The organism is Mesorhizobium sp. M0618 (genome assembly GCF_040320765.1).
GTDB lineage: Bacteria > Pseudomonadota > Alphaproteobacteria > Rhizobiales > Rhizobiaceae > Mesorhizobium.
This window is the reverse complement of record NZ_JAMYQH010000026.1, coordinates 55339-98740: the sequence shown is the minus strand read 5'-3', so window position 1 is coordinate 98740 and position 43402 is coordinate 55339. Positions and strand designations below refer to the sequence as shown.

The following is a 43402-nucleotide window of genomic DNA, read 5'->3' as shown; positions in this document are numbered from 1 at the left end:
AATTTATTAAATATTTTCCTGTTGTTGCTTAATTTTACGGGATAACGTTAATAACGATTTTTCGTTGGGGGAAAGAGGGTGGTTTTTTGTTCTTTTTGTGGAGTGGTGGCGGGCGGTAGATCCTCCGGCCACAATTCGTTCCTGCAGAACCAGGCTACACCTTGAGTCCCCAAGAGCTTTTGCTAGTCTGCCGACCGCGCCGGCCTTCAACAACGACCCGCGAGGAAATGTGGCACAGGACAGCCAAACGCTTCATGGCGACGGCATCTCGGCGACCATCGTCGCGCAGGGTGCCGAACTGATTTCGCTGCAAGACGCGCACGGATTTGAATTCCTGTGGCAGGCGGGGCCAGAATGGCGGCGGCACTCGCCGGTGCTGTTCCCGATCGTGGGGCGGCTGGCGGGCGATCATCTGCGCCATCGCGGCCGGACCTATCCAATGACGCAGCACGGGTTTGGGCGCGACAAGCCGTTTGCCTGGACGCAGAAGGGGGCGAGATCCTGCACGCTGGTGCTCACTGACGACGCCGACACCTGGGCGCGCTATCCGTTCGCCTTTCGGCTTGAAGTGACCTATACGCTGGTCCGCCAGCAGCTTGATGTGACTTTCGACATCACCAACACCGGTGATGAGCTCCTGCCGGCATCGATCGGGGCGCACCCGGCATTCAATTGGCCCTTGCAGCCGGATTTGGCCAAGGCGGATTACCGGCTGATCTTTGCCGATGATGAGCCGGCGCCGATCCGCCGTCTTAAGGACGGACTGCTGCTGAAAACGCCACAGCCGACGCCTGTCGAAGGCAACATACTCCCGCTCTCTGAGCGGTTGTTCGACGAGGACGCGGTGATCATGGACCAGATCGCCAGCTCCAGCGTGCGTTATGCCGCTGAGCGTGGCCCGGCTCTGGAGATGTCCTGGCAAGGGGTTCGGGAGTTGGGCGTCTGGTCAAAGCCGGGCGGCGCGCCATTCCTTTGCATCGAACCTTGGCACGGCCTTGCAAGCCCGGTGGATTTCGATGGTGATTTTGTCGACAAACCAGGCCTGATGCTGGTCGCGCCGGGGGCAAAGCGCGTGATGAGCTATCAGACACGGCTGCTATGACGTTCCTGATCGGCAGATCCAGTCACGCCGGGAGTGCCCTATGAAGCTGTATTTCAGCCGCAATCCCAACCCTCGATTGGCGGTCGCGGCGGCACTCCATCTCGACGCGAAAGTCGAATTTGAATTCGCCTCGCCCTTCGCTCCGGGGCAGGCGGAGAAATATCGGCCGTTAAATCCCAATCTCTCACTGCCCATCCTTGTGGATGATGAGGGAAAGAGCCTCTGGGAGGCAGACGCCATAGCCTGCAGGCTCTCGCGCGACGCGCATTCGGATTTCTGGCGCACCGGCGATGACGAACCCGAGATGATCCGTTGGCTCAGCTGGGGCAAGGAGCACTTCGCACTCGCTTGCGACACGGTGCATTTCGAACGTGGGACCAAACAGCGGTACGGCATCGGCCCGATCGATCAGAAGCGGGTGGAGGAGGGCCTAAACCAATTCCATACGGCCGCGGCAATACTCGACGCCGTGCTTGCCGAGCGGCAGTGGCTGGTCGGGAATTCGGTTTCCTATGCCGATTTTCGAATGGCGACCTTTCTGCCGTTCAACGATGCCGCCAGATTGCCGCTCGACGATTATTCCTCTGTCAGCCGCTGGTACCGTCGGCTTGAAGACATCGACGCCTGGCGTGACCCTTTCAAGGGGATGGATGCACCCGAATTGCTGCCGGTGCCGCAAACGGCTGTCGCGGACCAGCGGTGAGAACGCGCGCGAAGAGCCGCGCAGCAGGCCGAGTCTACCAAGGCAATGATGTGCGGGGGATCGGATGAATATCTATGTCCTGAGTGTGGTCGAAGGACAGGAATGGGTCCTTCCTCGACAGGCGGACGACTACCAGCTGTTTTCGACGCTCTGCGGCCGGAAGCAGACACAATGGCATCCGCCCGGGATGGAGATCCTGTGCGAACACGACGACGGTACGCTCCGGCAATATTCAGATTTTCCATGGCTTGGCGAGCATGCGCTCATCCTGCGGGCGAGGGCGTTGAAGTTGCTTCGGCCAACCCTCGAACCGTACGGTGAATTCCTGCCGCTTCGTGCTGACGAGCCAATATCGCTCTTCAATGTCACCACCGTGATCGATGCGCTGGACGAGGAACGTTCAAAGATGGTTCGCTTTGACGATGGCGGCATAATGGTGATCGAAAGCCTCGTCCTTCGAGCGGACGCAATCGGCGGTGCCGAGATATTCAAGCTGCCCGAGCGTGCCGATGGGGTGCGAATATCCGATATCTATCTGCAGGAGACGATCGTACGCCGGATCGGGGAGCTTGGGCTCAAGGGCATTGCTTTCAACTTGGTCTGGAGCGACGAGCCGGTCGGACAAGGCAGGATCGAATACCCAGGTGTGGAAAAGGGCATTTCAACCGCAAGCTCGCTCACGCGCTTTTGGGCAGGTCTGCGGCGGAGAGCAGGATTTTGACGTCAAACCTGCCGGACGACGGTGCCGACCACATTGACGAGAAGGCGCGCGGCGGTCAGCGCTGACAGGTCGTCAATGTCAGCCGGAGGATAGAACTCGACAAGGTCGAACCCTGCGATCCGGGCCCGTCTGCCGAGGCCGGCGATCAGGTCGATCACCTCCATGTAGGTGAGGCCGCCGGGTGTACGCGCCGCCACGCCCGGCATGATGCTTGGATCAAGGCTGTCGCAGTCGAGGGTGACGACAACCCGCGCGCCTTCCGGAATATGCCGGAGCGCGGCTTCGACGCCCTGAGCGTGAACCTCGCGGGCGGTCACGAAGCGGCTGCCATAGCGCCGTGCCGCTTCGATCTCGGTGATGCGTGCGCTGCCGACGCTGCGCAGGCCGACTTGCACCATGCCTGCGACATGCGGCATCTCGCTCGCCCTGCGCATCGGGCTCGAATAGCCGTAGCGTTCGCCATGCACCTCGTCGCGCCAGTCGATATGGGCGTCAATCTGCAGGACCCAGACCGGCCCGTGCTCCGCAAAGCCGGAGAGGAAGGGAATGGTCATGGAACAGTCGCCGCCGATCAGGATCGGCACGGCCGGCAATACCAGGATTTCGCGCGTCTTTGCCTCGATCCTGACCCTGTTGCCGGCATTGTCATGCATGGTGGTCAAGATATCGCCGACGTCGATGCAAGAGGCCGGCTTGCCGTCGAACAGCGGGCCACCGAGATCGAAATCCCAGTGCTCGACGAGCGCGGCATCGTCCTGGCTCGCAGTTCGGATGGCATCCGCCGCCAAGGCATGGCCGCGGCTGTCCTTGCCGGGATAAGTGCTGCCGTGACCGGCTCCGAAGATCACTGCGCGGGGCATGTGACCATCTGTCAGGCGATCGGGAAAGCCGAGAAAGGGAGGCGAGGGTGTCATGGCTTGATGGATCCTGATGATGGCTTAGCGCACGCCAATCGGTTGCGTCTAAGTCAAGCGCCTCGGCTTCAGCTTTGTGGGCCGATTGGGTAAGCCCAATAAACTCTAAAACAATCGAGATCGATCACCCACCTGGTGTTTCAAATTTGGGCCAATGGGACATTGGCGGTGGCATGGGCCGATCTCGAGGCGACATTGCGCTGCCGACGAGGACGTTGGCGGTTTGGATCGGCAGGCGCGATCCCGAAATTTCCAGTGCGTGACGAGAATGAACCTTGGCTGGTCGCCTGGTAGCGGAACCAGGCGAGGTTCACGTTGTTACCACAGCGGGCGACTACCGGTTGCCGGATTCGGAGTCATCGTTTCATGACCAATGGTCCATTGCCTGAAAACGTTCTGGTCTCGCTTCCCAAGATCGATGCAAAAGCGGCGCCGACGCTCAAAAATGCCGAGGCGGAGGTATTTTACACGGAAGCAATCCGCGAGCTTACCGCCACCGACATACCCTTTCTGGTCGCCGGGACTTACGCGGTAAGCGCTTATACGGGTGTCACCCGCCAGACCAAGGACCTCGATATTTTCTGCAAGGCAGGCGATTACGCGCGGATCCTCGCCCATTTCAAGCAGCTTGGATATGCCGTCGAAATCGAGGATGACCGGTGGCTCGGCAAGGTGTTCAAGGGCACGCATTTCTTCGACGTCATATTCGGCTCGGCCAACGGCACGGTGCCTGTTGGCGACCTGTGGCTGGAACACGCCCGCCAAACAGAGCTGTTGGGCAGCAGGGTGCGGATCATCGGCCCGACCGAACTCATCTGGTCCAAATGCTTTATCCAGGACAGAGGGCGACACGATGGCGCCGATATCGCTCATACGATTCTCAAGGCGGGCGATCAGATCGATTGGCACCGGCTGCTTTCTTATCTGGAGGTTCATTGGGAGGTTCTGTTGATGCAGCTTATCAATTTCAGATGGATCTATCCGAGCGAGCGCGACCATATCCCGGCGTGGCTGCTCGATGAATTGCTCGACCGCCTCGCCAAGCAACGGCAGTTGCCGTCTCCAAGGATGAAGATCTGCCGTGGGCGGCTGCTTTCGCAAACCGATTACGAAATCGACGTCAAGGAATGGGGCTTCGCCGGCGTCGGTGGTGTGGGAGAATTCCGTGATGGCTGATCCCGTCAAGAGCAGCGGGCCCAAGGACGGCGCACGCGCGCTCAAAGTTGCCGCGGTCGGGGATCTCCATGTGCGGGAAGATGCGCAAACCTCGTATCGAAACCTCTTCGGCGAGATTTCGAGCGAAGCGGACATTCTCGTTCTCACGGGAGATCTGACCAATCTCGGCAAGCCTCGTGAAGCGGAGATGCTGGCCGAGGATCTGCGCAACTGCTCGATCCCGGTCGTGGCGGTGCTCGGCAATCATGACTACGAGTCTGGTGCGGTGGAAGACGTCACGAACATCCTGCGCCAGGCGCATGTTCATCTCCTCGACGGGCAGGCAGTCGAAATCGAAGAGGTGGGTTTTGTCGGCGTGAAGGGATTCATAGGCGGCTTCGGGTCACGCATGCTCGGCTCATTCGGTGAACCGGCCATCAAAACGATGGTCGCCGAAAGCGTGAACGAGGCAATGCGACTTGAAAACGCGATGCGCCAGGTGCGGGCGAAGCGCACGCTGGTGATCCTCCACTATGCGCCGATTGCCGACACAGTCGCGGGAGAACCGCCGGAGATATTTCCATTTTTGGGCTCTTCACGCCTGGCGGAGACGATCGATCGATTCCAGGTTAGTGCTGTCGTGCACGGTCATGCACATCGCGGTTCTTACGAAGGTCAAACGCCTGGCGGAGCCAAGGTCTACAACGTCGCCATGCATGTGACCAAGCCAAGCGGCCGCCCCTACGCCTTGCTCGAAATCTGACGCCAGCGGCATGCGCCGTGGTGCCCATTGGCCTGAACTCAATTGGTGGCGTTGATCGACTTCGCCAACTCTTCCAGCTTCCGGGGATCGTTGCCGTGACGGCGCACCAGTTCGCGAGCCTGCCTGGACGGCAAATCGGTCGTGGCCGCCAGTTGTCGCACCTGCTGATCGTCGATGGCGACCTGCGGCAATGTATGGTCGATATTTCCTTGCTTGTCCTTCATCGCGCTTCTCCTTGATCCCTGTCGATGACAACGGCTCGAAAATCCGACCGGTTCCGAACGATCTGCAAACTTTTGGGCCGGCACCTGGGCGGACCAACATGCGCGTGCCCTGAGGGCGTAACGATCTCGATGGCTGGATTCTGCCAGGAACCATGCCACGGCGCACGAGTTGTTCCGACTGAACGGAGATAGTTAGATGCCACAGCCAAGACAGCCAGACCCAAATCGCGATGTGCCCGTGCCGCCTCCAACATGGAAGCCCCAGCCGATCGAGGAACCCGAACCGGAAAGGCTCCCGGACGAGACCCCGCTGCCCAATCCCGACGAGAATGAAGAGCCTCCCGTCCACGCATAGACGAAGGGGAGCTTCTTTATCGCGGGGCAAGTGCGCAACCTCGAGACAGAAAGCCCATCGCCTGCAGAGCGGCAAAGTTGAATGGTTGCTTCGGCGCCTCAAGTCGTCGTCTGGATGATCAGGGTCAGCGTGCCATCGCCATCTATGTTTGCAGCGACAACCTGCGAGGAATTGAGCCCATTCGCCCTCAAAGCCGATGTCGCCTGAGGCGAAGCATCGACTGAGTTTTGCAGGCGAAGCAAATCTTCGGCGCTGGTTTGATTGATCACGGCATCCGCCTGCGCCTTGATTTCGTCAGGCAAATCCTCGACGGCGATAATGGCAACGCCGGTGAAATTCAAATCAGCAGAGCCTGGATCTGGCAGCGCCAGCTCCGGTTGCACTTCGCCCTGCGGTGGCGTCACCTGGGGAGGCTGCGGTCCAACAGTTTGGGCGTAGACGGGCTGAATGATGACCGCCCCGGAAAGTGCGAGAGCTATCGTCAACATGCGCATGGTCGCTCCTTGCATCCTCGAGGAGATTTTGAAGAAACCCCCATGCTGAGCGATGGTTCCCGCGGGGCTAGTCCCGCCGGGCGATTTCGTCCCAACTCACCCCAGAGAGACGCCGAAAACCTTGGCCAGGGCGTCCGTCACACGGCTGTCTCCCAACCGGTTGGGCGGTTTCGTACGGAATCGTACCATCGATTGATCTGCACCTTGGACAGGATCAAAATCAAGCAGAGGTGACCATGGGAGGGAGCCGCATGAGCATCGCCAGATGGGCAATAAGACCTGTCGGTACCGCCAAGGCGTTTCTGGCAGAGGAGCTTCGAAGTGCGCGATACGGCGACATTGTTTCGGTCAAAGCGGCGATAGAGGCCGCTCGCAGGGACGCGCCTTATTTGCAGGACACAGACGATGAGTTGATGGAGACGATCGTCGAGCTGGCACGGGAACTGGGGCTGGCCGTCCTTTTTGACTCTCGCGATTGACCGATGAGCCATGGCTGGAGGACTCACCGGCGGTTGAAGCGATTTGGTACGAAATCGACAATTGGCTCATGGCCGAAAATGCGCAATCATTGGGAAATGGGACGACGGTTGGACGACAAACTCGATTGCAAGGCTTGTGGGACTATCCAAATGGACATTCCCGACAACGCGGAGGAATCGACGCCAATTCATTGCAGCAATTGCGGCGCCTTTCTCGGCGAGTGGGGCGAATTGCAGGACGATTTCTACCGTCAGGCTCGCGGTACCGAAGCATTCGACTTGCGCAACGGAACCATTATCAAGAAGTAGCGCGCAACAACGCGGCCTCCGAATAACATCGGTAAATCCACAGGGGTTGGCAGATCTAGCCGACGTCGATGACGACCATCAACCCGCCGCCGCCCTTCTCCTCGACATTGTTGTTCGTCGTGTGATGCGGGATGTGGCAGTGAATGAGCCACTTGCCGGGACGCAGCGCCTTCCACACGACGTCATAGCGCTGTCCCGGTCCGACATTGATGGTATCGGCCAGGAAGCGTGCCGAGGGAGAAAGCGTCTCACCGTCACGGGCGACGATCTCGAAGGGTCCGCCATGGATATGCATTGGATGGACGAAGCCGTTGTTGGTGCCGATGAAACGCACCTTCAGCGTCTCGCCCACCTTCATAGGAATGGTGTCGGTTGCGGGATAGGCCTTACCGTTGATGGTGAAGAAGTTCGGCATGCCGCCTTCCATTGGCATTGAGGGGTAGGTCAGCCCATCACGCACCAGCCATTCCTGAAGTTCGATGACATAGTCGTGGTCAGCCGGAACCTCGTCGGCAGGATTGGCGGGATCGATGATCAGCGCCCCATAAAGCCCCAGCGCCTGGGTGCGGTCCGGCTTGGCATGCGGATGATAGAAATAGGTCCCGTGCTGGGTCGCGGTGAATGCATAGGAATAGGATTGTCCAGGTTCGATCGGCGGCTGGGTGATCTCGGCAGGCCCATCCATCTGGTTCGGCAGAATCATGCCGTGCCAATGCACCGTGGTTTCTTCGGGCAGGTCGTTGGTGACGTCGATGCGAACCTTATCGCCCTGGCGAATGTGGATGCGCGGACCGGGAATCTGGCCATTGTAGGCATAGGCGTCGACCGCGACGTTGGGCAGGATCTGCCAGCGGACCACCGATGGTCTGAGCTCGAACACCTTGACGCCGTTCTCCAGGCGGAATGGCAGTTCCTGGTCGCCCTTGGCGGCAAGAGCATAGGACGAGGTAACGCGACGCGGATCGGTTGCAGCCATGTCACGCATGGCCTCCGCCGGCGTGTCGCGACCCATGATCATGCCTTGCGGCATGATCGCGCCGCCGACGTCACGCGCCGAAAGCGTCAGGTTCAGCCAGTTGGCCGGCGCGGCCATGCCGATCGCCAGCGCCAACACCGACACAATACCGAGGGCCGCAATCTGCGGCGTGGTAGCGTCCGTCTCCATCTGGTGGCCGCTGCGTTTGGACTTATGGGAGGTGTTGCGGCTTCGTCGGCCGTCGCCGGCGTTGGGGTGATGCATAGCATGCTGTTGGTGGGCGGTCGGCTCTCCACTGCTCGTTTCGTTCGCCTGCGGGCGCTGCGTCATCAATCCGTGCTTCAGCCCGCGCGCGACCAGCCAGACATTGGCCGGATAGGCGAGCGTGAAGCCAGCGATGACGCCGATCGACATCACGCCCCAGAACAAAAGCTCGTTCGGCTCCATGGCGCGCATGTCGCGCCCCATCATCAGAAAGCTCATGACGGGTGCCATGCCGGCCATCATGAAATTCATCGAGATGAACTCGGGCAGGAAGCTCTTGCGCACGTTCTCCCAGTAGGTGCCGCCCATCATCGATTTCATGAACAGCGATTGGAAGATGAACAGGCCGAAGGCAAAGCCCGCCAGATATTCGACGATGAGGTCGAGCCACATCGGCAAGCCAAGCGTTGCCGTGATGACTGCGGCGAGAATGATGCCGGTCGCATCGCCGGCAACGCAGTGGATGGTCGAACCGACCCCCTGTTTCCACAGCGGCCTGGTAAAGTCTTCATGCTCGCCCGGCCGTGGCTCCTTGTCTGCAAGCACATAAAGCAGCAGCCCCAATGGACCCATATAGAGGGTCACCAGGATGAAACCCCATTTCATCACCACCGGTTCGGGATTGTTGCGGTATTGATCGAAGCCGACATAAAGCGTCGAGGCGGCGGCAAGAGCGAACCAGACGGCAAGGAAATAGTCGATTGGCTGGATGAACATGGATGCATCCCGTCGCGGATCAGTGGCTTGTCACAAGCAGCCCCGTCGATGAACGCAGCCGGCGTGTTTATGATCCCGCCGGCCCAATCCGGTTGTGTCGAATTCTCCAGCCTGGCGCTCTTGTCGAAGCATTAACGCGCGGTAATTCCCTTGAAGGCGTGGGCGCTTCGCTGCCTCAACAGGAGCTGGCCATGAAACATCAAACACTCGACCAACTGCATGCCGTCGCCAAGATTGAATCGTCGGCTGCCTATTCCGCAATGACACGAAATCAGCGCGTAGAGCGCTGGGCTGAACTGCTGGAGCGTAATCCCGAGCGATGCCTTGGGGCCTTTGCAGGCACTGAACATTTGCACCCTGAAGCACGTGCGATGATGCGGGGCGAGGGTACGGCAATTTCGGTTGCCTTCGAAGATCCAGTGCTGCGCGCATCGGGTTTGAAAGACGACACATATGGTGAGGCAAAGCGCTTTTTCGAGTTGAACGACTGGCAGTTGCACGACATCGTCTGCGATTGCCACGTCGGCTCAACCATGAAAGCGCGCTGGGCTGCGACGCGGGTCCGCTCAGCCATCAGCGGCAGGTTCTTTGCGTGGTTGCGGCAAAGGATAATGCGCTGACCGTAGTTGGGGATCGTCGTCGCTTCGGTGCGGCATACGATCCCCTGTCTTGCCGATTGGATGTCTTGCCGATTGGATGTCTTGCCAATCGGAGGTCTCGCCGATGCGGATCAACGCTTGTCCTGGTATAGCCGGTCGGTCGCTCGGTCGCTCTCCCTTCGTTCGGCGGGTCCACGCCGACGGCGTGCGATAACGGCATAGGCCATCAGCACGATCAGCAGCAATGGGCCGCCGGCAACGACGACCAACCACATGATATCTCCAAACATGGCGCCATCTCCTTTCCCAGACAACCGGCGAGGAGGAGAACCGTTCCGCGCAGCAGGCCACCTCGGTCGCCCCTGGTCATTAACTTACGAATTGCGCTCGTAGGTTCCGATGAGTTCAGCCTGCTCAAGCGAATGTTTCTGCGCCTCCCGCCAGATGCGCTCGATGCCCACGCTGGCTGGAATGGCAAGGCTCGGGGTGTCGAGCGCGGCCAGCCGGAAATGGTAATGGTGAACGCCATGTCCGACCGGCGGCTCAGGGCCGTCGTAATAGGCGTTGCCAAAATCGTTCGTTGCTTGCCTGAGGGCGCCCGGACCCGGCTTGCCGCTTTCGGCCTCGGGAAGTTCCCTTGTGTCCGGGGAGATGTTGAACACCGCCCAATGACCAAACGTTCCGCTCGGCGCGTCAGGATCCTGAACGACGAGAACGAGGCTCTTTGCTTCATCTGGCACTCCAGACCATTTCAGCGGCGGCGATACGTTTTTGCCGTCTCGTGTGTATCTTTCGGGAATTTGTCCGCCTTCGGCAAAGGCGGCACTGCTAAGGGCAAGTGGCATGGTTCACTCCTTCCGGCGAAGTTGATCCCAGCGACGCGCAGGGCAGCTATTTGTTGGTCCGCATCTTTTGTCTTGGATCGATCCCGCCAGCGGCGGTCGTGTCGTTTTCGACGTCACCTTCGACCGTGTTCTCGCCTTCAAGCTCGAACTCTTCGCCTTCCTTGATCGTTCCCTTGGAAGTCCCGATACCAGGATTATTCGCCAAGTCGGCATCGCTTGGTTTTTTCCATTTCGGATGTTTGGTTCCGGTCATGAGAAAACTCCTTCGACGGGGATTGCAGTTTTGAAATCGCAGAGCGGATAATTCGTTCCGGTTCCACGCCTCGGCTTCTTCATTGGTTCGCCGCGCGCCGGCTAAAGCCCGAATGGATAGGTGTCGGGAACGCCGGTTCTTGCATGCTCCGGGCCAAGCGGCGTCACTGCCGCGGTTTTGTCGAACCATACGAACGCGTCGAACTGCCGGGGCAGGGAAGCGTCCGCATAGTGGCTGCCCAGCTCGGTTTCCGGCCGGTAGATCACGCCGATAAATCGCTCCAGCCTTCGTTCCAGCAACCGCTCACGCAGCGTTGTGTCGCGCCCGAGGTCGAGCAGGAACCGCGACACAAGGGAATCGTGGCAAAGCCGTTCGTAGCTGTCGGCGTGCGACGCGCGAATTTGCTTCACCTCCATTTTGCCATCCCAGTTGCTGGCGGCCGCTACAGTGCCGGAATGCGTGCCCATACCGATCAGCGCTGCCTCATCCCCGAAACGCTGCCGGCAGAGTTGGCCGATGTTCAGTTCGTCCCTGACGACGCCCATCTCGGTAAAGCGGGCATCGCCGATATGGGAATTGTGCGCCCACACCACGGCCTTGGCGTTGGGGCCGCCGGCATGCAGCAAATGTTCCAACGTTTCGAACATGTGCGTGTCGCGCAGGTTCCAGGACTCCGCACCGCCATAGTACATGATCCGGTAATAGTGTTCGGCGGACGCGATCAGCCGGGCATTCTGACTGGCGTCGAGAAAGTCGGTGCCGTCCCTTTTCGCATATTCGAGCTGTTTGGCGAGCAAGTCCCGGCATTGTTCCAGCACCGCTTTTTCGCATTTTTGATAGCCGGCGGTGAGCACCGCGCGGCCGTAGGTGGACGGTTCGTGTTGCCAGGGCGTCAGACAGCCATAGCGTTCGCGCGCGATCTTGGCTGCCTGGGGATCGACCCGGTCGAGATAGTCGAGGACCGCGCCGATGGAACCGCTCATATTGTAGATGTCGAGGCCGTAGAACCCTGCTTGCTCCGAAGGCTCTAGCTTCTCGTTGTGACGGCGCATCCAGTCGGTGAAGGCCGCGACATCGGTGTTGCGCCACATCCACGTCGGAAATCGCTGGAATGGCGCACCAGTGCCGGTTCGGGGCCGACGATGGCGAACGTAGCGGTCGATCGCCGCCGCGTCGGGCCAGTCCGCCTCGACCGCGACGATGGTGAAGCCGTGGCGTTCGATGAGCCTGCGGGTGATTGCCGCGCGCGCCCTGTAGAATTCGGACGTGCCATGGCTTGCCTCGCCAAGCAGAACAATGCGCCGGTCGGCGAACCGATCGAACAATGCGCCGAAGGCCGGATCGTCGAAATCGGGCAGGGGTTCGGCCGCGGCCGCGATCATATCAGGCAGGCTGATCGGATGGGGATGTCGAAGCGGACGACCGACGTCGGTGACTGTGCCGTTTTCCGACCAACCCTGCTCGCCGATCAGAGGGACGAAGCGCACACCGCCGAAATCCTCCTCGCTATAGGTTGCGGCGCCTGTCCGGGTGACTTTGAGCAGACGTTGCAAATCCGGGTCGTCGCCGACCGGAATGACGAGCCTGCCGCCGACATCGAGTTGTTCCTGAAGGGCGAGCGGTGCGCCGGGACCGCTGGCTGTCACCACGATGGCATCGAACGGCGCCGCCTGCGGCCAGCCCTTGGTGCCATCGCCTGTCCGAACCTCGATGTTTTGGTAGCCGAGTTTTTCAAACCGCCGCTTCGCGGTTTCGGCCAAACCGGGATGACGCTCTATCGTGTAGACCTGTTCGACGATCCGGCTCATCACCGCGGCCGCGTACCCCGAGCCGGTGCCAATTTCGAGCACATGGTCACCCGGTTTGACATCCGCCATCTCGATCATGAACGCGACAATGTAGGGTTGCGATATGGTCTGGCCGTCGGCGATCGGCAGCGGCGTGTCTTCATAAGCAAATTCCTCGAAGCCGGGTTCGACGAAGGCCTCGCGTGGAACTTCGCGCATAGCCTGCAGAATCTCACGGTCATGGATGCCGCGCCGGCCGACATGGATTTTGACCATTCGATCACGGGCACGAGGAAGATCGAGCATCTTTTAGCTCCCCTTTGGTGCAACGCTTCGAGGCGATCCTTCGCGGTACCTGCCTTGAGCCTGCCTTCGCGATTCCAGTTTCTAACCGCCAGAAGACTTCAAGGTTCCCGACTATCTGCGGACAGAGCCGTGTGCCCGCCGGGATAGCGTCCGGTCTCTTGGCTGCGCGGGTCGCGACGCCGCCCCGGACGGCGGCAGTCGGGGGTTGCTCAAGCGCAAAAATGCCCCAGTTATCACCAGCGAACCGAAGCTGGAGATGTCGATGAACGACAAGGCAGCCGCGACGCCGCAGGCTATCGGCCACGAACGGATCGACCTTTTGGACCGTTACTGGCGCGCCGCGAATTATATCTCGGTCGGCCAGATCTACCTGCTCGACAATCCGCTGTTGCGCGAACCGTTGAAGGCCGAACATGTCAAGCCGCGGCTGCTTGGACATTGGGGCACGACGCCGGGGCTGAATTTTCTCTACCTGCATATGAACCGCGTTATCCGCGAAAGCGACCTTGATGTTCTGTTTATCTGCGGCCCGGGCCATGGCGGTCCCGCAATGGTTGCCAACACCTGGCTCGAGGGCACCTATAGCGAGATCTATCCCGATATCGGGCAGGGCGAAGACGGCCTCAGGAAACTGTTCCGGCAGTTTTCCTTCCCCGGCGGCGTGCCAAGCCATGCCGCGCCCGAGACGCCCGGCTCAATCCATGAGGGCGGTGAACTGGGATATGCCTTGGTCCATGCCTTCGGTGCGGCCTTCGACAATCCGGACCTGGTGGTTGCCTGCGTCGTTGGTGACGGCGAAGCCGAGACCGGTCCGCTCGCGGCGGCATGGCATTCCAACAAGTTCCTGAACCCGATGTCGGACGGCGCCGTCCTGCCGATCCTGCATCTCAACGGCTACAAGATCGCCAGCCCAACGATCCTCGGCCGCATGGACGACCAGGAATTGCGAAAGCTTTTCGCCGGCTATGGCTACGAACCGTTCTTCGTCGAAGGCCACGAGCCGCTTTCCATGCACCAGTCGATGGCCGCGACGCTCGACACGGTGCTCGATCGCATCCGGTCCATTCAGGAGCAGGCACGGGCTCCGGGATGGCATGGTCAACGCCCGCAATGGCCGATGATCGTGCTGCGCAGCCCCAAGGGGTGGACAGGTCCCAAGGAGGTCGATGGCGAGAAGGTTGAGGGTTTCTGGCGCTCGCATCAAGTGCCGGTGTCGAACGCACGCGGAAATGAGGACCACCGCGCAATCCTCGAAAACTGGATGCGAAGCTACAAACCGGAAGAGCTGTTCGATGAAAGCGGACACCTGTTGCCAGAGCTAGCGGCACTTGCCCCAACAGGGACAAAGCGCATGGGTGCAAGCCCGTACGCGAATGGCGGACTGCTGAAGCGCGATCTTGTGCTTCCAGACTGGAAAAGCCTGGGGCTGGAAGTGCCGCGTCCAGGTGGCGTCATCGCTGAAGCGACGCGGATTTGCGGAAGCTATCTTCGCGAGGTGTTCCGCCTCAATGCCGAGGCGCGGAATTTTCGCCTGATGGGGCCGGACGAGACGTCATCCAACCGCCTCGATGAGGTGTTCGAAGTTACCGATCGGATCTGGATGCAGCGCATCGAACCCTACGACGTCCATCTTTCCCGTGACGGACGTGTCATGGAAGTGCTCAGTGAGCATCTTTGCCAAGGGTGGCTCGAAGGCTATCTGCTCACCGGCCGGCACGGCCTGTTCTCCTGCTATGAAGCCTTCATCCACATTGTCGATTCGATGGTCAACCAGCATGCCAAATGGCTGAAGACCGCCGGCGAGCTTGCCTGGCGCAAGCCGATCGCCTCGCTCAATTACCTTTTGACCTCCCATGTCTGGCGGCAGGACCACAATGGTTTCAGCCATCAGGATCCGGGCTTTGCCGATCTGGTCGCCAACAAGAAGGCCGATACGGTAAGGCTCTATTTTCCGCCGGATGCCAACACTCTGCTGTGGATCACCGATCATTGCCTGAGAACCTATAATCGCATCAATGTCATTACCGCCGGCAAGCAGCCGGCACCGCAATGGCTGTCCATTGAAGAAGCCGAAGCGCATTGCAAGGCGGGGGCGGGCATCTGGGAATGGGCCGGTACGGTTGCTCAGGGCGAAGAGCCCGACGTGGTCATGGCCTGCGCCGGCGACGTGCCGACCCTGGAAACGTTGGCCGCGACCGACATTCTGCGCTCTGCGATCCCCGACCTGAAAATACGTGTCGTCAATGTTGTCGACCTGATGACGCTGCAGTCGAACACCGAGCACCCGCACGGCCTCGCCGATGGAGACTTCGACGCGTTGTTCACGAAGACACGGCCTGTCATCTTCGCCTATCACGGCTATCCCTATCTCATTCATCGCCTGACCTACCGTCGCGCCAACCATGACAACATGCATGTGCATGGCTTCCGCGAGGAGGGCACCACGACGACGCCGTTCGACATGGTGGTGCTCAATGAACTCGATCGCCACCACCTCGCGCTCGCCGCCATCGAACGCGTGCCGGGACTGGCCGAAAGGGCCGAAGGGCTTGCGGGCGAACTCCACGACCGGCTGGTGAAGCACAGGGCCTATGTCCGCGAGCACGGCGAAGACATGCCCGAAATCCAGGAATGGAGCTGGCCCGGCAAAAGCGCGGCAAAGGCGCGCCGATGATCCGCCGGTCGATCCTGGCGCTGAATGCCGGTTCGTCCAGCATAAAGTTCGCGCTTTACGATGTTGCCTCGTCGCAGGATCTGCAGCTCGTTTCACGCGGCACGTTGGACTTGGGCGACACACCCACACTCCGCGCAAAAGCGGCCGACGGAACGGTGCAGTGCGAGCGGCAGCTCGCCGCCGACAAGCCGCGTGATGCGGCCATAGGCGAGATGCTGAATTGGGTGCAGAGCGAAATTGGCGAAAGAAACCTGCTCTGCGCCGGCCATCGCGTCGTGCATGGCGGAAGCGAATTCATCGAACCTGTCCGTCTGACCCCAGACATCATCGACGCCATCGACAGGTTGGCGCCGCTTGCTCCGCTGCATCAGCCTCGCAGTCTCGCGCCGGTCCGCGCGATAGCTGCCTTGCAACCGGACTTGCCACAGGTTGGCTGTTTCGACACCGCTTTCCACCAGACGATCGATCCGCTCGTGCGGCGCTTCGCCCTTCCGCGCCAGTATGAAGGGCAAGGCTTGCGCCGCTACGGGTTTCACGGTCTCTCCTATGAATACATCGCCGGGCGACTCAGCGGGATATCGCCAACTCTTGCGACGAAACGCACCATCGTCGCCCATCTCGGCAATGGTGCCAGCCTTTGCGCTTTGCAGCAGGGCAAGAGCATCGATACGACGATGGGGTTTTCGGCGCTGGATGGCCTCGTCATGGGCACGCGGTGCGGCGCCATCGATCCCGGCGTGCTGTTGTACTTCCTGCTGGAAAGAGGCATCGCGGCTGAGGAACTGCAGACAATCCTCTACGAGAAGTCGGGACTGCTCGGCGTATCCGGTATTTCGGGCGACATGAGGACGCTGGAAGCGAGCAATGATCCTCGCGCTCATGAGGCGATGGCGCTTTTCGCCTTTCGCGCCGCGAGAGAGGCCGCGGCGCTTGCAAACACGATGGGTGGTCTTGAATGCCTCGTGTTCACCGCCGGCATCGGCGAACGGTCCGCGTCTATCCGCAACGCCATATGCGAAAAATTGACCTGGCTTGGCGTGGTGCTTGAAGAACACGCCAACGACACCCACGCCGAAATCATCAGTCGGTCGGAGAGCAAGGTGGAGGTGCGCGTGATTGCGACCGATGAGGAAAGTGTCGTTGCACGTCACAGCCGCAAGGTGATGCAAGCCTGAAGGCTCGCCATCGGCATCTGAAGTCGGCTGTCGGTTCGGCCCGACGAAAGCGCGGGCAAGGGTATTCCCTGTACGAAAATTACCAAGCGAGCGGTCGGGGGAACCAACTGCCCATGGAAATATTGTGCGAGCAATCCCGGCTAACCCCGAGACCGTCGGCACGATGATCAGGCCGACAGCCTTACTTCAGGCTTTGGCTGAGGAATCCATGTTTACGGACGACGTTGCGGTGAGGCGCCTGAAAATCCTGGTCGAGCAATATGTCGAGACACGCAAGAAGCGCCACGATGTGATCTCTACAGCCAACGCCGGAACCGCAATCCGAGAGGTGATGCCAAGTTGCCCGCTTTCGGGAAAGGCCTTCGATGATCTGATTGCGGCCTGCGCCATAGAGCATGGCCTCGCCGTGCTCTTCGACAATCCGGGTATATCAGGCACTGAAATCTGAGGCTGGCGCTTCCGAGGCCACCATCGCGATGAGCAGGAGTTCAGTCGGCATGTCCAGATACTTTTTCGACCTTCGAGATGAGAGCGGAAGCTTGCAGGAGGATCCGGAGGGCCAGGAATTTCCTGATCTCGCGAGCGCCGAGGAAAACGCGATGGCGTCGGCGAAGGAAATCCTCGCCGAAGAGCTGCTGCATGGCAAGCCGCTGCGTACCGGATTGGCCTTCGAGATTTTTGACGAGAACCGCAACCTGGTGCTGCGCTTCCCTTTTGCGCTCGCGGCCGAAAAGGCCGGGGCACCCCCTTAATACCGAATTGCCTGGCGGTCGATCGCTTGCAGGGTCATACGGGTCGGGCTTCAATGCGGATCCTATCCTTCCGCCTTGAAGTTTCTGGCTTCTTTCTCGACCTTGGGGCTGTCCTTGCCATGCTTTCGCATGAGCTCCTTGGCCTGCTTGGGTGAGACGTCGGTGGTCTCTGCCAAGCGCAGCGCCTTCTTGTCCTTGCTTTCGGTCTTCTGCTTCTTGGCCGTCATGGCTCTTGAACTCCCTTGAAGCCCTGTTCCGATCGATCTTTGCCGGTGCCAACGCCCGACCATATCCAGATGAACTGTCGTTGCCTGGTTTGCTTCGACGAGACGTCAACGAGACGATGCCGGTCAGGTTCCGTGCATCGCCTGCTCATGTCCGAACTTGTTACGCCACGCGGCGGTACCGATGGCGATCTCGGATGAATTCATTGAAGAAGCGGCCTTTTGAGGAGGCTTTGGTGAAAGCGGCATAAGTTGCCGGCGCAACACCCTCATAATCGTAACGTCTGCCGCTCGGCACAAACCAGACCGAGAGGATCTTGGTAGCGGGATCGTATTGTGTGTTTTGGATCACGGTCGATGGCATAGTGGCACCCGACGGGTCTGCCCGAATAACCCGCTAGCGGTAGTCAGGTTCCGCCGATGCCCTCGCGCACCGCGACTACCGGTCGCGCGGGTTGCCGAACGTCGGGTCGCGCTTCCTCGAATATCGGTCGATGCGTGGCAGGCTGTCATCAAACTCGATGCACGGTAGCCTCAGGTCCCAATAGGCATGGGCTTGCGGCCGAAAACCTTCAGGTTTGTCGAGGAAGCCGATGGTCACATAGAACTCGTCCGGCAGACCTTCGTCGCTATAGCCTATCGAGCTTCCACAGTCTGGGCAGAACGTGCGGGTGACGCCTGGCGTTTTGGAAAAGACCTTCGGTGTTCCCCTAAGAAGCTGAAATTGCTTCGGCCGGTAACCGACCCAGATCGTCAGCGGACTTCCGATGGCCCGGCGGCAATCGTCGTCGTGATCGTAGCATATCCAGAAAGGCTCTCCATCCATGGCTGCCGCGATCCGTCCGCAGAAGCAGGCTCCGGTCTCGCGCCGCATCGTCTGTCCATCCTGTCGCGCCCAAGGGGCGTTCAGAGAGCGGCCGAACGGCCGCTCCCATTCAAGGTGAAGTCGTTGAAATCATGCATCGTGATGCTCGGGCATGCTCTTGAGCTGATCCTTGGTCCAGTTCGTCACCGCGTGAACGTCGCCGTCTTCATCGCGCATGAATTCCAACTGGCTCGCGGGAACGGCCACTGGCTTGGCGCCTATGCCGAGGAAGCCGCCGACATCGATGACGACCTGACTGGCGGCTCCAGAGCCGTGGACATGCGAAACGCTGCCGACCTTGTTGTCGTCCGCGTCGTAAATCGTGGCGTCTTCGAGAAGGTCGGGCGTCAGTTCGGTGCTTGTGAGGCGTACGTGGTTGGTGTGGTCCATCGTTCGAGACTCCTGTTAGGTGGAATATCTGAACCTCTCAGCCGAGCAATCGTTCCGAACAATTTCGGGGCCGACGGACGGACGACGCAAGGATGCAAGAACCCCCAAAATCAGCCTCGGCCCGAATTGACTCGCAAAGCTCCGTACGGAAGCGTACAAAGGAAAATCGTCAGCAGCACAGTTGGGCGCTGACGCTTGGGAGTGACCATCGCTCTTGCCCATCACGAGGCATGGCGTTGCATGGCGAAGGAGCCCGAGCACCACGTGCTGCCAGTAGACGCGATAACCGCGCTTGCGCGGGATACAGGCGCCACTGAACAGCAGATACGTGAAATCATATCGCTCCTCGGGTTCGATCGCGCCTCTATCCTGCGGGAGGCTCGTTTGCTGGCGAAAGATGGTCAGCCAACAAGGCCTTCGAGTCTTCAGCAGTAACTGTCGGTTTCATACCAACACGCCAGCCCGTCTAGTGCTGCGCGAGACGAAGTCTATGGTTCGTTACCGTCCGCTCGTTCGACGGGCGCGGCCGGCTAAGAGATCCCAGTACTCTTGCCCAAGGGAAAAGAGTCTCGTGGATTACCAGATCCTGCAAGCCAAGAGCGAATTGCTTCGCCGCATGAGCGCGGACGATTTCGCGCGGCTAAAGCCGCATCTGGCGAGCGTTTTTCTTGAGTTGCGTGCGCCGATGGAGACTGCGGGGCAGAAGATCGAGGCCGTCTATTTTCTGGAAAGCGGACTGGCCTCGGTGGTGGCCAGGACTTCGGAGGCGACCGAGGCTGAAGTCGGAATCATCGGGTTCGAAGGAATGACCGGGTCGGCCCTGGTCATGGGGGACGACCAGGCGAACTTTGATTGTTACGTCCAGTCGACATGCGAGGCCCTCCGGGTGGAGGCTGCCCCATTCGTCGAAGCCTTGGAGGACAGTCCTACATTGCGGCCGTTCCTGTTGCGCTATGTCCAATATTTCCATGTTCAGACAAGCTACACGGCATCGATCAACGCACGGCAGAGCCTGGAAGTCCGGCTGGCGAGATGGCTTTTGATGTGCAGCGACCGCACTGTCGGAGACAGGCTTATGATAACCCATGAATTTCTGTCCATCATGCTTGGTGTCAGGCGTCCGGGGGTTACCGTTGGCCTCCAGATGATCGAGAGTTATGGTTATATCCGAGCGCGCCGCGGAGAGATCACGATCCGCGATCGAGACGGTCTCGTGAAGTTGGCGCGAGGCTCTTACGGTCCACCTGAAACCCAGTACCGCCGGCTGATCGGAGATTTGGGCTCGAAGCATCCTGCGAGGCAGGAGCGGCCTCTCGCTTGAGCGCCGGGGTCAACAGAGGCTTCTCCGCCACTGAACCGCCAGGAAGACATTTCGAGTGGCCGACGCGATGATGCCGGTGAGACACCGTTGCCTAAGCCGCGCCGGCCACCGCGGCATTTTTTGGGGATGCCGCGGTGCCAATCTAGTTGCTGACAAGCAACTGGCAACGAAGGCTCACGGTTTGGTAAGAACCGTACGTACATGCACGCAACCTCCCTCGGTCGCATTCAAGGCATGCTCGCGAATCCTGAGTTGAATACAGCACCCGATAAACTCCGGATTGGCAGGCGTTGTCAGATGCGGTGATGTCGCTGGGTGGGGTGCAGATTTGCTGGCCAGGTTCCGATATTGCCAGGCGGGCTGGCCTTCACCATCTAGCTGGGATGGCGACACCCACATCGAAAACACTCGACTCATCCAGGCTCCAGCACGATCTCTTTGGTGCTGCCGACGACCTGCCGGAAGGTTTCCTCTACCAGCCCGAGCTGATCGCGGCGCAAGAAGAAACCGAACTCGCCCGGCATCTCGAAGACCTGCGCTTCGAGGCGTTCGATTTCCATGGCCATCTGGCAAACCGGCGCGTCGTTGGCTTTGGCCTGCGTTACGACTATGACAGGCGTCAGGTCGTCGAGGCGCCGCCGATCCCTGACTTCCTGTTGACCCTGCGGGACAAGATCGCGGCGTTGGCAGGCAAGCCCGCCGACGCCTTCGCGCAAGTGTTGATCAATGAATACCGGCCTGGCGCCGGCATTGGCTGGCATCGAGACAAGCCTCATTTCGAAGACGTTGCGGGTGTTTCGTTGCTGGCGCCTTGCAGTTTTCGGCTCCGGCGGAAGAATGGCACCAAGTGGGATCGCCGCACCATCGTTGTCGAACCAAGGTCGGCGTATCTCATGACCGGACCATCGCGCACGGAATGGGAGCATAGCATTCCGCCAGTTGACCTGCATCGATACTCGATCACCTTGCGGACATTGCGCGCCAACTCCGCATGAGCATCGCGCGCCGAGCCGTTCTGAGGCATCGCCAGCGCCATCACGAGTTCTTGAACGCAAACGGTTCCGGGAACCTCCCAACCACAAGTTGGTTTGGAGGACAGGTACAGCTTCAAAGGTGGAGAATGCCCATGGCCCGTGCCCGATCCGTGTTGGTGGCCGCCAGGCGTCCGTTCCATAAAACGCCGATGGCAGTCGCAAATGCATGTTTCGTCGGCACATTGCTGACCGACGTTGCCTATTGGCGAAGCGCTGAAATGATGTGGGCCGATTTTTCCGCCTGGCTGCTGCTTGCCGGCCTGGTTGTGGGCGTGCTCGCGGTTCTTGCAGCACTGGTCGATTTGTTTACCGGCCGGCTTTCCGGTGAAGCCGGGCGTGTATGGCCATATCTCCTCGGCAGCCTCGTCGTGCTCGTCGTGTCTTCAACGCACTGGTGCACAGCCGGGATGCTTGGACCTCGGTCGTGCCGACGGGGCTCATCCTGTCCGCCGTCGCCGTGATCGTTATTCTCTTGGTGGGCCTGCTGGGATGGAGTTCCGGCCGCACTCAGGTGGAGGTGGTCGAATGAATGTCTCGGCCAGGCATATCAGGCGTATCGCGAGCCTCGGTCTGCTGTGTGGATCGATTTTGGCGCTGCCCGCATGCAGCGATAGCGAACCGGATCCCACCGATCAGGTCGGAGCGAACCCGACGCTGCCTGAACCGATCCAGTATCTGGTGCCGCCGATGCATGTCGCGTCGGTCATCGGTTGGAAACAAGACGAGAAGCCGACGGTCGCCAAGGGTTTGCAAATCCAGGCCTTCGCCAAGGGCTTAAAGCATCCGCGCTCGCTTTACACATTGCCGAATGGTGACGTTCTGGTGGTCGAGTCCGTGGCGCCGCCCGGTGCGGCGATCAAGCGGCCGAAAGACCTGGTCATGGGCTGGATCGAGTCCATGGCGACGTCAGGCGGCGGCACCGAAGGAAGCAACCGTATCACCCTGCTGCGCGATACCAACGGCGATGGTGTGCCCGATGTCCAGGAGGTCTTCCTCGATCATCTCAATTCGCCCTTTGGCGTGGCCCTGGTCGGCAACGATCTCTACGTCGCCAACACCGACGCTATCGTGCGTTACCCCTACATGTCGGGCGACACCAAGATCACCGCCCCGAACACAGTGCTGACGCCGTTGCCCGGCGGGCCTATCGATCATCACTGGACAAAGTCTCTCGTGGCCAGCCCCGACGGGTCTCTGCTTTATGTCGGCATCGGATCCAACAGCAACATCACCGAGAACGGCATCCAGGCAGAAAAGGACCGGGCCGCCATATGGGAAGTCGACAGGGCCACTGGCCGATATCGTATTTTCGCGAGCGGCCTGCGCAATCCCAACGGGCTGAGCTGGGAACCGCAGAGCGGCGCGCTGTGGGCTGTGATCAACGAGCGCGACGAGCTCGGGCCTAACCTGGTTCCCGACTATATGACCTCGGTCAAGGACGGCGCGTTCTATGGTTGGCCGTACAGCTACTATGGTCAGCATATCGACCCGCGCGTGATGCCGCAGCGGCCGGACCTTGTCGCCAAGGCGATCCCTCCCGACTATGCCTTGAGTTCCCACGTCGCACCGCTGGGCTTAGCGTTCTACACTGGAACCAACCTGCCGGACCCGTATCGCAATGGCGCCTTTGTTGGCGAGCATGGCAGCTGGAACCGCAAGACCTTCAACGGTTACAAGGTCGTGTTCGTGCCGTTCAAGGACGGTCATCCAGATGGCAAGCCGCAGGATGTCGTCACCGGTTTCCTCGATAAGGACAACAAGGCACACGGGCGGCCCGTCGGCGTTGCCGTCGACAAATCGGGCGCGTTGCTGATCGCCGACGATGTCGGAAACACGGTCTGGCGCGTAACTTCCGCGAGTCAGTAGGCACCTGCATAAACGCGGATCGCTTCACCTATCTCGGTGCAAATTCCACCAGCGCCTTGACGAATTCTGCCGGTGCCTCGATCGGCAGGAATTCGCCGCAGTTGACGATCACGCGACCTTGCAGGTCCTTTGCTCCAGACAGCCTCAAACCTTCGAGGTAGTCGTCGATCGATCCGAAATCCGCGTCGCCGCGGATATAGAGGATCGGAACTTCGATGCGCGCCGGTACTGCATTGACCTTGGCATCCTCCTTGAACGCGCGATACCAATCAAAGCCGGCCTTAAGTGCCTCCGGCCTCGAATAGGCCTCCGCAAAAGTCTCCCGCATTTCATTGGTCAATGCATCGGGATGTCCGGCGAGCAGATCGAAGAAGAAATCGAAGTAGGCGCGCTGGTGGCCTGTCACCAGCAACTCCGGCAGTTCGGGCACCGCATGGAACGCAAAATGCCAGATGTCCGGGTTTGCCACTATCTTCGTCCAGGGATGAAGGCCGGGGATAACCGTATTCATCGGCACCGCACCAACGATGCGATCGCCATGATGGCGAGCAGCGGCGAAGGCAATCATGCCGCCCACATCAAAGCCTGCAACGACGATGGATTTGGCCCCAAGCGTCTCGGCGGCTGAAATCACGATATCGGCAAGAACCTTCTTTTCCGCCGACGGCGGCGTGCCACGCGATTCACCGATCTCCGGAAGATCGAAAGCCAGCGTAAAGTATCGTGCGCCGAGTTCATCGATCACACCCTCATAGATTTTCCGGGAATGGGGCCAGCCGTGCAGAAGGATCAAGGCCGGTCGGCCCGGATCGCCGGCCATGGATACGGCCAGCCGCATATTGCCTGCTTCGAGGGTCCGGACGAGCATCGTCTATCCATTCTCGGGAACTCAGGAGAAAACGATGAGCGAACGAATAGGTTGCTCGACCGGGTTCCGCCGGCATCGCTCACCGCTGCCTGTTCTCCGGCGGTGGTCGGTGCTCAAGAACCCAGCCCGCTGTGAGCCGGCTGGACCGTCACCAAGTGGGAGGAGGGGCCATCTCGCCACCGGCATGCCGGTCCGCCTGCGGAACAAGCATTCAACCCTGGCGTTGAAATGCGGGCGAACCCGCAACGGGCGAATGGGCTGGCGCAATGTCGTCGCGGCGGCGATTTGCAATTAGGACAATGCAGGGAGATCCAGATGCCGCTTACGGCCTTCGCACTCAATTGCTCGCTCAAAGCATCGAACGACAGGGAAAAATCCTCCACCGATCGGTTGCTCGCCGATGTCCTGGCGGCGCTGATGCAATACGAGGTGAAGGGCGAGATCGTGCGTGCGCTCAGCCACGATATCAAGCCCGGCGTGCTCTCCGACATGGGCGAGGGCGACGATTGGCCGAAACTCAGGAAGAAAATACTGGCGGCCGACATTTTCGTGCTCGGGCTCCCGATCTGGCTTGGCCAGCCCTCGAGTGTGGCCAAGCGCGTCCTGGAGCGGATGGATGCGTTTCTCGATGAGACCGATGACAGAGGGCGCATGCCGGCAGCAGGAAAGGTGGCCTTGGTAGCCATCGTCGGCAATGAGGACGGTGCGCATCACTGCCACGCGGAATGCTTTCAGTCACTGAACGATGTTGGCTTCACCATCCCGGCCAATGGCGGGGTCTATTGGGTTGGCGAGGCCATGCAGGAGGTCAACTACGTCGACCTGCCGGCAACTCCGGAAAAAGTCTCGGGTGCGATCGAAATGGCAGCCTCAAACGCCGCCCATCTCGCTGGATTGCTGAAAGAGCGGGACTACTCGGGCGTCTCGGGGTGACCTTTGTTCGCCTAAACACTACCTTAGCAGCGTCGATGAGGTCTCAATCGGGAACAGGAAGGCTTGTAGCGAGTTCATATTCTCATCAGCCGGCGATCGCCGCTCCGTCTATACGGCGCGAAGCCGCAAACAGGAGAGCAAGTCATGGGTCTCGGCACGATTCTTATCATTATTCTGGTCATTGCATTGCTTGGCGGTTTTAGTGGTCTTGGCGGCGGGCCTTTCTACGGCACCGGTTACTATGGCGGCGGCGGTCTCGGTCTGCTGCTGCTTGTAGTCATTATCTTAGTCGTGCTCGGGCGTCTCTAGCCGAGTCCGCGATGCGGGTGGCAGAATGTATCACCTGCCGCTTGCGGTCCTTCTGGGTTGCTTTGAATCCATAGCAGTCCAGCAATGACGGTCCGCCCTCTAGAGGGCGGACCACTCGTTGGAGATGTTAGGTCAAAATCAGGACGATCTTGAACGTATCCGGATCAACGATGACGATCCGGCCGTCCGCAAGCACGAAATACTCGTAACTTTCGTAAGCGGGAACGATCTTGACGATACGAGCCGGCAAACGATGCAGCCTGACCTTCTGCCGTGGGACTTCGACGCCGACGGTGATGTCAAAATCGACATTGGACACAGGCTCGACCTTCGTCTCCCGGATGATCTGAGTGACCTGGGTTTTCTGCTCCACCGTCACGTTGTTGATGGAACCGGTCGACGTCGTATCCTGTGTCGAGGCCTTGCCCTGAGCCTGCTCGTCGGTCTGCATCTTGGTCTTGTCCCGAGCCTGCTGGTCGGTGGTGGTGCCAGCCTTGCCCTGAGCCTGCTCGTCGGTCTGCATCTTGGTCTTGTCCTGAGCCTGCTGGTCGGTGGTGGTGCCGGCCTTGCCCTGCGCCTGCTCGTCGGTCTTCAGCTTGGTCTTGTCCTGAGCCTGCTGGTCGGTGGTGCCGGCTTTGCCCTGCGCCTGCTTGGTCTTGTCCTGAGCCTGTTGGTCGGTGGAGTTGCCGGCCTTGCCCTGCGCCTGCTCGTCGGTCTTCAGTTTGGCCTTGCCCTGCGCCTGTTGGTCGGTGGAGGTGCCGGCCTTGCCCTGAGCCTGCTCGTCGGTCTTCAGCTTGGCTTTGCCTTGGGCCTGCTCGCCCATCTTGGAACCGCCCTGGCAGTCGGCCTGCCCGGAAGCGCAATTGGCGTCTGCGCCAGATTGGCTTTCGGGTTGTTGTGTCTGAGCCATTGCCGTTCCACAGCCGAGCCCGATCGCCAGCATGCTGGTAATGAGAACATGTTTCATGGGGAAATCTCCCTTGGTAAGGTTCGTCCCTTCAGTGCGTAGAACCAGAACCCAAAAAAAATGTTCCGAGATAGTTGAGTGAGGTCTAAAAAAACGACCTCACTCGGGACCATATGATCGCGGGCGGAAGCCGTCGTTAAAATGACCTTTTCAACCTTGCCGATTGCCCTAGCTCTCTCCTGAGAGGAGGCCGGATATGGCAATTTATAGTCTGAGGGTGGTCAGCTTCATTTTCGTGGCACTGGCTTTCGTTCCGGCCGCCGCGCATCTCTTCGCGATGTTCAACAAGATGAAGCTCGACGGGCCAAACTATCTGGCTGCGCAGCGCGCCTATGATGGATGGAGCCTGTTCGGAATCGTGGTGCTGGGAGCATTGCTCTCTACGGCCGCCCTGGCGATCCTGCTCTACCGAGCGAGTGCATCTTTCGGCTTGGTTGTCGTCGCCTTTCTCAGCATCGGCGCCACGCAATTTGCCTTCTGGACGCTGACCTACCCAATCAATCAGGCGACCCGGAACTGGACTGTCCTGCCTGAAAACTGGGAGCTGCTGCGGCGCCAATGGGAGTATTCACATGCCATCGCCGCCGGCCTCAATGCCTTGGCGTTGCTTGTGCTTTTCCTATCGGCGCTTCGCGCTGCGGTGCGTTGAACGACCACGTCTTCACCAGCACGGCCGCCGAGCGGGCAGGAACCCCAATGAAGCGAAATCACTGACCCGCCCGATGTTTCCAGCGTGGCCCGAAAATGAAGCGGTACTATTTCGATCTTCAAAACGGTGACGGCGCGGTACCCGACGATGACGGGCAGCTGTTCGAATCCCGGGAACAAGCCAGAGCGGAAGCAATTCGTATTTGCAGGATGTTGCCCAAGACGAAATGCCCGACTGCGATTTCGTCAAGGTAACCGTCAAAGTACGCGATGAGATCGGTGCGCAGATGTTTGAGGCATCGCTTGTTCTGACCTCCGGATGGAGCGTGTGATGCCGCAGTGCTAGCGGCGATACCGCACCGGGATTTGCACGACGTTCTCCGATCCAGGCAGATCAAAGGCCATGGCCAGTTGACGTACGGAGGCCATCTCCACGATCAGTTCTTCGATCGAAAAATCCGGCAGGCCGGTCTTCACCCTCTGCCTCACCCTGGCCGCAAGTTCATGAACCCGCACCGGGACGAAAAGCGGGCTGTCGTCCAGCAGCTTGCTGATTTCGATGACCACATCGGCGTCGATGTCTTTCGGCAATTCCCGCATGGGCGTCACCTCCTCTCGAAGCAACAGCCCGTCATGTCGATGCGACGGGCGATCAGGCGTTGAGCGCCGGGCAAGGGGTCGGAGAGGGACGTGCTCGGCGCTGGCCGATAGCCAGATTCATAAAGCTGCGGGCATCGGTGTGTCACGAAAAAATATCGGTACGAAAATTACCAAGCGGCTCATCCCACGCAATCCAAAAGCGCCTTCCCCGAAATCGCGACTCCGGCAGCGCTGTTCCCGACAGAGGAGGAACAAAAATATGGGGAGGAACAAAAAATATGGCCCGGAATTGAGACTGACGAATTGGAGGATTTAGCCATGGACAGCAAGGAAGAAAAGATCAAACGGCGAGCCCATGAAATCTGGGAGCAAGAGGGCCGGCCGGCTGGCCGCGAGCAGCAGCACTGGGACCAGGCCGTGCAGGAGATCGAGGCTGAGGGTTCGGAGTCTGAACGTGGCCCGGTTTCGCCTGATCCGACAGTTGCAGCCGATTCCAATAGCTCGAAGCGTTGATCGTCAAATCCATGGCGTCTTGAGAGTACGATCAGGCAACCAAATTGGTGGAACCTCGTTTGCCGGACAGCAACCAGAGGAGGTTTCGATGAAGAGGTTCTTTTTACTCCTGGTCCTGGCCGCCGTCCTTGCGCTCGGCGCCTGCGACAACAATATCGAGCCGATGAAAGCCAACACCGGCACCATCAACAAGAACCCACAGATTGACCAGGCCGCCAGACCAGAGTCCACGACTGGTGGTGATCAGCCAGCCACTGTGCCTCAGGGCAAATGAACTCGGTCTCACATTGCGACACACCTCTGCTGCGCGTCGCCTATCTCGATGGTGGACCGCGAGACGGCGCCCCGGTTATCCTGCTGCATGGCTGGCCCGACGACGCGACGACATACGCTCGCATTTCGCCAGCCCTTCATGAAGCTGGCTTTCGGACGTTTTCGCCTTGGCTGCGAGGCTTTGGGCCGACATCGTTCCTGTCAGAAGAAACCATGCGCTCGGGCGAGATTGCCGCGATGGCGCAGGATGTGCTGGATTTTGCCGATGCGCTTGGCCTCAGCCGCTTTGCGGTTGTCGGACACGATTGGGGCGCTCGGATATCCTATCTGCTCGCGTCGGTTTTCCCGGACCGCATCAAGTGCTGTGCTGCGCTGTCGCTCGGCTGGCAACCAGGCAAACCAGCAACGCCGGCGCCCGGACAAGCGAAAGCATTTTGGTATCAATGGTTCATGGCGACGGCCCGGGGCGCTGAGTTCGTACGAAACAATGGCAAGAAATTCGCCAGATACCAGTGGGATAGCTGGGGCCCATTAGGCTGGTTCGACGACGCTATTTTCGATGGTGTCGCGAGTTCGTTCGAAAATCCTGACTGGGCGGATGTGACGTTGCATTCCTATCGGGTCAGATGGGAAGAGGCCGAGCCCGATCCACGCTATGCCGAACTCGCCCGCCGGCAAGCAGCGGTCAAGATCATCACGGTGCCAATCCTGACGCTTCATGGTGGCGACGACCGCGTTGTGTTTGCCCAGTCCTCAGAGGGGCTCGAAAAGCATTTCACCGCGTTCTACAGGCGGGTGGTGCTGGATGGCATCGGACACTTCCCGACGCGTGAGGCTTCTGATCAGGTTTCGCGATTGTTGGCTGCGTTTCTCGATAGCCATGGCAAGCGCTGAAGTGGGGTCGTCATTCGACCTCATAGTACAGGCCGGAACCTGACGCATCGCCGTGCATTTCGTCTCCATGCATGACGAACCGAAATGCGGTCTCGCAATCAATCGGCAGCCAGGGAGAATTTGAATGCAAGCTTCAGGCGCAATCTCAACACACCATGCTGGCCAACTGGCCATAGAACCGTTTGCCGGCACGGTGACGGTACGATTTTCCGACGCCATAGTCGCTGCCACGGAACGGGCGAAAGTGCTTCAGGAAGAAGGACATGAGCCCGTGTTCTACATCCCTTTCGAAGACATCTATTTCGACCTTTTCGAAAAGACGAACACCACCAGCCGCTCCCCTTTGAAAGGCACCGCGAGCTACTGGCGCGTCCATGCGGTGGGCAGCTCGGCTGACGATGTCATGTGGGCATACGAGACGCCTGAAACCGCGGCGCGGCCCATTGCACGTCATGGTGCATTCGATCCGGAAAAGGCGCGCATCGATGCCGAGCCCGCGGAGGACAGACGGCACACGCCCCACGTCCCGGAGTAGATTGCCCGTTCGCAGCGGGGCGATCTGAATTCAAGGCTGGTGCTGACGGCGCGGAAACTCGTCATCAAGGATGCATAGTGCCTCCTCATATTTGACAGTCGATGCCCCGACCTGTCGTGCCTGCCAGATATTGTCCGCCAGATCCGCGCGCTTCACCGGCAGCGCCAATGGATTCGATGCCGCTCGTCGCACAAACGCGAAGTAATCCTCACCGGACCTGCGCGACATGGCGTCGACGGCCGAAGCGATCGTCGGGCCAAAACCGGCCTCTTCCAACTTGGTCCGGTCCCAGCCTTCGCCCTTTTCGAGGACGTCATGGAGATAGGCGACGACCTTCTGGTCCTTGGTTTTGACCGCGTCAACGATACGGCGGCAGTGCTCGATATACGGTCGCCCGGTCTTGTCGCGCTGTGCTGCGTGGACCTCTTCGGCAATCTTGGCCGCCCGGTAAAACATGCTCATCTGGCTTGTCCTTCAGACATGGTTTCACCATCGCTCCTCAGTATCGTGGTGCGGCAGGTCTATTCCGCAGCAAACCCAGCCAAGTCGCTGCCTCGATCCATAATTGTAGCGCGGTTCCAGCCGAGCCGGATCGTCGAACGTTCCGATATGCAGCGCGATCTCTCCGGGCGATGCGTCATAGGCAAGGCTGAGCGGCGATCCGCAGGCGGAGCAGAACCCCCTACGGGCAATCGGCGAAGACCTGCGATAGGTCGGCGTCGCATTGGTCCAGGTCACGCTTTGGGAAGGCACCCAGGCCAGAACCGCGAACGCACTGCCGGTCGCCCGCCGGCACATATCACAATGGCAGTAATGCACTCTCGGTTCGCTTCCAACGCGGAAGCGGATCGTGCCGCAGAGACATCCTCCGCTCAGTTCCATTTTGGCGCCCCGGCTGACTTGCCGCTCCAACGCCTCTCGCGCGGTCTCATGCGAGCACCTCCATTCATCTCAGCGGAAACGCCAGCCATTTACGTCGGTTCCTGTGGCTATCTCAGGAACCAGTGCTTGCGCGCGGCGTTGCGTGTCTTTGCCGACAACGGGAGGAACCAGGGAAAATGCATCGCCGGTTGGAGAAGCGCTGATGTCGATGCCGGGGCTGGCATACGGTCCTCTCGGCGATCGATGCATGCATATCTGCGTGGATATGCAGCGGCTGTTTGCAGAGCCGTCCGAATGGGCAACACCCTGGATCACCCGGGTTCTCCCGCAGATCGAGAGGCTGGTCGAAAGACGCGCGCCACAGACGGTCTTTACACGCTTCCTGCCCGCCGGGAAGCCGGGGCAGGGCGTCGGCACATGGAAGCGCTATTATGAGCGCTGGGCTTCCCTGACGATCGAGACGATCGGGCCCGAAATGACCGAACTGTTGCCGTCTTTAGCCGGCTACTGCCCGCCAGCGGCGATCGTCGACAAGCACATCTACTCGCCCTGGTTCGAAGGGCGTCTCAGAGCGCTCCTGGTGGAGCGCGGCATCGATACGCTGGTCATCACCGGCGGCGAAACGGATGTTTGCGTTCTGGCCACGGTGCTCGGGGCCATCGATTTCGGCTATCGCGTGGTTCTCGTCACGGACGCGCTGTGCAGTTCTTCCGACGCAACCCATGACGCACTGCTGACCGTTTACCACCAACGTTTCGCGCAGCAGGTCGAGACGGTTGAGATGGAAACGGTTCTCTCGAACTGGACTTGACGTCCGCTAACCCGGCCCGGGTGGGAAGTGTCCATGCTTCCTTGCGCGGTTGGGCTGCCTATCTGTTAAGAGAATGACGGACACCAGAACAGGTAGCAGGACGTGACTCAACGATCGGGAAGTGCTGATCTTCCACTCCATGGCGGGCGCGTGCCAAAATGGCTCGGCGACCGCATGACGCGTCTTGGCGCTGTGATGTGCGAGGCGATCATTCATCACTATGGTCGAGACGAGTTGCTGCGGCGGCTGGCGCATCCATTCTGGTTCCAGTCCTTTGGTGCTGTCATGGGCATGGATTGGCACTCGTCAGGAATCACGACCAGCGTCGTGGGCGCTTTGAAGCGTGGCCTCACGCCGCTTTCCGGCGAGCTCGGCATTCATGTCTGCGGTGGCCGCGGCGCGCATTCGCGCAAAACCCCGCATGAGCTGGAAGCCATCGGCCAACGCGTCGGCTTCGACGGAGCGGGCCTGGCAACCGCCAGCCGGCTGGTCGCCAAGGTCGACAGCGCCGCCGTCCAGGACGGTTTCGATCTCTATCTGCATGGCTTTATCGTCGCCGATGACGGTCACTGGGTTGTGGTGCAGCAAGGTATGAACGGCGACAGCAAGGTGGCGCGCCGCTACCATTGGATTTCCGAAGGCCTGAAGAGTTTTGTCGACCAGCCGCATGTCGCCATCGAAGGGGCCAATCAAGGCGAGATCGTCAACCTGACCGACCGGCGTGCCGAGGCGTCCCGCCAAGGGCAACTTGACCTTTTGCAGGATCTCGGACCGGATCGCATCCTGGGCGAGCTGGCGGCATTGGAGCGTGGCGCGGAGCCGACGCGCCGGCAGGAACCGGAACAACCGCTGCTGCCGCATTTGGTCATGCCGGCCCACCATGACGTTCGCGAAAGCGATGTCGTCATGCATCGCCTACACGGCAATATCGCAGCCGCCGCGGACCGCGGTCCCACCGATTTCGCCGAGCTCCTTCTGGTCCCCGGCGTCGGCGCACGCACAGTGCGCGCGCTGGCCCTCGTTGCCGAGGTGGTGCATGGCGCTCCTTGCCGTTTTTCCGATCCCGGCCGCTTCTCGCTGGCGCATGGCGGCAAGGACAGGCATCCATTTCCGGTACCGCTGAAGGTCTATGACGAGACGATCGGGGTTCTGAAGTCGGCCGTGCAGAAGGCAAAGCTCGGTCGCGATGAAGAAATCGGCGCCTTGAGGCGGCTCGACGATCAGTCGCGGCAAGTCGAGCGATACGTGACCGGCCCCAGCCTGAAGGAAATTGTCGCGGGAGAATTCGACCAATCGCATCTGCTTGGCGGGCGCAGCGTGTTCGGGTGGGAAGCTGCGCCGGACACAGCGCCTGCTGAGCGGAGCAAAAAAGCGTGAGAACGAGACAGAGGGCTGTAGATCAGTCGGCCAGATCGATCAGCGCGACACCGAGGTCCGGACGCTTGCTGCGGCGCAGATGACCGGGCGCTTCCACCAGGGTGATTTCGAGCGTTGGTCGAACGATGCCGTCAAGCAGATGTCCACCCCGGGTGGTGCCGTCGCTCAATCCAAGCACCGCATGGACGTGCAGGCTGGGCTTGTCATCATCACCCAGTGCAACATCGCCGATCGCGCTCAGAACCTCGCACTGTTCGCCGATGGGGATTTTGCGGTAGGTCTTCGCGGTCGGATCAAACCAGCCCACGGTGGCTTTTTCGAAAGCCCCTATGGCGGTCAAGGACGCACTGCCGATCTCCTGGTCGACCGCGAAGGCGGTCAGTGCCGCGAACGCTTCTTCGCCTGGGTCGAGCACCACGACGAATGTCCGTTGTCCGCCGATCTCATTGACGAGCTGAGATTTCATCCCTGTGCTTCCATCGTTCGGCCCGAGGCCGTCGCCAAGATCAATGGGCGCGGTGTTCCGCATTGCGCTTGCGGGTCGCTGCAGCTTTCTTTGCCGATTCGGATCGGCTTGCGGCAGACCGTGATGCCGATGCCTTGCCGCCGCTTTTACCGCCTTTGTGCGCCGCGAGATGGCCCGTGTGTTTGCCGCGGCCCGAACCGCCTTCCTTCTTGCCACCGCCATCGTCCTTGTTGACGGTAGCCCATGCACGCCGCTCTGCTTCCTTGTCCGAAACCCCGCGCTTCTCGTAGCCTTCGGCAATGTGGTCGGCCTTACGCTCCTGCTTGTCAGTGTATTTCGATTTGTCGCCTCGTGGCATGGCCTGCTCCTATTGAATAAGGGCTGAACGTCGATTTGACGCGCTGGTTCCAACAGAAGTTCGCGTAGCCAATGCCATCGCCCGGCATGGCCAAACACCGCCGCGCGCAGGCTAACGCTTTTCGGGCCGGGGAGAGCGCAGCAGCAGGCGAGGGGAATTGGTTCAGCCGATTGCCAACCTCACGACGAGGGCCAGGATCACGACACCGACCAAGCCGGCTATGAAGATGACCCGACGGGTGCGCGTTCGCAGGATGATCTCGCCTTGTCTCCCCTGCTCCGCAGAGAATACAGGTCCATTGTCGCCGTCCTTGCCATGCCGACCATCGCTCATGATCGCCTCCTTCCGGCTCTTGGCACACAACCATCGCTTGACCGGGGAGGTTCCGATTGCATCGATCCGGCCAGCAGAAAAAGGATCACAGGCTCGTGAGGAGGGAACTTTGCCCTCCGCGAGTGGTTTGGGCCGCTTGAGACCCAGCCAGCCCGGAGCCAGCCATGTCCGATGCCAAAATTTCCAGCGGCTTGAGCAGACGCATGTTCATGACGGCCTCTGTTTCGGCGGCGGCGGTGATGCCGCTTGTGAATTCCCCAACGAGAGCTGCCCAGCCCGCGTCCGCAAAACCGGCCGAACCGCGCGATTTGTCGGCGGTTTCGATGCGTATCAACAAGCAGACCTACAACCTCGCGCTCGACAATCGAACCAGCCTGCTTGACGCGCTGCGCGACCATGTCGGCCTGACCGGCACCAAGAAAGGTTGCGATCACGGTCAGTGTGGTGCCTGCACGGTGCTGATCGACGGAAAGCGGGTACTGTCGTGCTTGAGCTTTGCCGTCATGAACCAGGGCCGGGAGATCACAACGGTGGAAGGCCTGGCTTCGGCGGACGGGGACCTGCATCCGGTCCAGCAGGCCTTCGTCGACCACGATGCCTTTCAATGCGGCTATTGCACACCGGGTCAGATCATGTCCGCCATCGGTTGCATCAACGAAGGCCATGCTGGATCGGAAGATGATATTCGCGAATATATGAGCGGCAATCTATGTCGCTGCGCGGCCTATCCCAACATCGTTGCGGCGATCGTTCAGGCACGCGACGAGACCAGGAGGGCTTAGGATGCGCCCGTTCGTATATGAAAGACCAACCAGCGTCTCCACGGCAATCGCCATGGCGTCCCGTCCCGATGCCGTGCATGTTCCGCCAACCGGCGCCGACACGCAGTTCATCGTCGGCGGCACCAATCTGGCCGACTACATGAAGCTCGGTGTCGCGCGGCCGGAGCGACTGCTCGACCTCAACACTCTTGCCGAGCCGGCCTTGCGGCAGATCAGGATAGACGATGATAAGATCCGGTTTGGTGCGCTGGTCCGTATGGGTGAAGCAGCCGACAACAATGATGTCAGGCGCCGTTGCCCGGTCCTCGCCGACAGCTTGAAATTCGCTGCCAGCGGTCAGCTTCGCAACATGGCGAGCCTGGGCGGCAATGTGCTGCAACGTACGCGCTGCGAGTATTTTCGAGAGATATCTTGGCCGTGCAACAAGCGCGAACCGGGCTCCGGCTGCGCTGCGATGGAAGGGTCCAATCGCCAGCATGCCGTGCTGGGTACGAGCGATGCCTGTATTGCCACGTATCACGGCGATTTCGCGCAGGCGCTGGTTGCGCTGGACGCCACCGTCGATGTCGAAGGTCCGCGGGGAAGGCGCACGCTCACTTTTGCCAAGCTGCATAAACGGCCGGGCGAAACGCCCGACATCGAGACGGATCTGGCCGCCGACGAGCTCATTACCGCCATCGAAGTGCCGCTGGCACAGTGGAGCAGCCGGTCGCGCTATCTGAAGATACGCGATCGCGAATCCTACGCGTTTGCGCTGGCGTCCGCGGCTGTCGCGCTCGACATGGATGGCGAGACGGTAAGGAGTGCGCGCATTGCGCTTGGCGGAGTGGCGACGGTGCCGTGGCGTGCGCGCGAAGCAGAGGACGCGCTACAGGGCAAAGTGCTTGACGAAGCCACGGCGCAGGAGGCCGCCGAGGCTGCTTTCGCCGATGCCAGACCGCGCGAGCATAACGCATTCAAGATACCGCTCGGCAAGCGCACGCTGGTGCGGGCGCTGCTCGAAACCCGGGATATGAAGGGCTGAGCCATGAACCAAGCTGCACCCGCTCCAAGGGAAAACCAGGGCGATCCCGTTGTTCGCATTGACGCCCGGCTAAAAGTTACCGGACAAGCCGGCTATCCCGCCGACATCGTTACGGCCAACGTCGCCTACGGTGCCCTTGCCACCAGCAGCATTGCCCGGGGCAAGGTTTCCGAACTTCACACGAAAGACGCCAATGCCGTACCCGGTGTGCTGGACATCGTCACCTATGGCGATCTGGACAAGACCGACATGCCGAAATTCGGCAACACCGGTGCAAGTTCGATTGGGCCCTTGCACGACAAGACGGTTTTTCACGATGGTCAGATCATCGCTCTGGTGGTCGCTGAAACCTTCGAGGCGGCGGAGGAGGCAGCGATGTTGGTCCGCGCCGACTATGAGGACGAACGGCCCAGCGCCAGCTTTGATTCCAAGGGCGTGAAGATGGAACCGGCTGCCGGCAAAAGCCCGATGTTCAAGGAGGATGCGAAGGCCGGTGACTTCGACGCCGCTTGGGCGGATGCGACGGTGAAGATCGACGAAAAATATTCGACGCCGACCCAGCATCATAATCCGATCGAGCTGTTTTCGACCACCGCCATATGGCAGGGCGACCAGTTGACGATACACGAACCCAGTCAAAACGTTACGGGCTGGAAGGTGGAACTGGCACGCCAACTGAAGCTCGATCCGGCCAATGTGCGGATCGTCAGTCCCTATATCGGCGGCGCCTTCGGCTCCAAGGGGCCGATGACGGCACGCACTGCTATCGTTGCCGTCGCGGCGCGGCGCATCGGCCGGCCGGTTCGCTGCGTCGTCAATCGCATGCAAGCCTTCGGTACGCAGACCTATCGCGCCGAAACGCGGCATCGGATCCGCATGGGCGCCGGCAAGGACGGCCGCATCACGGCGTTCGGACATGAGGCCTGGGAGGTGACGTCACGCCCGGACCCTTATGTCGTCGGCGGCACGTCCGCCACCGCGCGCATGTACGATTACGGCTCCGTTCTGACGCATGTTTCGCTGGTTCATGCCGACCGCAACACGCCTGGCTACATGCGATCGCCGCCGGAGACGCCTTATGTCTACGCGCTGGAAAACGCCATGGACGAAATGGCCGTGGCCCTCGGTATGGATCCTGTCGAGTTTCGTCGCATCAATGAACCGGAGAAGGAGCCGATCGGAGGCAAGCCATTTTCCAGCCGCTCACTCATCAAGTGCTACGACCAGGCGTCCGAGGCCTTTGGCTGGTCGAAGCGCGATCCCAGGGTCGGCTCGATGCGCGACGGCGATTGGCTGGTCGGAATGGGCTGTGCGACGGCAATCTATCCGACTGCCGCCGCACCTTGCGCGGCCCGGGTTCGTCTCACCGCGGATGGCGAGGTTCGGGTCCAGTGCGGCTCCCATGAAATTGGCACCGGCGTTCGCACCATCGCCGGCCAAATGGCGGCCGAAAGGCTGGGGGTCGGCATGGACAAGATCAGCGTGGAGATGGGCGACAGTGCCTTGCCGCCGGCTCCCGTGTCGGGCGGATCGATCTCGACCGCCAGCGTCTGCTCCGCGGTCATGAAAGCCTGCGACGCGATACGCGAAAAACTGTTTGCCGCCGCTGCGGGCAAGGGGGCTCCGCTGGCAGGTTCGGCCAATGCGAAGCTGGATTTGAAGGACGAAGAGGTCGTCACCGAGACCGGCAAGTCCGCCAAGCTGGCCGATGTCTTCAAGGCCATGCAAGTCGGCGCCATCGAAGAATATGCCGAGTTTGCGCCGAAGGGTTCTTCGCCTGAAGCCCTGAGGAAACTCTATGCCGGACAATCGGAGTTTCATGGTGGAGAGAACGACGAAGATTCGGTCAAATATGCGTTTGGCGCCGAGTTCGTCGAAGTGCGCATCAACAGCTATACACGCGAAATCCGGGTGCCGCGCATGGTCGGAGCCTTCGCTGCCGGGCGCATCATGAACACGCGCACCGCGCGCAGCCAGCTGATAGGTGGCATGATCTGGGGCATTGGCCAAGCGTTGCACGAGGCCACGGAAATTGATCAGCGACACGCGCGCTACGTGAATCGCGACCTGCAGGACTATCTCGTGCCGGTCAACGCCGACATCAAACAGGTCGACGTTATCCTGGTCCCCGAAATCGACCACCAGGTCAATCCTGCCGGCGTCAAGGGCTTGGGCGAACTCGGCAATGTCGGAACGGCTGCTGCCGTGGCGAGTGCCGTCTATCATGCCACCGGCAAGCGCATTCGCGATCTGCCGATCAGAATAGATAATTTGATAGGCTGACGATCAAGAGCTCTGGACGGAGCATGGAACTCGTAACCCATAGGAAATTCAAAAACGGCAGGTTGATGCCGTGGGGAAAAGGCACGGTCGTCACCGGAGCAAAGGGATTTGTCTACCTCTGCGGAAATACCGCAACCGCCGAGAATTACGATCCTGCCGGAAAGAGAGGAGGGGGCTTCCCTGGCGATGCGGCGGCACAGTGGCGCGCAATTTTGGCGAACATCAAATCAGATCTGGAAGAACTCGGCAGCGCGCTCGACTATCTCATCCGGCTGACCTTCTTCATCAAGGGGCCATTTCCCGATGGCGGCGTTCTAAGTTCACCCAATTTTCGTCTCGACGTACGGGACGAGTTCTTTGCCGAGCATTGCCCGAAGCACTGCAGCTATAACAACCCGCCGCCCTCCGAGGTGATCGGGATTGCAGCGCTTGCGCAAGCCGACATCGATTGTCGCGGTGGCGGCGTTGCCTGACTGAAAAAGTTTTCGCGTGCAGCGATAGCTTAGTTGCCTTGGCTCTCGAGTGTCACTCCGGGGCTGTGGCCGGAGCCGTGTAACGTCGGCGCACAGCGTCAAGCACCCGCTTGCGGCTCTCCTGCGCCGACAGGGTCTTGTCCTCTTCCGCCTCGGCGGTTTCGCGCGCCAGGTCCTTGTCCCTGATCTGATGGCGAAACCATTTGGAATAGTCGCCGGTGCGCAAGTGAAACTCCCAAGTCTTGTCGTCTATGCCCTCGGCGATCTGAGCGAAGATCATCAGATTGTGAGCCCTGAGGTTCATCGCATTGTCAGGGCCATGGAAATAGAAGCTGCCGGCTTCGTCGAGCTGGCCTTCGGCATATTTCCGGCTGTGCCGCTTGAGTGACTGACGTGGTTCCACCACCTTGACCGTCTTGACTTTCTTGCCCGCCTGCGGCCGCCAGAACAGCACGCGCGCGCCCTTGGGGCTGGGGATGTCCTTTGGCGGCTCAATGCCAGTCTCCTTGCAGAAGACCTTCACCACGTCCTTCGCCTTGGGGCCAAGCGCAATGATGGCTGTCACAAGGCGCAAGGCGTCTGTCGAGATCGCCTCGGGGTGAACGGTGATCAAGATTGTGCCCGGCAATTCCAATGAAAGGACCGCCCGCGTATCGTCGCGCCGCTTGGGCAGAAGATGGTGCGCTTCATCGATGACGAGCCAGTGCGGTCTCGCGGTGCGCCGGCGGAAACTGCTCAGGCCAGGCAGCAGGTCGGCAAAGAAATCCGGCCTCTCGTCGACGCGCAGGGCCAATCCGTTGACGACAATGTTGCTGTCGGCCTTGGCGATCAGATCCAGCACCTGCGCCTTTGTCGGCGCGCTTGAGCCGTCTCCCAGGCGAACGGCGCCTTCGAGGCCGTCATAGTCGCCTTCGGGATCGAAGACGCAGAACTGAAAACCACTTTCGACGAAGCGTTCCGTCAGCGCGGTGGCCAAGGTGGATTTACCAATGCCGGAACTCCCGGCAATGAGGATCGTGTCGCTCGGCGACAGGTAGACATCATCGCCGCCAGACGACCCAAGAACGATGCCGTCATGGCGCTTCGGCACTATCGCGTGATCACGCTTTATCAGCTTTGCGATCAATTGCTCCACGCCCTTGCCGCGGGCGCCACGCATGACCAGGTTGGCTGTATCCTTGACCGCCGGAATTGCATTGTCGACGGCGGCGCTGCAGCCACAGGCTTGCAGGAACGCGTGGTCGTTCTCGGCGTCGCCGACGCCGACGACGTTGTGCGGCGAAAGTCGAAGGTCCTGAAGGGCCGCAGCGAGCCCGGTGGCTTTGTTGATGCCGCTCGGCAGGATCATCACCGCGCCCTTGTTGAAGATGATTTCCAGTTCGAGACCCATCTTCTTGATGATATCGAGCACGGTCGCCTGATGGGGTTCCCAGGTCGCGACGATCGATCGCCCGACCGAAAGCGGCTTGACGCCCTGCCGCTTCAATCTGGCGACGAATTTGGGCTCGGGCGATGGGGCGATCACCCGCTCTTCCTCGCTGGCCGGCGTGTAGATCATCGCGCCATTCTCAGCGACGACCTTGTCGAAGAGGCTAAGCTCGGGAAAGACGCGCTTGAGATCGGGCAGTTCACGCCCGGTGACGAGAACCAGCTTGCGGCCGCTTTTCTTGAACCGCTCAAGCGCGGCGAGCGTCTTCTTGGCGACGATCCCATCATGAGCCAGCGTGCCGTCATAGTCTGCCGCCAATGCAATGAAATACATTCCGCCGACCCTTCTCGTTCCGGTTGCCCTGTGGCTAGAACGTGTGATCGAGACAAAGGCTCCCCACCGACCGGATCGTAGGTGGAGGAGGGGCGGTTCGCCCTCGGAAATCAGGAACTCCTTCGGTGCCGGTACGTTGACCAGACAAGCCGGGAACCGTCCCGGTCTTTGCTGGCGGCGTGCAAACCCCGTCGCCGAAATCCACACCAAGCGCAATGAAAGGTAAGGCCATGGGCTTCTTTTCGAAGGACATCAAGACACTCGACGATCTCTTCGTGCACACGCTGCGCGACATCTATTACGCCGAAAAGCAGATCGAGAAGGCGCTGCCGAAGATGATCGACAAGGCAACCGACCCGCAATTGAAAGCCGGATTTGAAAAACACCTCGACCAGACGAGAGGCCATATCGAGCGCGTCGAACAGGTGTTTGAGTTGCATGGCGTCAAGGCCAAGGAGGTCAACTGTCCGGCAATCGACGGTATTCTCGAGGAGGCCGACGATGTGAGCGGTGACGTCGATGACAAGGAGGTTCTCGACGCGGCGCTGATTGCTTCGGCGCAGGCCGTCGAACACTATGAGATGACCCGCTACGGGACGCTCATCGCCTGGGCCAAGCAACTCGGCCGCACCGACTGCGCCAATGTGCTGGCCAAGAACCTGAGGGAAGAACAGGCGACAGATCGCAAGCTCACCGAAATGGCGGAAAGCAAGATCAACCTGCAGGCAGCCGAATAGGGCTGCAATCCGGCCGGCTGGTAACTCGGCCGGCCGGATTGCTGGCAGGTTTCCACTCCGTCAGCGAGACGGGTCGACGCCCAAGGCCGTTGATTGCTTGCGCAGCGCCTCATCGTCATCCTGCGGCGCATGCCGAGCAGATCCTGCGATTTCCGTGTAGATGCGGTACGCTACACAAGTGAGCGCCACCATGAAAAGCAGACGGCCCATCCATCCTACTCCTTGCTCATGGATTTCATTCCGGCCATCCTCAGTACCCTCCCCATCCTCAGTACCCTCCGACGACCGGCAAGATTTCGCCGGTGATGTAGCTCGAGCAATGCGGCGAAGCGAGGAACACATAGGCCGGCGCGAGTTCTTCCGGTTGCGCGGGTCGTTTCATTGGCGTGTCCGCGCCGAATTTCGAGACGTCGTCGGCTTCCTTGTCCGACGGATTGAGCGGCGTCCACACCGGACCCGGTGCGACCGCATTCACCCTTATGCCCTTGCCGATGAGATTGCCCGACAGGGCCCGCGTGAAGGCATGGATGCCGCCCTTGGTCATCGAATAGTCGACCAGTTGTTTTGAACCGTCGATACCGGTTACCGAACCGGTGTTGATGATCGCCGAACCTGGCTTCATGTGCGGCACCGCTTCCTGCGCCATATGAAAATAGCCGTAAAGATTGGTCTTCAGCGTCGTGTCGAAATGTTCTTCGGTCAGCTCGCCGAAATCGCTGGAATGGATCTGGAACGCAGCGTTGTTGACCAGCACGTCGATGCGACCGAATTTTTCAACGGTCTCCATGACCGCCTTGTGGCAGTGGCTGCGTTCGCTGACATCGGCCTTGACCAGGATGCAGCGTCGTCCCTCCTTTTCCACCGCTGATTTGGTCTCTTCAGCATCCTTGTCCTCGGCCAGATAGACGATCGCGACGTCGGCGCCCTCGCGGGCGAACAACACCGCCACCGAGCGGCCGATGCCGGAATCGCCGCCCGTGATGAGTGCTACCTTTTGGTCGAGTTTTTTCGATCCGAGATAGTACGGCGCATCGTACAGCGGCTCCGGCTCTAGCGCCCATTCGTGCCCCGGTTTGGGCTGATGTTGCTCGGGGAAGGGGGGCTCGGGATATTCACGGGCGCCAGCCTGCATGGCGCCTTGCTGCTTCCCACCGCCTTTCGATTTGTCCTTGGCATCGACGCCACGTTGGATATGGCGCTGCTTGGCCGCTTCACCGGCTATTTCTGACTTCATCTGCATGATCGTCTCCTTGGCTTGGAGAGGAAACAACGCATGTCAGGCAAAAAGGTTTGCGCAAAAGATCGACTTGCCGAGAGGATTCCGGCCAGCGTTTGGCAACGCGTAACGACGACATCGCCAGCTGCACCAATTCAGCTGCAATGCAGCCGCGCCAGCCACCGCCGCGATGGGATCGAGCACCGGGGCTTGCCCGCTGCCTGCGCCGCCTTGGCGGCGAGCCAAACGTGATGATGTGGATTGGGAAGCTATTGCGTCAAACTGGCAAAGCAGCGCCATCCGGTCTACTCCGGGCGTAGCCGCCGGAATTCTATCTTGGCGACAGCCCATCGAGCAGGAAGTCGAGGCCTTTTCGGAAGGCGCCATCCCAATCGTTGTCCAACAGCAGACGAGAGCGTTCGATTGTCGGGTAGTGTTCGCTGAGGTGTGTAAGACGCTGCTGTGCGGCTGCCCTGTCTTCTTCCGAGAGGTCGAAGCTTGCCCGGGTGAGGGTGGCGCCCATCACATAATTCCAGAGCGACCATATCGCGGCGTTCAGATTCGCGTCGGCAACACCGGCTCTGGACAAGGTCTTGCTCAACATTTCCAGGCGGCTGAGAATGTTCGGGCCGAGCGCCCGGCGCGGCAACAGCGATGCCGACCAAGGATGGCGCAACATTCTGGCGCGCCAGTCTTCGAGCATATGAACGACGTCTCCACGCCAGTCCGGAGACTCACCTGTTTCAGGCGATCTGCGATGTTCGAGCACCGAATCGAGTGCTAGATCAAAGACATCCTCCTTGTTGTCAACGTGCCAATACAGGCTCATCACACCCGAGCCGAGGCGATCGGCCAGCCGACGCATTGTCAATCCGTCTATGCCCTGGGCGTCCAGCAGTTCCACGGCGATCGCCACGATACGCTCTCGAGACAGCGGCGGCTCGCTGCTCGCCTCCTGGATGGGTTGAAGCTTTGTCCGTTGCGATCGTTTGGTGGCACTGCGGGGTTTGGCTGCCATCTGTCTTCCTTGCTGGCCGAACGTCGATTTTGGCAGGCACCGTCAGGAATGTCGACGCTGATCGCTTGACTAG

The 43402-nt window shown here is 60.2% G+C and carries 54 protein-coding genes and 1 pseudogene; 31 read left to right on the top strand and 24 right to left on the bottom strand.

What is annotated here, in order from left to right; genetic code table 11:
- Nucleotides 1-229: 229 nt before the first annotated feature.
- The 3 genes from NKJ04_RS24875 (at nucleotide 230) to NKJ04_RS24865 (ending at nucleotide 2526) form a co-directional block, all read left to right on the top strand.
- A complete protein-coding gene (locus NKJ04_RS24875; RefSeq protein WP_352552059.1) occupies nucleotides 230-1102 on the top strand; it encodes an aldose 1-epimerase family protein in 873 nt (290 codons plus the stop codon).
- Nucleotides 1103-1142: 40 nt separating this feature from the next.
- The gene (locus NKJ04_RS24870) at nucleotides 1143-1805 is read left to right on the top strand and encodes a glutathione S-transferase family protein (protein ID WP_023812010.1); all 663 of its coding nucleotides are present in this window, start codon (nucleotides 1143-1145) and stop codon (nucleotides 1803-1805) included.
- A gap of 64 nt (nucleotides 1806-1869) precedes the next feature.
- The gene (locus tag NKJ04_RS24865) at nucleotides 1870-2526 is read left to right on the top strand and encodes an imm11 family protein (RefSeq protein ID WP_352677734.1); all 657 of its coding nucleotides are present in this window, start codon (nucleotides 1870-1872) and stop codon (nucleotides 2524-2526) included.
- A gap of 2 nt (nucleotides 2527-2528) precedes the next feature.
- Here the strand turns inward: NKJ04_RS24865 and NKJ04_RS24860 are convergent, their stop codons facing one another.
- Nucleotides 2529-3440 (bottom strand): agmatinase, encoded by a 912-nt coding sequence (locus tag NKJ04_RS24860; RefSeq protein ID WP_352677732.1) that lies wholly within the window; start codon nucleotides 3438-3440, stop codon nucleotides 2529-2531.
- Between the two features lie 366 nt (nucleotides 3441-3806).
- On the opposite strand from NKJ04_RS24860, the gene NKJ04_RS24855 reads away from it, so the two are divergent.
- Together NKJ04_RS24855 and NKJ04_RS24850 are read left to right on the top strand one after the other, a co-directional pair.
- Nucleotides 3807-4616 (top strand): nucleotidyltransferase family protein, encoded by an 810-nt coding sequence (locus tag NKJ04_RS24855; RefSeq protein ID WP_023812007.1) that lies wholly within the window; start codon nucleotides 3807-3809, stop codon nucleotides 4614-4616.
- A complete protein-coding gene (locus tag NKJ04_RS24850; protein WP_023812006.1) occupies nucleotides 4609-5358 on the top strand; it encodes a metallophosphoesterase family protein in 750 nt (249 codons plus the stop codon). The genes NKJ04_RS24855 and NKJ04_RS24850 overlap by 8 nt, the downstream gene beginning before the upstream one ends.
- A gap of 38 nt (nucleotides 5359-5396) precedes the next feature.
- On the opposite strand, the gene NKJ04_RS24845 is transcribed toward NKJ04_RS24850, so the two are convergent.
- The gene (locus NKJ04_RS24845) at nucleotides 5397-5582 is read right to left on the bottom strand and encodes a hypothetical protein (RefSeq protein ID WP_023812005.1); all 186 of its coding nucleotides are present in this window, start codon (nucleotides 5580-5582) and stop codon (nucleotides 5397-5399) included.
- Nucleotides 5583-6035: 453 nt separating this feature from the next.
- On the bottom strand, nucleotides 6036-6431 hold the full coding sequence (locus NKJ04_RS24840) for a hypothetical protein (RefSeq protein WP_023812004.1): 396 nt from the start codon (nucleotides 6429-6431) through the stop codon (nucleotides 6036-6038).
- A 251-nt stretch (nucleotides 6432-6682) separates the two neighbouring features.
- Here NKJ04_RS24840 and NKJ04_RS24835 point away from each other — a divergent pair, with 251 nt between their 5' ends.
- Nucleotides 6683-6910, top strand: coding sequence for a hypothetical protein (locus tag NKJ04_RS24835; protein ID WP_023812003.1), 228 nt, complete (start codon nucleotides 6683-6685; stop codon nucleotides 6908-6910).
- A 150-nt stretch (nucleotides 6911-7060) separates the two neighbouring features.
- Nucleotides 7061-7219 carry a hypothetical protein gene (locus NKJ04_RS24830; RefSeq protein WP_023812002.1) on the top strand — a complete coding sequence of 53 codons (159 nt, stop codon included), beginning with the start codon at nucleotides 7061-7063 and terminating at the stop codon, nucleotides 7217-7219.
- A gap of 55 nt (nucleotides 7220-7274) precedes the next feature.
- On the opposite strand, the gene NKJ04_RS24825 is transcribed toward NKJ04_RS24830, so the two are convergent.
- Complete coding sequence (locus tag NKJ04_RS24825; protein WP_352441519.1) at nucleotides 7275-9176, bottom strand: multicopper oxidase domain-containing protein; 1902 nt, start codon at nucleotides 9174-9176, stop codon at nucleotides 7275-7277.
- 191 nt (nucleotides 9177-9367) lie between these two features.
- Between NKJ04_RS24825 and NKJ04_RS24820 the strand changes: the two genes are divergently transcribed.
- Nucleotides 9368-9796, top strand: coding sequence for a hypothetical protein (locus NKJ04_RS24820; RefSeq protein WP_023812000.1), 429 nt, complete (start codon nucleotides 9368-9370; stop codon nucleotides 9794-9796).
- 110 nt (nucleotides 9797-9906) lie between these two features.
- Here the strand turns inward: NKJ04_RS24820 and NKJ04_RS24815 are convergent, their stop codons facing one another.
- The 4 genes from NKJ04_RS24815 to NKJ04_RS24800 all read right to left on the bottom strand — a co-directional run bounded on the left by NKJ04_RS24815 (nucleotide 9907) and on the right by NKJ04_RS24800 (nucleotide 12966).
- Entirely contained in the window at nucleotides 9907-10065 is a 159-nt protein-coding gene (locus tag NKJ04_RS24815; RefSeq protein WP_128304463.1) for a hypothetical protein, read from the bottom strand.
- 84 nt (nucleotides 10066-10149) lie between these two features.
- Complete coding sequence (locus tag NKJ04_RS24810) at nucleotides 10150-10620, bottom strand: YbhB/YbcL family Raf kinase inhibitor-like protein (RefSeq protein WP_127268875.1); 471 nt, start codon at nucleotides 10618-10620, stop codon at nucleotides 10150-10152.
- 46 nt (nucleotides 10621-10666) lie between these two features.
- Nucleotides 10667-10873 carry a hypothetical protein gene (locus NKJ04_RS24805; RefSeq protein WP_013531530.1) on the bottom strand — a complete coding sequence of 69 codons (207 nt, stop codon included), beginning with the start codon at nucleotides 10871-10873 and terminating at the stop codon, nucleotides 10667-10669.
- A gap of 101 nt (nucleotides 10874-10974) precedes the next feature.
- Nucleotides 10975-12966, bottom strand: coding sequence for a protein-L-isoaspartate(D-aspartate) O-methyltransferase (locus tag NKJ04_RS24800; RefSeq protein WP_352677728.1), 1992 nt, complete (start codon nucleotides 12964-12966; stop codon nucleotides 10975-10977).
- A gap of 262 nt (nucleotides 12967-13228) precedes the next feature.
- Here NKJ04_RS24800 and NKJ04_RS24795 point away from each other — a divergent pair, with 262 nt between their 5' ends.
- From NKJ04_RS24795 to NKJ04_RS33715, 4 genes are all read left to right on the top strand, one after another.
- The gene (locus NKJ04_RS24795) at nucleotides 13229-15640 is read left to right on the top strand and encodes a phosphoketolase family protein (protein ID WP_352677726.1); all 2412 of its coding nucleotides are present in this window, start codon (nucleotides 13229-13231) and stop codon (nucleotides 15638-15640) included.
- Nucleotides 15637-16815: an acetate/propionate family kinase gene (locus tag NKJ04_RS24790; RefSeq protein ID WP_352677743.1), complete on the top strand. Its 1179-nt coding sequence runs from the start codon at nucleotides 15637-15639 to the stop codon at nucleotides 16813-16815. Before NKJ04_RS24795 ends, NKJ04_RS24790 begins: the two co-directional genes overlap by 4 nt.
- A 208-nt stretch (nucleotides 16816-17023) precedes the next feature.
- Complete coding sequence (locus NKJ04_RS24785; protein WP_031213489.1) at nucleotides 17024-17263, top strand: hypothetical protein; 240 nt, start codon at nucleotides 17024-17026, stop codon at nucleotides 17261-17263.
- Complete coding sequence (locus NKJ04_RS33715; protein WP_502897967.1) at nucleotides 17211-17567, top strand: DUF6894 family protein; 357 nt, start codon at nucleotides 17211-17213, stop codon at nucleotides 17565-17567. Before NKJ04_RS24785 ends, NKJ04_RS33715 begins: the two co-directional genes overlap by 53 nt.
- Nucleotides 17568-17629: 62 nt before the next feature.
- Here the strand turns inward: NKJ04_RS33715 and NKJ04_RS24775 are convergent, their stop codons facing one another.
- The 4 genes from NKJ04_RS24775 to NKJ04_RS24760 form a co-directional block, all read right to left on the bottom strand.
- On the bottom strand, nucleotides 17630-17794 hold the full coding sequence (locus NKJ04_RS24775) for a hypothetical protein (RefSeq protein ID WP_023811992.1): 165 nt from the start codon (nucleotides 17792-17794) through the stop codon (nucleotides 17630-17632).
- A gap of 160 nt (nucleotides 17795-17954) precedes the next feature.
- The gene (locus NKJ04_RS24770) at nucleotides 17955-18155 is read right to left on the bottom strand and encodes a KTSC domain-containing protein (protein WP_023811991.1); all 201 of its coding nucleotides are present in this window, start codon (nucleotides 18153-18155) and stop codon (nucleotides 17955-17957) included.
- A 75-nt stretch (nucleotides 18156-18230) separates the two neighbouring features.
- Entirely contained in the window at nucleotides 18231-18665 is a 435-nt protein-coding gene (locus tag NKJ04_RS24765) for a GFA family protein (protein WP_352677723.1), read from the bottom strand.
- An 81-nt stretch (nucleotides 18666-18746) separates the two neighbouring features.
- Nucleotides 18747-19046, bottom strand: coding sequence for a PRC-barrel domain-containing protein (locus NKJ04_RS24760; protein ID WP_128304469.1), 300 nt, complete (start codon nucleotides 19044-19046; stop codon nucleotides 18747-18749).
- Nucleotides 19047-19617: 571 nt separating this feature from the next.
- Here NKJ04_RS24760 and NKJ04_RS24755 point away from each other — a divergent pair.
- The 4 genes and pseudogenes from NKJ04_RS24755 (at nucleotide 19618) to NKJ04_RS24740 (ending at nucleotide 23267) form a co-directional block, all read left to right on the top strand.
- The gene (locus NKJ04_RS24755; RefSeq protein WP_352611746.1) at nucleotides 19618-20367 is read left to right on the top strand and encodes a Crp/Fnr family transcriptional regulator; all 750 of its coding nucleotides are present in this window, start codon (nucleotides 19618-19620) and stop codon (nucleotides 20365-20367) included.
- A gap of 383 nt (nucleotides 20368-20750) precedes the next feature.
- Complete coding sequence (locus NKJ04_RS24750) at nucleotides 20751-21362, top strand: alpha-ketoglutarate-dependent dioxygenase AlkB (protein ID WP_352677740.1); 612 nt, start codon at nucleotides 20751-20753, stop codon at nucleotides 21360-21362.
- 131 nt (nucleotides 21363-21493) lie between these two features.
- Nucleotides 21494-21930, top strand: a pseudogene (locus NKJ04_RS24745) (DUF2231 domain-containing protein).
- Nucleotides 21927-23267: a PQQ-dependent sugar dehydrogenase gene (locus tag NKJ04_RS24740; RefSeq protein WP_352677738.1), complete on the top strand. Its 1341-nt coding sequence runs from the start codon at nucleotides 21927-21929 to the stop codon at nucleotides 23265-23267. The pseudogene NKJ04_RS24745 and the gene NKJ04_RS24740 overlap by 4 nt, the downstream one beginning before the upstream one ends.
- A gap of 28 nt (nucleotides 23268-23295) precedes the next feature.
- Here the strand turns inward: NKJ04_RS24740 and NKJ04_RS24735 are convergent, their stop codons facing one another.
- Complete coding sequence (locus NKJ04_RS24735) at nucleotides 23296-24135, bottom strand: alpha/beta fold hydrolase (protein WP_352677719.1); 840 nt, start codon at nucleotides 24133-24135, stop codon at nucleotides 23296-23298.
- Between the two features lie 315 nt (nucleotides 24136-24450).
- Here NKJ04_RS24735 and NKJ04_RS24730 point away from each other — a divergent pair, with 315 nt between their 5' ends.
- Both NKJ04_RS24730 and NKJ04_RS24725 read left to right on the top strand, forming a co-directional pair.
- On the top strand, nucleotides 24451-25068 hold the full coding sequence (locus NKJ04_RS24730) for a flavodoxin family protein (RefSeq protein WP_352552089.1): 618 nt from the start codon (nucleotides 24451-24453) through the stop codon (nucleotides 25066-25068).
- A 144-nt stretch (nucleotides 25069-25212) separates the two neighbouring features.
- Nucleotides 25213-25377, top strand: a complete 165-nt coding sequence (locus tag NKJ04_RS24725; protein ID WP_023811982.1) for a DUF3309 family protein — start codon at nucleotides 25213-25215, stop codon at nucleotides 25375-25377.
- 127 nt (nucleotides 25378-25504) lie between these two features.
- Here NKJ04_RS24725 and NKJ04_RS24720 read toward each other — a convergent pair whose 3' ends face one another.
- Nucleotides 25505-26344: a DUF1236 domain-containing protein gene (locus tag NKJ04_RS24720; protein ID WP_352677716.1), complete on the bottom strand. Its 840-nt coding sequence runs from the start codon at nucleotides 26342-26344 to the stop codon at nucleotides 25505-25507.
- Between the two features lie 235 nt (nucleotides 26345-26579).
- Here NKJ04_RS24720 and NKJ04_RS24715 point away from each other — a divergent pair, with 235 nt between their 5' ends.
- Both NKJ04_RS24715 and NKJ04_RS33710 read left to right on the top strand, forming a co-directional pair.
- The gene (locus tag NKJ04_RS24715) at nucleotides 26580-26993 is read left to right on the top strand and encodes a hypothetical protein (protein ID WP_352677714.1); all 414 of its coding nucleotides are present in this window, start codon (nucleotides 26580-26582) and stop codon (nucleotides 26991-26993) included.
- A gap of 95 nt (nucleotides 26994-27088) precedes the next feature.
- On the top strand, nucleotides 27089-27247 hold the full coding sequence (locus tag NKJ04_RS33710) for a DUF6894 family protein (RefSeq protein WP_502897965.1): 159 nt from the start codon (nucleotides 27089-27091) through the stop codon (nucleotides 27245-27247).
- A gap of 87 nt (nucleotides 27248-27334) precedes the next feature.
- Here the strand turns inward: NKJ04_RS33710 and NKJ04_RS24710 are convergent, their stop codons facing one another.
- On the bottom strand, nucleotides 27335-27592 hold the full coding sequence (locus NKJ04_RS24710) for a hypothetical protein (RefSeq protein ID WP_352677712.1): 258 nt from the start codon (nucleotides 27590-27592) through the stop codon (nucleotides 27335-27337).
- 318 nt (nucleotides 27593-27910) lie between these two features.
- Here NKJ04_RS24710 and NKJ04_RS24705 point away from each other — a divergent pair, with 318 nt between their 5' ends.
- The 4 genes from NKJ04_RS24705 to NKJ04_RS24690 all read left to right on the top strand — a co-directional run bounded on the left by NKJ04_RS24705 (nucleotide 27911) and on the right by NKJ04_RS24690 (nucleotide 29807).
- Nucleotides 27911-28105: a DUF2934 domain-containing protein gene (locus NKJ04_RS24705; RefSeq protein ID WP_352677710.1), complete on the top strand. Its 195-nt coding sequence runs from the start codon at nucleotides 27911-27913 to the stop codon at nucleotides 28103-28105.
- Between the two features lie 88 nt (nucleotides 28106-28193).
- Nucleotides 28194-28379 carry a hypothetical protein gene (locus NKJ04_RS24700; RefSeq protein ID WP_023811976.1) on the top strand — a complete coding sequence of 62 codons (186 nt, stop codon included), beginning with the start codon at nucleotides 28194-28196 and terminating at the stop codon, nucleotides 28377-28379.
- Nucleotides 28376-29272, top strand: coding sequence for an alpha/beta fold hydrolase (locus NKJ04_RS24695; RefSeq protein ID WP_128304478.1), 897 nt, complete (start codon nucleotides 28376-28378; stop codon nucleotides 29270-29272). Before NKJ04_RS24700 ends, NKJ04_RS24695 begins: the two co-directional genes overlap by 4 nt.
- A gap of 124 nt (nucleotides 29273-29396) precedes the next feature.
- Complete coding sequence (locus NKJ04_RS24690; RefSeq protein ID WP_023811973.1) at nucleotides 29397-29807, top strand: DUF427 domain-containing protein; 411 nt, start codon at nucleotides 29397-29399, stop codon at nucleotides 29805-29807.
- Nucleotides 29808-29837: 30 nt separating this feature from the next.
- Here NKJ04_RS24690 and NKJ04_RS24685 read toward each other — a convergent pair whose 3' ends face one another.
- Both NKJ04_RS24685 and NKJ04_RS24680 read right to left on the bottom strand, forming a co-directional pair.
- A complete protein-coding gene (locus tag NKJ04_RS24685) occupies nucleotides 29838-30269 on the bottom strand; it encodes an HD domain-containing protein (RefSeq protein WP_352677707.1) in 432 nt (143 codons plus the stop codon).
- Between the two features lie 24 nt (nucleotides 30270-30293).
- Nucleotides 30294-30689: a GFA family protein gene (locus NKJ04_RS24680; RefSeq protein ID WP_352630753.1), complete on the bottom strand. Its 396-nt coding sequence runs from the start codon at nucleotides 30687-30689 to the stop codon at nucleotides 30294-30296.
- A gap of 202 nt (nucleotides 30690-30891) precedes the next feature.
- On the opposite strand from NKJ04_RS24680, the gene NKJ04_RS24675 reads away from it, so the two are divergent.
- Both NKJ04_RS24675 and NKJ04_RS24670 read left to right on the top strand, forming a co-directional pair.
- Entirely contained in the window at nucleotides 30892-31500 is a 609-nt protein-coding gene (locus NKJ04_RS24675) for a cysteine hydrolase family protein (RefSeq protein ID WP_127294539.1), read from the top strand.
- Between the two features lie 102 nt (nucleotides 31501-31602).
- Nucleotides 31603-32877 carry a DUF763 domain-containing protein gene (locus tag NKJ04_RS24670; RefSeq protein ID WP_352677705.1) on the top strand — a complete coding sequence of 425 codons (1275 nt, stop codon included), beginning with the start codon at nucleotides 31603-31605 and terminating at the stop codon, nucleotides 32875-32877.
- 22 nt (nucleotides 32878-32899) lie between these two features.
- Here the strand turns inward: NKJ04_RS24670 and NKJ04_RS24665 are convergent, their stop codons facing one another.
- The 3 genes from NKJ04_RS24665 to NKJ04_RS24655 all read right to left on the bottom strand — a co-directional run bounded on the left by NKJ04_RS24665 (nucleotide 32900) and on the right by NKJ04_RS24655 (nucleotide 34034).
- Nucleotides 32900-33343 carry a PPC domain-containing DNA-binding protein gene (locus tag NKJ04_RS24665; protein WP_023811968.1) on the bottom strand — a complete coding sequence of 148 codons (444 nt, stop codon included), beginning with the start codon at nucleotides 33341-33343 and terminating at the stop codon, nucleotides 32900-32902.
- A gap of 40 nt (nucleotides 33344-33383) precedes the next feature.
- Nucleotides 33384-33701: a hypothetical protein gene (locus tag NKJ04_RS24660; RefSeq protein ID WP_023811967.1), complete on the bottom strand. Its 318-nt coding sequence runs from the start codon at nucleotides 33699-33701 to the stop codon at nucleotides 33384-33386.
- Nucleotides 33702-33863: 162 nt separating this feature from the next.
- Complete coding sequence (locus NKJ04_RS24655) at nucleotides 33864-34034, bottom strand: hypothetical protein (RefSeq protein ID WP_352677703.1); 171 nt, start codon at nucleotides 34032-34034, stop codon at nucleotides 33864-33866.
- 209 nt (nucleotides 34035-34243) lie between these two features.
- Between NKJ04_RS24655 and NKJ04_RS24650 the strand changes: the two genes are divergently transcribed.
- Genes NKJ04_RS24650 through NKJ04_RS24635 form a run of 4 tightly spaced genes read left to right on the top strand, consistent with a single transcriptional unit; the run spans nucleotide 34244 to nucleotide 38596 of the window.
- Nucleotides 34244-34816, top strand: coding sequence for a (2Fe-2S)-binding protein (locus NKJ04_RS24650; protein ID WP_245273254.1), 573 nt, complete (start codon nucleotides 34244-34246; stop codon nucleotides 34814-34816).
- Between the two features lies 1 nt (nucleotide 34817).
- Complete coding sequence (locus tag NKJ04_RS24645) at nucleotides 34818-35840, top strand: FAD binding domain-containing protein (protein WP_352441507.1); 1023 nt, start codon at nucleotides 34818-34820, stop codon at nucleotides 35838-35840.
- Between the two features lie 3 nt (nucleotides 35841-35843).
- Entirely contained in the window at nucleotides 35844-38123 is a 2280-nt protein-coding gene (locus NKJ04_RS24640; protein ID WP_352677701.1) for a xanthine dehydrogenase family protein molybdopterin-binding subunit, read from the top strand.
- Between the two features lie 23 nt (nucleotides 38124-38146).
- Nucleotides 38147-38596: a RidA family protein gene (locus NKJ04_RS24635; RefSeq protein WP_352677699.1), complete on the top strand. Its 450-nt coding sequence runs from the start codon at nucleotides 38147-38149 to the stop codon at nucleotides 38594-38596.
- A 52-nt stretch (nucleotides 38597-38648) separates the two neighbouring features.
- Here NKJ04_RS24635 and NKJ04_RS24630 read toward each other — a convergent pair whose 3' ends face one another.
- Nucleotides 38649-40358, bottom strand: coding sequence for an HAD family hydrolase (locus NKJ04_RS24630; protein WP_023811962.1), 1710 nt, complete (start codon nucleotides 40356-40358; stop codon nucleotides 38649-38651).
- A 230-nt stretch (nucleotides 40359-40588) separates the two neighbouring features.
- Here NKJ04_RS24630 and NKJ04_RS24625 point away from each other — a divergent pair, with 230 nt between their 5' ends.
- Nucleotides 40589-41095, top strand: a complete 507-nt coding sequence (locus tag NKJ04_RS24625) for a YciE/YciF ferroxidase family protein (protein ID WP_023811961.1) — start codon at nucleotides 40589-40591, stop codon at nucleotides 41093-41095.
- Nucleotides 41096-41155: 60 nt separating this feature from the next.
- On the opposite strand, the gene NKJ04_RS24620 is transcribed toward NKJ04_RS24625, so the two are convergent.
- The 3 genes from NKJ04_RS24620 to NKJ04_RS24610 form a co-directional block, all read right to left on the bottom strand.
- A complete protein-coding gene (locus tag NKJ04_RS24620; protein WP_023811960.1) occupies nucleotides 41156-41305 on the bottom strand; it encodes a hypothetical protein in 150 nt (49 codons plus the stop codon).
- Nucleotides 41306-41363: 58 nt separating this feature from the next.
- The gene (locus tag NKJ04_RS24615) at nucleotides 41364-42335 is read right to left on the bottom strand and encodes an SDR family oxidoreductase (protein WP_023811959.1); all 972 of its coding nucleotides are present in this window, start codon (nucleotides 42333-42335) and stop codon (nucleotides 41364-41366) included.
- A 307-nt stretch (nucleotides 42336-42642) separates the two neighbouring features.
- Nucleotides 42643-43329 (bottom strand): TetR/AcrR family transcriptional regulator C-terminal domain-containing protein, encoded by a 687-nt coding sequence (locus tag NKJ04_RS24610; RefSeq protein ID WP_352677696.1) that lies wholly within the window; start codon nucleotides 43327-43329, stop codon nucleotides 42643-42645.
- Between the last annotated feature and the right edge of the window lie 73 nt (nucleotides 43330-43402).

Bases quoted from the DNA above. Each gene is read 5' to 3' on its own strand.
- NKJ04_RS24870 (WP_023812010.1), top strand. From the start codon at position 1,143: ATGAAGCTGTATTTCAGCCGCAATCCCAACCCTCGATTGGCGGTCGCG.
- NKJ04_RS24865 (WP_352677734.1), top strand. From the start codon at position 1,870: ATGAATATCTATGTCCTGAGTGTGGTCGAAGGACAGGAATGGGTCCTT.
- NKJ04_RS24860 (WP_352677732.1), bottom strand. From the start codon at position 3,440: ATGACACCCTCGCCTCCCTTTCTCGGCTTTCCCGATCGCCTGACAGAT.
- NKJ04_RS24855 (WP_023812007.1), top strand. From the start codon at position 3,807: ATGACCAATGGTCCATTGCCTGAAAACGTTCTGGTCTCGCTTCCCAAG.
- NKJ04_RS24850 (WP_023812006.1), top strand. From the start codon at position 4,609: ATGGCTGATCCCGTCAAGAGCAGCGGGCCCAAGGACGGCGCACGCGCG.
- NKJ04_RS24845 (WP_023812005.1), bottom strand. From the start codon at position 5,582: ATGAAGGACAAGCAAGGAAATATCGACCATACATTGCCGCAGGTCGCC.
- NKJ04_RS24840 (WP_023812004.1), bottom strand. From the start codon at position 6,431: ATGCGCATGTTGACGATAGCTCTCGCACTTTCCGGGGCGGTCATCATT.
- NKJ04_RS24835 (WP_023812003.1), top strand. From the start codon at position 6,683: ATGAGCATCGCCAGATGGGCAATAAGACCTGTCGGTACCGCCAAGGCG.
- NKJ04_RS24830 (WP_023812002.1), top strand. From the start codon at position 7,061: ATGGACATTCCCGACAACGCGGAGGAATCGACGCCAATTCATTGCAGC.
- NKJ04_RS24825 (WP_352441519.1), bottom strand. From the start codon at position 9,176: ATGTTCATCCAGCCAATCGACTATTTCCTTGCCGTCTGGTTCGCTCTT.
- NKJ04_RS24820 (WP_023812000.1), top strand. From the start codon at position 9,368: ATGAAACATCAAACACTCGACCAACTGCATGCCGTCGCCAAGATTGAA.
- NKJ04_RS24815 (WP_128304463.1), bottom strand. From the start codon at position 10,065: ATGTTTGGAGATATCATGTGGTTGGTCGTCGTTGCCGGCGGCCCATTG.
- NKJ04_RS24810 (WP_127268875.1), bottom strand. From the start codon at position 10,620: ATGCCACTTGCCCTTAGCAGTGCCGCCTTTGCCGAAGGCGGACAAATT.
- NKJ04_RS24805 (WP_013531530.1), bottom strand. From the start codon at position 10,873: ATGACCGGAACCAAACATCCGAAATGGAAAAAACCAAGCGATGCCGAC.
- NKJ04_RS24800 (WP_352677728.1), bottom strand. From the start codon at position 12,966: ATGCTCGATCTTCCTCGTGCCCGTGATCGAATGGTCAAAATCCATGTC.
- NKJ04_RS24795 (WP_352677726.1), top strand. From the start codon at position 13,229: ATGAACGACAAGGCAGCCGCGACGCCGCAGGCTATCGGCCACGAACGG.
- NKJ04_RS24790 (WP_352677743.1), top strand. From the start codon at position 15,637: ATGATCCGCCGGTCGATCCTGGCGCTGAATGCCGGTTCGTCCAGCATA.
- NKJ04_RS24785 (WP_031213489.1), top strand. From the start codon at position 17,024: ATGTTTACGGACGACGTTGCGGTGAGGCGCCTGAAAATCCTGGTCGAG.
- NKJ04_RS33715 (WP_502897967.1), top strand. From the start codon at position 17,211: ATGGCCTCGCCGTGCTCTTCGACAATCCGGGTATATCAGGCACTGAAA.
- NKJ04_RS24775 (WP_023811992.1), bottom strand. From the start codon at position 17,794: ATGACGGCCAAGAAGCAGAAGACCGAAAGCAAGGACAAGAAGGCGCTG.
- NKJ04_RS24770 (WP_023811991.1), bottom strand. From the start codon at position 18,155: ATGCCATCGACCGTGATCCAAAACACACAATACGATCCCGCTACCAAG.
- NKJ04_RS24765 (WP_352677723.1), bottom strand. From the start codon at position 18,665: ATGCGGCGCGAGACCGGAGCCTGCTTCTGCGGACGGATCGCGGCAGCC.
- NKJ04_RS24760 (WP_128304469.1), bottom strand. From the start codon at position 19,046: ATGGACCACACCAACCACGTACGCCTCACAAGCACCGAACTGACGCCC.
- NKJ04_RS24750 (WP_352677740.1), top strand. From the start codon at position 20,751: ATGGCGACACCCACATCGAAAACACTCGACTCATCCAGGCTCCAGCAC.
- NKJ04_RS24740 (WP_352677738.1), top strand. From the start codon at position 21,927: ATGAATGTCTCGGCCAGGCATATCAGGCGTATCGCGAGCCTCGGTCTG.
- NKJ04_RS24735 (WP_352677719.1), bottom strand. From the start codon at position 24,135: ATGCTCGTCCGGACCCTCGAAGCAGGCAATATGCGGCTGGCCGTATCC.
- NKJ04_RS24730 (WP_352552089.1), top strand. From the start codon at position 24,451: ATGCCGCTTACGGCCTTCGCACTCAATTGCTCGCTCAAAGCATCGAAC.
- NKJ04_RS24725 (WP_023811982.1), top strand. From the start codon at position 25,213: ATGGGTCTCGGCACGATTCTTATCATTATTCTGGTCATTGCATTGCTT.
- NKJ04_RS24720 (WP_352677716.1), bottom strand. From the start codon at position 26,344: ATGAAACATGTTCTCATTACCAGCATGCTGGCGATCGGGCTCGGCTGT.
- NKJ04_RS33710 (WP_502897965.1), top strand. From the start codon at position 27,089: ATGAAGCGGTACTATTTCGATCTTCAAAACGGTGACGGCGCGGTACCC.
- NKJ04_RS24710 (WP_352677712.1), bottom strand. From the start codon at position 27,592: ATGCGGGAATTGCCGAAAGACATCGACGCCGATGTGGTCATCGAAATC.
- NKJ04_RS24705 (WP_352677710.1), top strand. From the start codon at position 27,911: ATGGACAGCAAGGAAGAAAAGATCAAACGGCGAGCCCATGAAATCTGG.
- NKJ04_RS24700 (WP_023811976.1), top strand. From the start codon at position 28,194: ATGAAGAGGTTCTTTTTACTCCTGGTCCTGGCCGCCGTCCTTGCGCTC.
- NKJ04_RS24695 (WP_128304478.1), top strand. From the start codon at position 28,376: ATGAACTCGGTCTCACATTGCGACACACCTCTGCTGCGCGTCGCCTAT.
- NKJ04_RS24690 (WP_023811973.1), top strand. From the start codon at position 29,397: ATGCAAGCTTCAGGCGCAATCTCAACACACCATGCTGGCCAACTGGCC.
- NKJ04_RS24685 (WP_352677707.1), bottom strand. From the start codon at position 30,269: ATGAGCATGTTTTACCGGGCGGCCAAGATTGCCGAAGAGGTCCACGCA.
- NKJ04_RS24680 (WP_352630753.1), bottom strand. From the start codon at position 30,689: ATGGAACTGAGCGGAGGATGTCTCTGCGGCACGATCCGCTTCCGCGTT.
- NKJ04_RS24675 (WP_127294539.1), top strand. From the start codon at position 30,892: ATGTCGATGCCGGGGCTGGCATACGGTCCTCTCGGCGATCGATGCATG.
- NKJ04_RS24665 (WP_023811968.1), bottom strand. From the start codon at position 33,343: ATGAAATCTCAGCTCGTCAATGAGATCGGCGGACAACGGACATTCGTC.
- NKJ04_RS24660 (WP_023811967.1), bottom strand. From the start codon at position 33,701: ATGCCACGAGGCGACAAATCGAAATACACTGACAAGCAGGAGCGTAAG.
- NKJ04_RS24655 (WP_352677703.1), bottom strand. From the start codon at position 34,034: ATGAGCGATGGTCGGCATGGCAAGGACGGCGACAATGGACCTGTATTC.
- NKJ04_RS24650 (WP_245273254.1), top strand. From the start codon at position 34,244: ATGACGGCCTCTGTTTCGGCGGCGGCGGTGATGCCGCTTGTGAATTCC.
- NKJ04_RS24645 (WP_352441507.1), top strand. From the start codon at position 34,818: ATGCGCCCGTTCGTATATGAAAGACCAACCAGCGTCTCCACGGCAATC.
- NKJ04_RS24640 (WP_352677701.1), top strand. From the start codon at position 35,844: ATGAACCAAGCTGCACCCGCTCCAAGGGAAAACCAGGGCGATCCCGTT.
- NKJ04_RS24635 (WP_352677699.1), top strand. From the start codon at position 38,147: ATGGAACTCGTAACCCATAGGAAATTCAAAAACGGCAGGTTGATGCCG.
- NKJ04_RS24630 (WP_023811962.1), bottom strand. From the start codon at position 40,358: ATGTATTTCATTGCATTGGCGGCAGACTATGACGGCACGCTGGCTCAT.
- NKJ04_RS24625 (WP_023811961.1), top strand. From the start codon at position 40,589: ATGGGCTTCTTTTCGAAGGACATCAAGACACTCGACGATCTCTTCGTG.
- NKJ04_RS24620 (WP_023811960.1), bottom strand. From the start codon at position 41,305: ATGGGCCGTCTGCTTTTCATGGTGGCGCTCACTTGTGTAGCGTACCGC.
- NKJ04_RS24615 (WP_023811959.1), bottom strand. From the start codon at position 42,335: ATGCAGATGAAGTCAGAAATAGCCGGTGAAGCGGCCAAGCAGCGCCAT.
- NKJ04_RS24610 (WP_352677696.1), bottom strand. From the start codon at position 43,329: ATGGCAGCCAAACCCCGCAGTGCCACCAAACGATCGCAACGGACAAAG.